A 57,671-nucleotide genomic window follows, 5' to 3' on the forward strand; every position below is an offset into this window, starting at 1 on the left:
GAAAATTGTTGGATGATACTATGGCACAGAAGTCTTGAACCTTGCGTCAGCATCTGGTATTCGCTCTTGGTTTGCTGAAGATGGTTATAGTATATGTTAAATTAAAATGGTTTAAAGACCAATCTCAAACACGACCCCGTAGACAACAGCCATGGAGGCTATTGTCAGGGCAAAACCTTTAGAGGCCATCTCGCCTGGCCTCCCCATCAAAGCTCAAGGCCAGTTGCACACCCGAGGAACGGAGCAGAGAAACCAACCAAGCCGACGACGGCGACTTCCTTTAGCATGGTTCTCATTGCGTGCGGATGAAGTTCGGCTCCGGCCGGAAAGGTGAGCAGAGCTACACCCGTGGAAGCAAAAAACGGAGCCTTTAGCAGGTTAAAGTCAAAGGAGTGTCAGCTTTCTGATCCAGACCGCCATAACGGTGACTCCATCGCTGCGGCACGCCCGATATAGGCAGGAACCATCGGCTATTTCAAGCGGTTTACGGGAACCCCATCTCCGATGCATCGCGCAAATATATGTTCACAGCGTCCTGTCAATATTGGCAGACCTCTTTAGAAAAGCGCGGCTGTTCCGGTGAAATGGGCCTGGGGTCAGCCCTTCTTCTCCTTGATCAACCTGGCTACTTCTCCTTCGTGGGGAAACCGTTGTCCTTCAGTATCCTTCTTAGAGAAGATCAACTTATCATCGCATGTTATATCGAAAATACCTGCTTTCCCCTCCTTGAGCTCAATCTTCGAATCGGGGTAGTTCGCTTTCAACTCCGCCTCCACCCTGGAAGCGAAAGGGAGAAAGTTTCAGGCACCGCAGTATTCAATGAATATTTTCATTACGCCTCCTTATAAGCAATAACTGGTTATACTTTCCTTGTCAATCCGTTCCTTGGTTCATTTTATAACAAAACCGCGCCGGTTTCAACTCATTGAAAGCCCTATCCACGATAAGGTGAAGAAATTAACCTACATACCTACTTTTTATACGTATGGATATTACTTCAGTCAGTAGACCGGGAAAACCATGCCTCTTGGCATAAATTCCTTTACATGTGCATTCGTGGACATCTACAAAGTAAGCCTATTATGGCATCTTTTTTGCTCTATTTTTTTATAGATAAAGAATTTATTACCCCAAGGGCGGATATTTTTGTGTAAAATTATCCATGCAGTCGGGCTTTGCGGTCTTATCTCTTCATGGCTTTACTTTAAGGTTAAAGGTGTCCGACGCCGATACTTTGATAAGTGGCTGCGGAACGGTTAAGACGTTAGGGGCCTAGGATACATAATAAACTTGTTCTATCAGACTTAACTGACATGGATCGGAACAAGGTGTTGTTTATGCGTGCGTATTTTCTATGTCCCAGATCATAAAGTGAGGAGGAGTACATGAACCATCATACACTGCGAAGGACACGTAAAGTTTTTTTTCGGTCCCTTATTGCTGCAGCATGGTGTTTTTTCTTTGCGGCATCAGTGTTCTTCTATGGAAGCGCTAACGCCGCCCAAGTCAACTTGGCATGGGATGGTTCGAGCGGCGCTGCTGGATATAACATTTACTACGGAACGGAGGCGACCAATACTTATAGCACAATTAAGGATGTGGGGAATGTAACAACTTGTTCTCTGTCCCTTGAAGACAGAAAAACATACTACATAGCTGCTACAGCATACGACTCCGCCGGAAAAGAAAGTAATCTTTCAAACGAGGTAATCTACCCGCCCCCGATCTGCACATCCACGCTTTCCCCGACAAGCGCATCTGTGGCCGCCTCGGGACCATCGGGAGGCAGTGTGTCAGTGATGACCCAGAGCGACTGCTCATGGTCGGTCTCCTCGACGGGAGCCAACTGGATAACTATCACGTCAGGAGCCAACGGAGGAATGGGCAATGGAACGGTGGAATATAATGTGGCTGCAAATACTGGGGGGGAGAGAACGGCGTCATTGACGATTGCGGGCAAAACCTTCACTATCTCCCAGAGTGCCCAGAACGGCTCTTACACCATCACCGCATCTGCAGGAATAGGAGGTTCAATCTCTCCGTCTGGCAGCGTAAGCGTCTCAAGCGGAGGCAGCCAAACCTTCACGTTTACCCCGAACAGCGGTTTCAGAGTAAGCAACGTGACCGTTGACGACACATCAGTAGGTGCGGTGAACTCCTATACATTTAACAACGTTACTGCCGCCGGCCATACCATTGCGGCGTCATTTGCTGTCATTCCGCCGACTTCCTATTCTTCCATCTGGCCCAGCCCTGTATCTCCACAGACAGTCAACCCCTGGCCTAGCCCTGTGGAACTTGGCGTAAAATTCCGCTCTGACATAGCGGGATATATTCACGGAATCAGGTTCCACAAGGCGAGAACAAATACAGGAACCCATGTGGGTCATCTTTGGACAAGCAACGGAACGCGCCTTGCAACAGCCACTTTTACAAACGAGACCGCCTCAGGGTGGCAGCAGGTGAATTTTTCTACCCCTGTAGCGATCTCCGCAAATACGATCTATGTCGCTTCCTATCATACGACAAAAGGCAACTATAGTTATGACATGAATTATTTCGCGAACAAAGGTGCAGACAACGCACCTTTACATGCTCTTCGGAACGGTGTGTTGGGAGCTAACGGAGTATATACCTACGGCCCTGCAGGCAGTTTCCCCACGTACACGTGGAACAGTACCAACTACTGGGTCGATGTGGTCTTCACTGCGAACTGAGAATCATCCATACAAATAAATCATGGTACCCGGCCGGATTCAAGAGGCGTCTCCGGCCGGGTACCATGATTAACAAAATTTAGATTGTGTCGCCAATAGTTAAGCTAGGCCCCATTAACATAAAGCAAGGCATCAACGGTCAATGCCAGTAAAACAAATGCAGCAAACATAACATCTAACTTATCATACCGTGTGAACACTCGCCGGAAGCGTTTAATTCTACGGAATAGACGCTCCTACCTGATTGTGCTTCTTGTAGAGTTCTTCATTGTACTTATTCGGTTTCTCTTTGGCGGAACAACGGGCAGGTAACCCAAGGATTTAGCCGGATACCGTTTCATATGCACGATCCATCAAAAGAAAAGTTTCTTCTGAAACTGCACCAAGAGCGGTGCATCTCCTGAAAGTGAAAATGCTACGGCGTTCCTATCAGATGCGGCAACCATATGAATTTTTGTGTTCCAGCCGCCACGTGTTTTTCCAATAGGCTGGGGTCCAGTTTTTTTAAAGCACCCATTCCATCTGGATGTACTTTGGAATCAAGAGACACAATAGATACGTTAATCTCAATAATCCCTAGTTCCTGAAGCAATCGAAAAGCCTTCTGCAGAATATTGTTCTTTGCCCATCAAGCAAGCCGAGTATAGATTGTATGCTTCCGTATTCTTTTGGCAGTCCACTCCATTTACACCCATTACTCAAAGGACTAAACACCTATAGACCTAATAATAGAGGCTCCTTCGAGCCGATATCAGATGTGAAGATTATGGCCGCGGGAGCCGAACATTCTCTTGCACTGACAAGCGATGGCAAAGGGTGGGCCTGGGGATTTAATGATTGCGGTCAACTTGGCGGGAACCGCACCGGCGTCGGGGACTGTATGTAAGATGACCATAATGGGACCACAATAGTTCTACCCTCGTGCAGGTGTTGGACAGAGAGAGGATGGGGGCTATGTGTTGTAGCGAAAGGTGATGTTGCTATGGCGAATATTACGGAAAATAAGGATACAAATAGACATACCCAAAGAAAATGGCGGTGTTGCAATTAACAAAAGAGGTCTTGATAAAGCATATTTTATTATTAGGTAAAGTAACCATTGCTGATAGTAAAATAGCGATATTTATTCTGTCATACGTCTAATAAAGCGCAACTTCCCTCAGGACTGGAATTCCAGCTCTGAGGGAAGTTGCGTATGATAGTAAGTAAAGCATAGCCGTCTTTGCCGTTCTTGACTGATACCGGGATTGTGCCGACTTCCGTGAAAGTGATGAGGATTTTGTCTTTTCCCTTCCCCTGTGGAATGATCATACTGACTGATCCTGAGCCCACCAGTTTATGTCAATGAACCTCCCGTCGCAAGCGGCGTGGTATCCCGGGGTTTACGACTGACTATTAGGAAGCGCCCCAAGGGGAGGGGAATTGGACCGTAGATTAAAAAGTATAGTTCTCTTTGCCTGGAGGAGCGGATTGAACCGTATGGGGCATCCTTTTTTCATCGCTTAAACGCACCGCTATTGGCGTCAAAGATGGCTTTGTAATATGTGAGAATTGTCCCCCCGATCCGCTAGTGCAAGGCGATAGATACAGTCGCGCTCGTCATCGCTGTAAAACTGGCGCTCTTGATTGATGAAGGTATTCGGCACGCTCATCATATAAATCACTTCATTATTGTCGTATCCAAACCCCTGAGTTCGCTCACCGCCCGCCTGACTCGCTCCGCCATAGCCGTCTCAGCGAGGGTCATATAAACGCGGGGGTCATAAACTTTCTTGTCGCCCACTTCGCCGTCCACCTTGAGGACACCGCAGTAGTTCTTGAACAAATGATCTGTAACGGCGCGGGTAAAGGCATACTGGGTGTCCGTGTCGATATTCATCTTTACCACGCCGTAATCAATGGCATCCCCAATGTCCTGCGCCGATGATCCGGAACCGCCGTGAAACACGAGAAAGAATCGGGACTGCTCGCCGTACTGTTTTATCACCGCCTCTTGGCATTCTTTCAGGATGGAAGGCCTCAGATGAACATGTCCCGGTGCGTAGACTCCGTGAACATTACCGAAAGTGGCGGCCAGCAGGTATGGCGCCCCTATCGGATTAAGCCGCCGCGCCACCTCTAGGGTATCCTCGGGCGTCGTATAGAGCTTGGCGGCAGCGCTCGCCTTTACCCCATCTTCTTCGCCGCCTACCACTCCCGCCTCGATCTCGAGAATCAGATCGCTCTTCGCAAACCGATGAAGGAGCTTCACTGCAATATCGAGATTTTCGTGAAGAGGGAGGTTGCTCCCGTCGAACATGTGGCTGTTGAAGAGGTTCCGTTTACCTTGGGCGCGCCGTTTCTCGGTCTCTTCCACCAGAGGAATCACGAATTTGTCCAGTTTGTCCGCCGTGCAGTGGTCCGTGTGGAGCGCGACATAGACCGGGTACCGGTCCGCAACGCGGTGGATGTGTTCGGCAATTGAGATGGCGCCTAGGACCATATCCTTGACGGAAGAACCCGAGGCAAAGGAGCCGCCCCCTGTGGAAATCTGGATAATCCCGTCGCTCCTGCTATCCGCGAGACCTTTTAAGACCGCATTGGCCGTGGCAAGGGACGTCACGTTGATAGCGGGATAGGCGAAACGGTTCTTCTTTGCCCTGTCAATCATCTCGCAATAAATCTTATAGTCGGCTACCGGCATCTTATCCTCCTTTCAGTAAAAAATCAGTGTAATGCCTATCGGCCAAGTGCAGGGTCAGAGGCACGATCAAAAAGAAACAGACGCACTGCCTTACACTGCCTCAAAAAAGAGACTGAAATTTACCCCTTACAGACCGCGCCAAGGAGAGGGAGGCTTACGTGCCTGCGCCGTTACCCAAAGTGAGGTCTCATCCTTGCGGGCCATTGTCACCACGAGGGTCCTTCTGCTGTGCGGACAGTCTACCGGGATGGTATGCTCTTTGAGCGAGATAGCGGCGGATCAAGGCGTTTGTGGAACTGTCATGGGTAAGCGCAGGCTCCACCTCACCCTCAAGCTCCGGGATAATACACTGGGCAAGGGCTTTCCCCAACTCCACTCCCCATTGGTCGAAGGAATTGATGCGCCATATGGAGCCCTGCACAAAGACGGCGTGTTCGTACAAGGCGACAAGTTTCCCAAGTGTCCCGGGCGTGAGCTGCTCCGCGAGGATCGTGTTGGAGGGACGGTTTCCTTCAAAAACCCGTTGCGACACAAGCCATTCCGGCGTACCCTCGGCCCTCACCTGGTCAGTAGTCTTACCGAAAGCCAGTGCCTCGCTCTGGGCAAAGAAATTGGCAAGAAGCATGTCGTGATGTCTGCCAAGGGGATTGAGAGACCGGCTGAAGGCGATAAAGTCACAGGGGATAAGTCTGGTTCCCTGGTGGATCAGTTGATAAAAAGAGTGTTGACCGTTGGTCCCCGGCTCGCCCCAGTAAATCGGGCCTGTCTGGTAAGCGATTTTCTTTCCGTCAAAGGTGACATGTTTGCCGTTACTTTCCATGGTTAACTGTTGCAGGTAGGCCGGGAATCGTTTCAAATACTGATCGTAGGGCAAGACCGCCACGGTTTCTGCACCAAAAAAATTGTTGTACCAAACGCCCAGCAGGCCCATGAGCACGGGCAGATTGCGCTCAAACGGGCATGTCCTGAAATGCTCATCCATCTCGTGGAAGCCATCAAGCATGGCCCGGAAGTTGCCTGGACCGACGGCAAGCATCGTGGACAGGCCGATGGCGGAGGTTATGGAGTAACGTCCCCCGACCCAGTCCCAGAAACCAAACATGTTGGCCGTATCAATGCCGAAGTCCGCTACTGCCTGTACATTAGTCGACACCGCCACAAAATGCCTGGCTACCGACTTTTCGTCATTGCCTAAGGCAGCCACCAACCATTTCCGTGCTGTTCGCGCATTGGTCATGGTTTCCAGCGTCGTGAAAGTCTTTGAGGAGATGATAAAGAGGGTCTCCGCCGGATCAAGATTGTGGATTGCCTCCGCGAAGTCAGTGTCGTCGATGTTGGAAACAAACCTGAACGTCATTATGCGGTCGCTATAATGTTTAAGCGCCTCGTAGGCCATGACAGGTCCGAGATCAGACCCTCCGATGCCGATGTTGATGACGTTACGGATCGGCTTTCCAGTATGGCCTTTCCACAACCCCCTTCTCACCCTGAGAGAGAAATCGGCCATCTTGTCGAGTATTTCGTGTACCTCAGGCACCACGTTCCTGCCGTCTAAGAGGATCGACGCATCCTTGGGAGCACGGAGCGCCACATGGAGCACGGCCCGCTGCTCGGAAGCGTTGATCCTCTCCCCGTTAAACATTGCTTCAATACGCGCACGGAGCCTCGATTCCTCTGCAAGTTGAAAGAGAAGCCTCAAAGTCTCGTCGGTAATGCGGTTCTTGGAGTAATCAAGATAGATCCCCACCGCCTCCGCCGTCATCCTGCCTCCCCGCTCCGGATCGTCAGCGAAAAGATCGCGAAGATGCGTCTTCTCTATCTCCTTGTAATGCTTTTCGAGGGCTTTCCATGCCGACCCATGATCTGCGGGCATGTTCCGATTCTCTGCCCTTCCATCGTCCACAAAGCTATTGCTCATATATTACCATAATATCCGAAATACGCCCTGTCAACCCAAACTTACATATTTTATATTGACAGGACAGATAATTTTGCTTACCCTTCTCAACACGAGATTCAAAAAAACGGAGGAAAGGGATGGAAGAAAAGGAGATGCAGCAGGAGACATCGCTTGGGATGGATCAAAGTTTTGAGGCGCTTCTTTCCTATAGTTTCGGCTGGGCGACAGGTATCATCTTTCTTGTCATGGAGAAAAACAACGAATTCGTCCGGTTTCACGCCATGCAGTCGGTCTTTGCATTTGTGGGATTGACCGTCATGATGATTGTCCTGTTTCTGATCCCCCACCATGTGGGACTTCTCATCGCAGCATGTCTGTGGTTCGTGGGAGTTGCACTCTGGGCTGTTCTCATGTGGAAGGCTTACAAAGGAGAATGGTTCGGGTTGCCTCTGATCGGTAACTTCGCGCGTAATTTCTCGAAGAAGAGTTCAGTGGTATTGAAGTAGACGGAGTTACATCACGTGTTCGTGTTAGGTGATAAAACACTCATATGCCTGTGGACTTTGTCGGGCTTGATTGCCTTCACCCTCATTGCGTATATGATCATCACCATAGCCAGAGTCATCAAAAATATGAGAAAACCGCACGATATCGCCGAAGTTTTATATCCCGGAAATCAGGCCCGTCAGTCCAATTTCAGAGACAAGGTCGCCTCCGATCTTCTTCGCCGTAATGCAGATCTCAAATGGGAGTCCCGCGAATTCAAGGTCCTTTATCAGCAGGAAATGGACAGGCTTTTCAAGGAATATCGGGAGTAAGCCTTCCTCCTGCCCTCCAAGCTAACACCGTGTTGTCTCCCGCCCATGTCACTTTCAGGTACTCGTCAAAGATGGTCAAGAGAAAACCGCAAGTACACACAGGACGGCTCTTTCGTTTACTCCATTCCAACCAGACCTCCAGCTCGGCCAAGTGAGAAAAATTAGATGTAGCCTTAATCAGCCGACATATATTTCGCTACCCCTGAAGACACCTTCATCATCCTCGGCAGCAAGGTTACCCCATCCGTGACTGTATACGGCACAATTGCAGCTCTCAATATCATGAAATGGGCTTCATCAAACATGTATAAATCAAAGCGTAACCGCCTCTCACATGGCAAGAACGCACCCATGGTTTAACCAGACAGCGTCCTTGGGGAAGATTTCATTATGAGCCAACAGGCTTCTCCAGACCTTTGCCCGTCAGTATTTCCAGTATCTCCGTGTATCTCTTTCTGGTTTTTTCAGTTACGTCCGCAGGTAGTTCCGGGCCCGGATACTGTTTATTCCAGTCCAGAGTATTCAGGTAGTCACGAACGATCTGCTTATCATAGCTGTCCTGCTCCTGGCCTGGCTTGTAGCTTCTTGCCGACCAGAACCTTGATGAGTCAGGCGTCAGCGCCTCGTCTATCAGTATAATTTCTCCGTCAAGCAGACCGAACTCAAACTTCGTGTCGGCGACGATGATTCCCCTTGTCTCAGCGACAGCGGATGCTCTTTCGTATATCCCGATACTTATGTCCCTCAACTTGACAGCAAGGTCCCCTCCTACCATGACGGCCATCTCCTCAAATGAGATATTCATGTCATGGCCTTGTTCAGCCTTCGTAGTAGGCGTAAAAATGGGCTTTTCAAGTTTTGATGATTCAAGGAGGCCTGCCGGCAGCGTTATGCCGCACACTTTGCCGGACTCCTGATAGTCCTTCCATCCGGAGCCTGCGAGATAACCCCTCACTACGCACTCAACAGGAAAAGGCTTCGCCTTCCTGACAATCATGCTCCTGCCGCCCAAGATATTGCTGTATTTTCTCAGTTTATCGGGAAAACGCTCCGCAACGACTTCAATCAGATGGTTTTTTATCATACCCTCCATCTCGCGAAACCAGAAGACGGAAAGCTGTGTCAGTACTTTGCCTTTATCATCAATTCCTGTAGGAAGGACCACGTCAAAGGCCGACAGTCTATCGGTGGCTACGATGAGGAGAGAGTCTTCGAGATCGTAGATGTCTCTCACCTTGCCTCTTTTCGGAGTACCTATATCCACTAAATCAGTCTGTAACAACGCTTTTCCCATGATATTCCCTCTCGTTATATTTTTTCGAATTCCGATTTCGGGACGCCGCATATAGGACCAACCCAAGTATCGGAAACCTTGCCGAAGAGTGTGTCTGACGCGATACCGTTGGCAGAGGATTCGTCTGCAGCAGGGTCACACACATAACCCTCTCCTTCAGACTCAAATCTGACATTCATCCTCTTTTTTATTGTACGTATGGGGGGAATGTCAGATAAGGTTTGGGTTTAAGACGCTAACCACTATATATTGAGGTACGATGGGACTTTCATCGCTTCATTCATAATTTATTTTTCCCTCCATCCGTTTCTTTTGATTCTTCCGGGGCCAAGTATGTGGGGGCGGTCTTCGGTGATTTCCCTCCCTTGACCGCACGATAATAGGCATAAGTCATGGGCTCGGATCCATTCAGCATCTCACAATCCACCACCTTCCCGATGAAAATGGTGTGCGTCCCCACATCGGTTTCGCTTATTACCTCACACTCCATATAACTCACTGAATTTTCTATAATCACCGGGACCCCGGTGGAGCCCGTTTTAAAACCCGTCTCCTTGAACTTGTCCACATCTCTTCCCGACCTGAAACCAAAAAGGCCTATGAAAATCATGGGCGCTTCTTTCGAAACAACCGATATGCTGAACATCTTGCTCTCTCGGATGAATTCGTGGGTCAAATTTTGCTTATTTATACTAACCGCCACGGTTGGCGGCTCCGACGTAATCTGAAACACGGTATTTGCAATCTGACCGTTTAATTTGTCGCCCTTTTTAGAACTTATTATATATACACCATAGCTTATCTGCTGAATCGCCCTAGTATCCATTCTGCCACGCCTCCTCCTTAAGGATTTTCCGCCTGCCAGTGTATCCGTTGCAGATGCAGAAGTTTATTATTTTAACTTTTTATCGGGTCTTTTTCCATGGAAATCGGCAAGACATGCAAGCATAATTTCTCAATAATTTTGCTCTCTATCTTAAGTTTTCCCCGTCCTTCTCCCAGTCTCAATTTTGGAGTTTCTGCCTATAAAATCGAATGATGAGGTGAAATGATTGATAACCCGGTACTAGCGTCCCTCGTCTATAGCGCTATGGAACAAAAATTGGCAGCCTTTGCCATGCCATTGAGCCTCGCAGGCAACGAAATACCGGTATCTTTTTGTGGTATCCTTTGTTGAACCGGCAGCGAACACGTTCGTATTGGTAAAGCTGTACCACCGGTAAAGCAACAACCCATTGATATTCTCGTCACAGCGACAACCGATCCAATGTCACCGGCCAAGGAGTCTCCCGGTTTTCAAATCACCTGCATGGCGTACTCTGGTATATTGGGGCACGCATTGAAAAAGGCGGCCTAACATACGAGTCATAATAGTGGAGATACCGGTATGTCCCTCCACCCCAAAACAATCAATTTCCTTTTGCCACTCGCAGATATGTATAACAGAACTCTGTTATTAGCGCCAGATTCCATCATAGGGATGGTAAGTCAATTATACCCCAGGCGTAAGGCGCATGACATGCCGTAATAGACCCAGCCCTTCTGTGCGATAGACGAAACGAGAGAGAGTTCATAGTTAAATCAATGTAAAAGGGATACCGGGATAGATGCCAGGAATAAAGAAGAGAAAAGGAGGTGGAGGGGGGCGAGCGGAGCGAATATATTTGAATCTTGGAAGGCAAAACTGCTATAATACTGCAAAATGCGTATCTTATGTCTTGATGTGGGCGACAGGAGGATAGGAGTTGCTTTGTCGGATCCCACGCACACTCTGGCACAGACGCTAAAGGTGTACACTAAGGTCAATTTACGCGAAGACCTTGAGGTTTTCAAAAAGATTGTGGCCGAACATGAAGTCGGAAAGATCGTCGTGGGTTTGCCCAAGGATCTGAGCGGAGCGATAGGCAAGAGAGCTCAATCGGTAACGCAGTTTGCCAAGGAACTGGAACGACATACCGGAACCCCAGTAGCGCTGTGGGATGAAAGGTTCAGCACGAACGAAGCGGGCAGGATCTTCGAAATGGCCGAGGTAAGCCACAAAAAAAGGAAGCCTTTTATCGATATGATGGCAGCCCAGATTATATTACAGGGATATCTTGATGCTCAAAAGACAGGGTAAATACATAATCGCCGCTACGTTGCTCGTTTTGATTTTTACCCAGTCGGCGATCCATGCCAGTATTCCAAAAATCTCCGGGCCTGAGCGGGTCGAGTTTGTCGTGAAACAAGGAACGAGTCTTACCGGCATCGCCCATCAACTTGCCGGAGAGGGCATAATACGCCTTCCCTATCTGTTTGTCGGCTTATCCCTGTTCTATAAAGGAAAGCTGATCGCTGGCGAATATGATCTCACGCGGGACATGGGTATGCTTGAAATCCTGAAAAAGATGGCTCATGGCGAGAGGAATATATATACCCTGAAAATAGTGGAAGGAAATAATGTTTACAATCTGGCGGGGTCTATTGAGAAATCGCGCATCATGAAGGGGGAAGATTTCCTGAAACTCACGAAAGACGGGGCTTTTCTTAAAGGGCTAGGGATTGAGGCCGACTCCCTGGAAGGGTACCTTGCCCCCGATACCTATTACTACAGCAAAGAGATTGATGTTGATAAGCTCCTCGAGAAAATAGCGCAGAGAACACTCAGTTTTTTTGCACGAAAAGACATAAGAAAAAGAATGGAGGAAATGCGCCTGACCGTCCACGAAACACTTATCCTGGCGTCAATGATCGAGAGAGAAGCCAAACAGAGAGACGAGAAATTCCTCATCTCGGCCGTCTTTCATAACAGGCTGAAAAAAGGTATGTCTCTTGATTGTGATCCCACGGTCCTCTATGGCGGAGCATATGACGGTCCCATAAGAAAGTCCGACCTTTTGACTTACACGCCATACAATACCTATGCATTCAAGGGCCTGCCCAAGGGACCCATATGCAACTCTGATCGAAGCTCAATCACGGCAGCCCTTTATCCGGCAGCCGTCGACTATCTTTATTTTGTATCAAAAAATGATGGAACTCACGCCTTTTCGAGAGATATGAAAGACCACAATCGTTTCGTAGCAATGTATCAACGGAATAAGCATACAAAAAAATGAATTAAGGAGGAGTTATGGCAAAAGATGTTGCGGTTATCGGCGTAGGCCAAAGTAGCTTCGTCAGGGGCTATCCGGGTTCAATCAGGGAACTCGCCTTTGAAGCCTTCAAGGAAGCAGCCCTCGACGCTGGCATCACCCAGAAAGATATCGGGGCTTCCGTATTCTGTTCAGCCCCTGAGTATGACAAGCAGAGATCACCTGCTGGTGTTCTTGCCGAGTACTTAGGACTTATTCCCCAGCCGACATTCTATGTAGAAACCGTCTGCTCATCAAGCAGCACCGGTGTAAAAGTAGCATACAGCATGATCAAGGCCGGCCTCCATGACATGGTCGCGGTGGTTGGGTTCCAGAAGATGTCGGAGATTACCTCCGCAGAGTCACAGGAACGAATGGGAAGAGGCGCCGACATCCAGTGGGAAGCCCCGTTCGGCACCATGATGCCCGCTTACTACGCTCTTTATGCCAGGGCATATATGGCGAAGAACGGCCTCACACATGAAGATCTTATGGGCGTTAGATTGAAATCCGCATCATACGGCACAGTCAACGAAAGAGCAGTATATCGCAAAGGCGTGAAGGCAGAGGATTTTGATGCCACCAACCCAGATGCGAAGATGGCGGGTCCCGTGGCATGGCCCCTGAGGGTCGGCGATGCGTGTGCAAACGCTGACGGCAGTTCCTGCATCATTCTCGCAAATGCTGAAAAAGCCAAAGCGTTCACCAAGAAACCTGTCTGGATCATGGGTATCGGCGCGGCCTCCGAGGCTGTCAACATGGCGGCAAGGCCCGATTTCTCGAAAGGTCTGAGCGTTGGTTACGCTGCTGCCGCAGAGGCTTACAAGATGGCCGGCATCACCTCAAAAGACATCAAGGTAGCAGAAGTTCACGACTGCTTCACCATCGCGGAAATTATGGCGTATGAAGGCTTGGGATTTGCCAAGATGGGCGAAGGAAAAGAACTTATCAGGGCCAAAGAGACCTATAAAGAAGGCAAAATACCGGTCAACGTCGATGGCGGGCTTCTCTCAAAGGGCCATCCCATCGGAGCAACCGGCGGTTCGCAGATGCGTACCATCGTGCTCCAGCTCAGAGACGAGGCAGGCCCGATGCAGGTCCCCAATAACCCTGACATCGGTCTCGTACACAACGTCGGCGGCGTAGGCCTCTACGGCAGCGTCACAATATTCGGGAGGTGATTCCATGGGATTCGAAAAATTCGGAAGAAGAAGCTTCACAGCAATGACGAAAACGGCAAAATTTGTTGATCTCCTCGCTGAGGGAAAAATCAACGGCACAGTATGTAAAAAGTGTGGTGCGAAGTTCTTCCCGCCCAGGGCCGATTGTTCCTCATGCTTTTCCGCTGAAATGGACTGGTTTGAGATGCCCACGAAAGGTAAACTCGAGACTTTTACGACTGCGTACTATGCACCCTTCGGTTTCGAAGCAGATCCTCCCTATACCATGGGAGTAGTAAACTTCGGTGACATAAAACTTTTTGCAAGGCTTGCCAAGGATATTCCCATTGATGATATCGTGGCCGGCATGGACGTAAGTATCCGTACCTTGACATATGACGACGGGCAACTGTCTTTCGAAATCATAAAGGCATAACCCGTGCCCAGTTGATGGAAAAAGGCGGGGGGCATATGCCCCCCGCCTTTTGTTTTTCGCCGTAAGCCGACGACTACCAACATTTTACTGATGGTCGGCCCATTTACCGTACTTCTCTCTGAGCATCCTGTGGAGTATCTTGCCGGCGCCACTTCTTGGCATCTCTTCGTCCTTGATGAAAAAGATGTTCTTAGGTACCTTGAAGCCAGCGATCTTGCCTTTGCAGTAACTACTGATTTCCTCGGCTGTAGATGTCTGCCCTTCATGGAGGACAACTACCGCAGTCACCTGCTCGCCCCATTTTTCATGAGGAACGCCGATTACGGCTACGTCCTTCACTTTGTCATGACCGCCCACGCAGTTCTCAACTTCTGACGGGAAGATGTTCTCGCCGCCGGAGATGATCATGTTCGCTTTTCTGTCGACGAGGATGATGTAGCCGTCGTCATCTCTGTATGCCATATCGCCGGCGCTGAAATATTCTCCCTTCATGGCTGCTTTCGTCTTTTCCGGGTCTTTCCAGTATTCCTCAAAGACCATCGGGCTTCTGGAATAGAGCTCGCCCACTTCGTTCGGCTTGGTGACAAGCTTTCCATCTTCGTCGTAGAGCTCTATAAGGTCGGTACCGATAACCTCGCGTCCGCAGGACCCGAGCTTCGTGAGCTGCTCGCTCGGCTTCAACACGGTGACGATTCCTGCCTCGGTCGAGCCGTAGGCCTCGTTAAGCTCAGAGTTCGGGAACATCTTAAGAACGCCCATCTTCGTGTCTCTTCTGGCGGGGGCCGAGGAGATAAGGAGCTTCTTCACGGAGCTGAGATCGTATTTCTTTTTCACCTCATCGGGCAGGGTCAACATCATGATGTAGTGAGTCGGGACAAGGGAGGTAAATGTAACTTTGTGGTCCGAAAAGGTCTTAAGCAGATCTTCAGGGTTAAAGCTGACCATATTATAGCACATGACCGCTCCGCCAACCCAAGTGGCCACGAAGGAATAGAAGAGTGAGTTCACGTGGCAGCATGGCATGACGAGAAGGTTCACATCGTCAAAATTAAACTGATGGTCATAAATCATGATGAAATACTGGGAGAAGAGATTGAGGTGGCTTTTTACCACACCTTTCGGCTTCCCTGTCGTTCCGCCGGTGTACATGATCACCCACGGGTCGTCCGCATCGACCACTGTGGCCGGTTCCATAGGACTCGCCTTGGCAAGCGCCGCTTCGTAAGAGGTAAAACCGTCGTAGGTCTCTTTGCCGTTTGCGAAGGAGATATAGCCCGTCACTGTAGGCAGATTCTTTTTCATCTCAGCGACCTGTTTTATCCACGGGAATTCCTTTCCATCCGAGCCGTCCACGCCTCCCTGGACGATAAAGACTTTACATTCGCTATGGTTGATGTTGTATTCCATTTCCACCGGTGCGAGCCGGAACATGAGCGGCACGCAGACAAACCCGCCTTTTGCGGCAGCACCATAGATTTCCATCCACTCCACGCAGTTGTAGGCAAGCACCGCAAACCGGTCGCCCTTCTTCATACCCATATCGGCAAGGGCGTTCGCAAGCCTGTTCGCTCTCTCGTTCCACTGTTTGAATGTATAACTCTTATAGAGATCCTTGATTCCGATCTTGTCCGGCCACTTGAAAGCGTTTACCTTCAATACCTCTTTTGCCGTCATCCAATGCCCGTTTTTCATAAAACCCTCCTTGTTTATGTTGATGAAATCAGTCTACCGCCCTCCGGCGGTGTATTGCCTTCAAGAAAAGTGTACACCTCCCGGTGTGTTTACCACAGCAACTTTCAGTTTTTTCCGGAAGTACTTCTCCGTCCATAATATACCAATCCCCATCGCAGCGCAACATACAATTTGAAAAAATATCCCCATGTTTTTTGATTCTAAGCCTCATGGTCAATCGCTAATCGCTGAACACCACCTCATCGTGAGACGATATACGCCAAAAAAACAAAAGAAATGCCACAGCCCTTGCTTCTGTGCTGTTTTAACGCAACAATTGACACTGGTGTCGCCACTTCTTCATGCGGCCAAACCTTAAGCGCAGACTCTATGTTGAATCCTCTCCCTCTCAGCTTCTCCCCTGCTTAGTGCACCTGCCTTTGCCTCCCTCAAGGAACAAAGAAAACAGGTTGTCCAACAGCCGGCCGCGGGGGTTCGACAAATCCAACCTCTCTTATATATCCCTTTCGGACATAAGGATATACAAGAGTATATTTTCCGAACCTGATCCCTCTATTCCACTAACTCCAAGAAGTGATGCACCTTCTGAGGCATCTTGTTCTGGAGGACATTGTCGATCAGATTAATCATACAGCCGGGACAGGCCGTGACGACTATGTCCGCCCCAGTGGCTTTGATGCCATCCATCTTCTTGGCCGCGATCTTCTTCGTCAGATCATAGTGATAGACACTGAAAGAGCCTCCCATGCCGCAGCACAGGTCGGCATTTGGCATCTCCACGTACTTAAGTCCTTTAAGGGCTTTTAAGATCGCCCTCGGCTGCTCCTTTATGTTCTGATACCGTATCAGGTGGCACGGGTCGTGCCATGTTGCCGTCTTTCCCTCAAATTCCTTCTTGAGTTTGAAGTCGGAGGGATTGATCTTAAGGATATCAATCAGGAACTCGGTAGAGTCTTTAATCTTCTTCTCGAATGCCTCGTATCTTTTCTGCTGGTCCTCGGTATCAGTAAGGTATTTCTGATAATCCTTCAGGGTAGAACTGCACGTGCCGCAGCCGGTCACGATATAGTCCACATCCTTAAAAGCCTTTATGTTCTCCTCGGCAAGCATTCTGCCCGTCTCAAAGTCGCCTGAGAAGTAGATGGCAGCGCCGCAACAGCTCTGCTCTTCGGGGACTATCACTTCACAGCCGTGTTTGGTGAGAACGTCGATGATCTTGAGTCCTAACTCGGGGTACACAAAATCCATGGCGCATCCCGAAAAGAAACCGACTTTCATCTTAGCCGGCCCACTCTGAGGCTTATTTACTCTTTTGACTCGATCCCTAAGGAATTTGTCGGCAATTTCCGGGATATTCCTCCCTTGGCCTAACCCTTTTAGAAAATCGGGGAGATGACGTATCTTGCCTTCGGTCTTCGGCATCATGAACTGGAACGTCTTGGCCAACTTCACGTACCTACCGAAGGCTTTCCTGTTGGCCATGACCTTCCGGAAAGCAAAGTTCTTGACAAAACCCAGTCCCTTCTCCTTGACGAGCTGGGCTCTCGCTCCTACAACCACCCTGTCAATCTGTGTCTTCGCGGGACAGTTGGCAGCGCACCGCTTACAGAGCAGGCACTTGCCTATAATATCGGCCATCTCCGGGGTGAACTTCTGATCTCCTTGGATCATCTGCCTTACAAGATAGTTCTTTCCTCTCGCGACGGCGGTCTCCACCTTCTCTTCTTGGTAGACAGGGCAGAAAAAGCTACAAAAGCCGCATTTCATGCACTGGTCGGCAAATTTCTCTATTTTCTTCAGCTCTTTTAGATCTTCCAAGCGTGACCCCCTTTCGTTTAGTCCCAAATCTTGCCCGGGTTCATTATGTTGTTGGGATCAAAGAGCGCCTTGATTCCCTTCATCAGATCTACAACCGCTGGGTTCGTCACTTTATTGAAGAACTTTTGTTTCTCAAGGCCAATCCCGTGTTCACCAGAGAGGACTCCGCCAAGCTCTACCGCGCTCTCTATGATCTCATCTATGGCTTTGATTGCCCTACTATAAAGCTCTTCGTTCTTCTTATCGGTCAGTACAGACGGGTGAAGGTTCCCGTCACCCGCGTGACCCAGGCAGCATGACTCGACATTATGCTTCTTCGCGATCTCTTTGACTTTCTTTATAAGGGCCGGGATGTTACCTCTTGGGACCGTGACGTCTTCGGAAAGTACCGTGGGCGCTTTCCCAAAGACAGCCGCAAAGCCGGCTTTTCTCGCCATCCAGTACTTATCCGCTTCTGCCTGGTCTTTGGCAATTCTCACATCGGTAGCGCCATATTTCTTTGCGATCTCAGCGATCTTCTCCACTTCTTTATCGACTGTTTCAAGAATGCCGTCACACTCGAAAAGGAGCACAGCGTCCGCGTCCTTGGGGAGTCCCATAGGCATCATCTCTTCAATCCTGTTGATAACCCAGTTGTCGAGAAGCTCAATCTTATTCGGTATCACACCATTTTCCAATACCCTGTAGACATTCTCGCCGGCCACGGCTATATCGGCGTAAACGGCCATGATCGTCTTCCTCGCAGGAGGCATGGGCCTAAGTTTCAACTCTGCCTTGGTTATTACACCGAGGGTGCCTTCGGAGCTGATGAGGATGTGGAGAAGGTCATACCCCACCACATTCTTTAATGTTCTGCCTCCGAGATTAATAATGTCGCCGGAGGGAAGTACGGCCTCAATTCCCAAGATATATTGCTTCGTCACCCCGTACTTCACGCATGCCGGTCCGCCTGCATTCTCCGCGATGATGCCACCCATGGTCGCGCCCAAGAAACTCTGCGGATCGGGTGGAAAGAAAAGACCATCTTTCGCCAGCTTCATTGTAAGATCCTGGAGGACCACTCCCGCTTCGACCGTAGCCGAAAGGTTCTCCTTGTCGATCTTCACAATCTGGTTCATCTTGGTGGTAACAAGAACAATTCCACCAAGCCACGGGACAGAACCACCGGATACGTTGGTGCCGCCGCCCCTCGGGGTAACCGGTATCTTCTCCGCATTGGCAAGTTTTAATATGTCAGAAACCTGCTCTGTGGTGGTAGGAAAAACGACCACTTCCGGCTCATGCTGCCAGCTCGTCGTGCCGTCATAAGAATAGGCCTTCAATACCTCAGGAGTTGTAAGGACATTCTCATTGCCGACAATCTTCTTTAATTTGTCTAATACCGCTTCTTTCATCATCCGACCCCCTATTTCAGAAAAGTTGTTATGATACAATGTACTTAATATCCTTTTCTCAGTAAGTTTGTCAAGGGAATACGACAAGCCTGCCAAATGAAGTTCAGTAGGCAAAACAATATCTTTGAACCTCTGTAGCCCTTTGGGGGCATTGTGTTTTTGTATACAACTTTTTTCGAAACACAACGCTCCATATTTGTTAAAATGCGCATAAGAAGACAAGAATTTAGATTATACCACGAAGTTAATAAACAACCCTTAGCTCACGCTTAAGGGTATTCCAGAGCTAAAGCCTCTCTTGCCCCTGATCTTTCCGCCCATTGACGCTCAATATGGTTATGTATTATTTCTTCGTTTATTCCATATGGTGGAAAAACAAAGTAACCTTCCTGCCAAATATACCGTCTGTTCTCCAGTATGCTTTTTTTGAGAAAATGGAATTTTTCTTTAAGTTTTGTACTGATGTTTCATTTTATTATGAGTACCGCTTTGGTGGGATTTGCATGAGAAGGTGGATGTGGATATAGTTTACTTCAATTATTTTGAAGTACAGGCAATGTTCTTCTATAATTCTTTTCAATTGAAAAATTTCTTCGTTAAAAATTTTTCGATAGTATTTGGTCTGAAATACCAAGTGATATTCATATAAGTATACACGGTTACCTTGTTTCCTGTATTTTATTTAAGGTATTGTACTACGTACCACACCACGCACCACGAGACAGAAGGCTTAAGGGGCACTATATCTGCACGCTTACGCACGTAGTATTAGGATCTGCTACGCCGGTCTTTGCCGGAGGTGGAGGGGCTATATCTGCGCACTTACGCACGTAGTATTACTGTATTAATGGGGGGGGGTAAAAAGCCGGTGCGGGCGCTTCGCTGATTTAAGATGTTCAAGGTGTAGGATTTTCCGGCGCCGCCTCAAACTCTTTGAGTTTCTTGATCACTGCATCCATTCCGAATTGCTCCATATCGTAACTTTCCACGATAACCTTCTCCCTGTAGCCCAGTCTCTCAAGACCGTTCACAATCCTTTTCAGGTCGATACGGCCCCGGAGAAATGAGTGGTCGTCTTTCAACCCGGTGTTGTTATGGAGATGGACGTGAAAGAGGTTTTCAATACCGATACGCTCAAGATCCGACAGTATCGCGCTCTCGGGGTCGTCCGTACCTTTGGCATAATGGCCTGCATACGCGTGTCCCACATCCAGCGTAATTCCCACATCAGAGATACGTTCGCGAATTTTTTCAAATTCAGGAAGATCACAAAAGAAGAAATAGGGCATGTGGACGTTTTCGAGACCTATCTTCACTCCATACTTCCGGGCCAAAAGGGACACCTCCCCTAAATCATCGATAAAACTTTCCCTGACCCTCTCCTCTATCTCCTTCACTTTATGTGCAAGGAACGTGTACCCAGGATGTATCACCACCGGTCCTGCACCGATCCTGCCCGCCCGTTCGACGGCGCTCATTATCTTACGTTTCGAAATGGACCGTATATCGTCGAAGAAACTGCCCAGGTTAATCTCGAAAAAAGGGGCGTGAATGGAAAACTCCGCTCCCTGATCCTTCAGGATTTTAATCTCCCGGAAGAATCCGTCGTCCATCGCAAGGATTTGTGGAATCTCCTGAGACAACTCAAAGACGTTGATACCCAGCGATAATGCCTCTTCCATCATCTGCAGCGGCGGTGTTTTTGTAAAGAAATAGGTAGAAAATCCGAATTTCATTTGGATGGCCCTTCTATTCGGCTGAGAAAAACATACCCAGCATCCGTGTATTTATCTCCGTACTGGCCGACAGCGGTCGCCGGGAAGTATATGTGTGGGGCAGGTTCCGGGATTCGGATCTTCCGTCTCCCGGAACTGGATATTCACACAGTGCGTATTAGCGGGTTACTTCACTGCGGCTTTTACTTGGTTCACAATCTCTTCACTGCTAAGGGAGGCGATAGTCTTCAGCAGGCCTTCCTTCTTGTAGAAGTCAATAAGGGGGGCAGTCTTCTCGTTATATGTCTCAAGGCGCTTCGTAATCGCTTCAACCGTTTCGTCCGCGCGCTGCACTGCAGGGGAACCGCACTTCAAGCACTTGCCATCCGGTGTGGGCGGCTTGCTCTTTATGTTATAGATTTCCTGGCAGTCCGGATTGGAGCAGGTTCTTCTCGTGGTAAGTCTGTCAAGAATGACATCTTTCGGCACTTCAAGATTGATGACGGCGTTCATCTTGATGTTAAGTTTTTCCAAGAGCTTCTTCAAATCTTCCGCTTGGGGTATGGTCCTTGGAAAGCCGTCAAGGAGAAAACCCTTTGTACAATCCGGTTCCTGAAGCCTCGCTTCCATGATATCCATGATTAGCTTGTCAGGAACAAGCTCTCCCCTTTCCATGTATCCCTGAGCTTCCATCCCGAGGGCTGTCTTCGCCTTCACTGCATTTCTAAGGATATCGCCTGTGGAGATCTGCACTGATCCGTCATAATCGGTCAACATCTTTGCCACCGTGCCCTTACCGGCGCCCGGCGCCCCTAATAACACTATTTTCATGGGTCACTCTCCTATTTTAATTTTGGTCAAAAGACTCCATATTATACAAATTTTTTCCCTCAATGGGAACTTATTTTGCGGATCTTTCCTACAGCCACCCATCGCTCAAGGCGCCAAGTGCACAGCGGATTGCAAAACCAGGAGGAAAAGTAAGCCATATAAAAAAATGATGTAGCCGACACATATTATGGACCTATTAAATAAACAATCGGTTGATTTCCTATTGCGTTAGGCTAAAGGTGCCTCATTCTTTGACAAAGACTGCCCGGCATTATAGAATACAGACGGAAATGAGGCGTATAACAACACAATTGACAATATGGGCGGTCTTCCTTCTCCTGACAGTCAGTCTTGCGTCGTGCGCACTTCCCGCGAAGAAGATCGCAGACGGTATCCTCATATATAACGAAGGGATCGGGAATTTTACACTGACGGCCATGGAAGACGCCGCGATGAGGAAATTGAACGACCTGAGGGAGCGTCCGGGCGAGTGGGCGGACTATCTGGCAGGACTCAAGCATGGTCCAATCATGAGCCGCTCAAATACTGAAGATACCAATGACGCCATTCTCTTTCTCAAGAAGATGAACCCGCGCCGCCCCTTTACGGTCTCAAAAGGCCTCTGTCTGGCGGCCGCAGCCCTTGTGAAAGACCATGGTCCAAAGGGGTTGAGCGGTCACAGGGGAAGCGATGGAAACAACGCGTTTTACAGGATGAACGGTTACGGACTCTGGGATGGGAAAGCAGGAGAAAACCTGTATTATGGTCACAAAGATGCCGACAGGCTTATCGTGGCGCTCCTCACAGAAGGAGGGTCGCAGGGATTGGAGCAGAGGAACAACATTTTCAGCGAAGACTTTCACTTCATCGGCATCGCCTGCGGTGCACATAAGGTCTATAACACCATGTGCGTCATCAACTTTGCCGAAAAATATACCGAAATGCCATGATTTGTACGGGGGATACAGGGGATGCGGTGGACACAACCCCTGATCCCTGACGGCTTTCAGACAGGGAATATAGTTAAGGAGGAAATTCATGAGCGACGAAGAAATCAGAAAAAAAACTCAGGAAACAGCAAAGAAACTGTTCGGCAAGGGCATAAAGATGGACCCTCCGTATATTATGTGGAAACAGTTCGACAGAGACCTTGCCAATAGCCTTTCCATGCACATCACTGGCAACCTCTATTCCAGGACCGTACTTACCCTGCCTGAGAGGCAGATGGCCGCATGCGCTATGCTTGCCGCCCTCGGAGCGGCTGATGAACTGAGACTCCACGTGAATGCCGCCCTGAATGTGGGCTGTGATCCGAAGAAGCTTGCTGAGATCTTCTTCCAACTTGCACCTTACGGTGGCATGCCCCTCGTGAACAAAGCCCTTGAAGTCTACAGGAAAGTTCTGGAAGAGCGCGGGGAATGGGAAGCCTTTACAGAAGACAAAGATTAAGCAGAGATCACAGGACAGGAGGCCGGCCGTTTAAGCGCCAGCCTCCTGTGAGGCAGAGATGGATATGCCTTATATTATCGACCGCCACCGCGCTATACGTTTAAGGAGAACCTGCAGTCTGGCTCTGAAATCCCAAAAAATCCCGAATTCATGGGCAAGGTCGTCTGTTTATATTGAAGTCATGGAGGCGACGAGGTCCGAGTCCTCCGTTTCCCTATGTCCTATACCGTCCGCCTTCGCAACTCCAGCACATTGACAGGATTTGTGTACTGTAGTATACATAGGACGGGTTATATACTCCCCGCCTTTGACTTATGGACGCTCTTAAGACTTTTATAGACTTCTTCATGCACATTGACGTGCATCTCAACGCCATCATCGCCGCCTACGGCATATGGACTTATCTCATCCTCTTCTTCGTCATCTTCTGCGAAACCGGTTTGGTCGTCACCCCCCTTCTTCCTGGCGACTCCCTTCTCTTTGCCGCCGGTTCCTTTGCTGCGAAGGGAGCTCTAGACATGGCCTGGCTTCTTATCATCCTTTCCGTTGCCGCCATTTTAGGAGATACGGTCAACTACTGGATCGGATGCATCTTGGGGCCAAAGGTATTCAGCAAGGAAAAGATCCGATTCCTTAACCGGGAGCACCTGGATCGGACGCACCAGTTCTATGAACGTTACGGCGGAAAAACCATAGTGATCGCCCGATTCGTGCCCATAATCCGCACATTCGCACCCTTTGTCGCGGGTATCGGGAGCATGACCTATATGCGCTTTATCGGTTACAACGTCTTCGGGGGTGCGCTCTGGATCGCGGTCTGCGTGTTTGCGGGCTTCTTCTTCGGGAACCTGCCCGTGGTGAAGGAAAACTTCTCTCTTGTTATCCTGGCAATAATTTTTATCTCCATCCTGCCGGGGATCATCGAGTTCGCTCGGCAAAAATTCAAATCTTCTCAGACGTAATGGCCTTTAATTCCATAAAGCATCTAAATCGCCGGCTTCTGCCACGTGTCCCGGCATTCGCCTTTATAGCCCTCACACTATTCTTTATCCTCCCCACCACCGCTCTTACCGCTGGCCCTGTGGGTAAAAAGGTTACCTTTCTTCAGAACAAAGGCAAACCAGGACCCTGTACCTTTACAGTGGAGGTGGCGACTACTCCGAAGGACCAGACTCTCGGGCTGATGTTTCGAGAGCGGTTGGATCAGGACGCAGGGATGCTCTTTGATTTCGGACGGGATGAGATGCGCTATTTCTGGATGAAGAATACCCTTATCCCTCTTGATATGATATTCATCGGGTCAGACATGAAAGTCGTGCATATTCACAGGTGGGCGCGGCCTAAGGACGAGACAAGTATAAGCTCAAAGTTTTTGACCCGCTATGTCCTTGAAGTCAATGGGGGAAAGGCAGCCTCGTGTCGCGTCAAAACAGGCGCGAAGGCCATATTCATCAACCTCTCACCGTAAAAGAGAACGGTCCTCCCTTCGTCCGCCAAGTTTTGAGCGTATGGCCCTCAAGCCTTTGGGCTTAAATCTCATAAATCGCCTTTGCGCACCTCAATAGCGCCGGTCAGGCTCTCCGAGACTTCCCGCCGCCGTCAAAGAGAATACAGGCTCCGACGTGAGGTGTAATATCGTCGCGGCAGCGCAAGAGCGGGGCGTAAGATTTGGACGGCCTATCAAAAAACCACTCGACAGTTTCAATGATTTGGTAAAGTTGCGTAAAGATTCGGTGCGTCATCAGGGGGCGGTATCATCTACCGGCTCCAAAAACGCTCAAGCCTAAAGAGTTTTTACGCTGCGGCGTTCTTGGCCCGCTTTCTTTCCAGGCCATCCAGAATAGTCTTTCTTAATCTGATGGATTCCGGAGTAATCTCCACCAGTTCGTCGTCGTTGATGTATGCTATGCACTCTTCCAGAGTCATCCTGGTATAGGGCGTCAGGATCACTGCATCGTCCGAGCCGGACGCACGCATATTCGTCAATTTCTTTCCCTTCGCCGGGTTAACGATGATGTCCGCCTCTCGCGAGTGCTCTCCGATAATCTGGCCCGTGTAGACCCTTTCTCCAGGTCCCAGGAATAACTTTCCCCTCTCCTGAAGATTGAAGAGCGCGTATGCCACCGTGGTGCATTCCTCCATGGCGATAAGAACCCCTCTGGTCCTGTTCCTGATTTCTCCCGCATACTCGTCGAACTTGAGGAACATGTAATTCATGACTCCCATGCCTCGCGTCTCGGTGAGGAATTCGGAACGAAACCCCAGAAGACCCCTGGTTGGTATCTTATATCTCAGCCTAGCCATCCCGTTTTCCTGGCGCATGTCGATAATCACGCCCTTCCTGCCCCCAAGGTTCTCAATGACCCTGCCCATGTAGTTCTCATCCACATCGATGGTAAGTTCCTCATAAGGCTCTAATCTTACGTCGTCCACTTCCTTGAATATCACCTGAGGCCTCGTCACCTGGAACTCGTACCCTTCCCTTCGCATCTTCTCGATGAGGATGGAGATATGAAGCTCGCCCCTCCCGGAAACCTTATATCCCTGGGTCTCTTTTAATTCCTCGACCACGAGCGCCACATCGGAAAGAGTCTCCCTGAAGAGCCTGTCCCTCAGGTGCCGGGATGTGACAAATCTGCCCTCTTTGCCATAGAACGGTGAGTCGTTTGGCACAAAAGTCATGGACACGGTGGGAGGATCTACTTCAATGCCCTGAAGCGGTATGGGACTCAGGGGATCGGTAAGGGTCTCGCCGATGGTAATTGATTCCATGCCGGCAACTGCCACTATCTCGCCCACACCCGCCTTTTCCGTCTCGACCTTCTCGTTCCCTTTGAAGCGGTAGATCTTGGTAACTCTTGCAGGGCGCACGGGCGTATCTCCCGGTGTGGCCACCACGACCTCTTTATCGATATGGAAGGTCCCGGAAGTGATCTTGCCAATGGCAAGCCTCCCGAGAAACGTGGAGTAGCTAAGGGAACTGACAAGCATCTGAAGGGGGGCCTCCGGATTGCCGACCGGTGCGGGAATGGCGTCGATAATCATATCGAATAGGGGCAGCATAGTCCCGCTTCTCACGGTGTAATCAAGAGTTGCGTATCCATCTTTCGCTGAGGCGTAAATGACGGGAAAGTCAAGAATATGGTTCGGCGCATCAAGTTTTACGAAAAGATCAAAAACCTCGTCTACCACCCAGGAACACCGGCCGGCCGGTTTGTCAATTTTATTGATTACCACGATTACCGGCAGATTAAGGGCAAGGGCTTTTTTGAGTACAAAATAGGTTTGCGGCATGGGCCCTTCAGCCGCGTCCACGAGAAGCAGGGCGCCATCGGCCATTTTTAGGACCCTCTCGACCTGCCCGCCGAAATCGGCATGTCCCGGGGTGTCGATAATATTGATAAGATGGTCTTTATACACAAAAGATCCATTCTTGGAAGCGATGGTAATGCCACGCTCCCTCTCAAGATCCATAGAGTCCATAAGCCGTTCCTCAACGACCTGGTTGTCGCGGAAAAGGCCGCTCTGTCTGAATAACTGATCGACGAGCGTAGTCTTACCGTGATCGACATGCGCAATGATTGCAATATTTCTTATCTTGCTCTGTTCCATACTCCCTCTTTAATGGCTGACGATACAGCGTTAGGAAAAAATTGAAATGTTCCTATATTTATACATCAAAAAGGCCTTAAAATCAATGAGGATTTTTCCTGTCCTTTGTGATAGAGCCATAGCGTACCCGCACAAGTTAACCTCGATGACAGAACGGGTCTACCCCACGATCTTAAGCCCATGACCGGGCTTAATGCCACAAGAGGATCAGGTAATGATCATCCGGTCATCCCCCCCTCTCTCCTAAGCCGCCGCCCTCCACAGAGCAGCAATGCGTAACATAAGGATAAAAGCACATATCTGTCCATAAGAGTCGATAAGGACGCTACGCCTAAAAATGGCGAGGGGGATGGAAAACTTAGAGTCCGAAGATCAGAAAAACATGGTGCTTTGGCTTCCCTGCGACTGTTAATATGTTATCAAGGCTCATCGCCACGTCTGCAAAGATTATGGTCGCCATCGCTGGGGCCGGCCTGATATGTTCCTTTCTTTAATTTCTGTTCCAAGATATTCTCGGTAAAAAACCTGACGACGATTCATACGACCAGGTAGCCGCCTATGAGCTTCACGAAACTGAAGATCAGAAGCGCAGTACCTCAATATCAATAAACGGACACGGTTGCGCGGGGCAGGAGGATAAAGTCTCGGAAGAAACAGGTCACACGTAACAGGTATTGGACACACGCTTAATCAAGATATGGAACGGCAGGAGAAAGGAGGGATAAAGAATGCCAATGTAGCCCCGGCTATGTTTGGAAAGACATCAATGGTCGGGGAGACAGGATTTGAACCTGCGACCCCAGCGTCCCGAACGCTGTGCTCCACCATGCTGAGCTACTCCCCGTAGGGATAAGAATACCAGACTTGACCGAAATATTCCATCGATTTTTTACTGCAGGACGATTCAGATTCCCATGAGCTGGACGGTCACCTGTCTGTTCCTCGGCCTGTTGTCGAATTCTGTCAGCGCTACCTGCTGCCATGTCCCTAAAAGTAGACGGCCGCCCTGAAAAGGTATGGTGAGTGAAGGTCCGGTGAACGCAGCGCGAATATGGCTAAAGCCGTTGGCGTCCCCCCACGTGTTGTCGTGGTGATAAATAGCCCCAGAAGGGGCGATCTTCTCATAGAACTCCTTGATGTCCTTTATCAGCCCTGGCTCATATTCAAGGGTGGTAATACCGGCGGTAGAGCCAGATACGAACACCGTCATGTTTCCATCCATGAGCGTCGATTTTTGAAGTAAACCCGTGAGTTCGGAAGTAATATTTATGATATCTCCGCTGCCTTTCGTATCATGGGTAATTTTCTCCGTAATTATCTTCATCCCCTGCCCCCGGTTTTCTTCATTATGATACATCCATATTATTTTATAGTATCATTCGTGCCCGGCTGCAACACCAAATCTTCCGGAGTCCCTGTTTAATTTTCGTGTGATGCGCGGAACATGTAAATTAACAGAAAACTTCTCACAATCCGAGGGACCTTTTTCAACTTTATTTGGACTGCGGTATTATTGTATAGTGTCATAATTTTTCTGACTAATCGCGAGGTGAGCAGGCTGTGCCAGGTAAAGACAGGCAATTTCGCATATATCTCAAAGGGAAGGACAGGACCGAAGATGTTCTTGACTATGAGCGCATTGACGACAAATATAAAGTAAGATTCACCGATAATAAGACATACAAATACAACGAAAGTAATGTTCTGATAATTGAGTCTGTTCTAAATGACCCAAAATCCCGTGAATGCTTTGATTATCTGAACAGCATAGCAGATGCAAGAGGGATCAAAATCAAGGTCGATGAAGAAGAAGTTATCAATATTTTATCGCATAATTACTCAAAAATCGATTTTGTTATGCCCGATAGTATATTTGGCGCATTTCTTTGCGGAAAACTGCCGGAAACTAACCCCCACAACCCCATGGCAATAACCGATATCGTATACCCGTTTGGCTTCAATGCAAGCCAAAAAGACGCGGTTGATCGGGCTCTGGCAAACAAACTCAGCATAATCGAAGGACCGCCGGGAACGGGCAAGACACAAACCATTCTAAATATAATTGCGAACGCCGTAATGCAAGGCGAGAGCGTCGCCGTAGTTTCGAGCAACAACTCTGCGACAAAAAATATCCTTGGTAAGCTCCAAAAATATAATGTTGACTTTATTGCGGCATACTTGGGCAATAAAGACAATAATAAAGAATTTCATTAACTCACAGAAACCGTTGCCTGATATGACGGGCTGGAAGCTTACTCCGGAGGCGACTGCTGAACTACAGCAATCACTAAGGCTGCGTTATGGAAATTTACAGGAGAAACTCGCTCAACAGAACGAATTGTCCGCCTTGAAACAAGAATTATCAGCTATCGAAACTGAAGAAAAATATTTTTTGCAATACTTTGATAGTTTTGATGCTCATACAGAACCGCAAGCTGTGCAAAAATCGGATACATCTCAAGAAGCGCTGGAAATGTGGTTATTATGCGAATATGAAAAAGCGCCACACAATAAAGGATTGATTACATTTATTAAACGCATTTTGGGGTATTTAACAATTTGGAATAGGCGCAAGTTGTTAGTCCGCAAATTACTTAAGCAATATTCGCGTGATTATCTTGCAGCGGTGTTTCAGCGACGGTTTTACGATCTCAGAAAATCCGAGCTTAATAAAAGCATCTCAAGGCTGGCGAATGAACTTAACTCGTTCAACTTTAGTGCAAAAATGAGTGAATACTCAGAGATTTCTGCACAGCTTTTCCACGCAAAACTCGCTGGTCAGTATGCTACGAGAAAACGTGAGGCTTATGAGCTTGACGACCTATGGAAAAACCCTCAAGCCTTTATTAAAGATTACCCTGTGATTTTAAGTACGACATACTCGCTGCGCAGCAGTCTGTCGAGTCGCATGATGTACGATTACGTGATTATCGACGAATCTTCTCAAGTTGATTTGTGTACTGGAGCGCTTGCTTTGTCGTGTGCGTGGAAAGCAGTCGTTGTTGGAGATTCAAAACAGCTTCCAAATGTAGTGGATTCAGAAGCAGCAGACACCACAGATGCTATTTTTGAAAAATATGATTTACCGGAGATATACCGTTACAAGAACCACAGTCTGCTGTCTGCGATAACTGCAATGTTTTCCAAGGCTCCAAGTACGCTTCTGCGCAAACATTATCGCTGCCACCCAAAGATTATCGACTTCTGCAACAAAAAGTTCTACAGTAACCAGCTTGTTATCTTGACTGAGCCCAAGACAGATTGCGAACCATTGATTTTGTACAAAACTGTTGAAGGTAATCACGCACGAAATCGAGTTAATCAACGACAGATTGATGTTATCAGGGATGAGATTATTCCTCAACAGAAACTAAATACGACAGATGGTTCGCTTGGTATAGTTACTCCGTACCGCAAACAAACAAATGCTCTTCAAAAAGCGTTTGCCGGAATGAATGTCAAGGCGGATACAGTAGATAAATTTCAAGGACAAGAGAATGAGGTCATCATCCTATCAACAGTTGATAACAAGATTTCGGAATTCGCCGATAATGCGAATAGATTAAACGTTGCGATATCGCGAGCGATTGAGCAATTAATTGTTATTGTAAATGATGGCGATACTTTTCAAGACACGAATATGGGCGACCTTGTTCGATATATCGAATATAATAATTTTACAGTCATTAACAGTAAGATTTACTCAGTCTTCGACTATCTTTATAGGAGCTACGCGGAGCGCAGACGAAAGTTTCTCGCAAAGCACAAACGCATATCAAATCATGACAGCGAAAATCTGATGTACGCACTTATTATGGATGTGTTGAATGACAATGGACCCGACAATTTTGAAGTCGCGGTTCATGTTCCGCTGAAAATGATAATCCGCGATACAAGCCTGATGACTCCACTTGAAAATCAATATGCGATGAACATTTTGGCACATGTAGATTTTCTTATTTTTGACGCAATAGATAAATCACCACGGCTTGCAGTCGAGGTAGATGGCACAGCATTTCACGCAGAGGGGTCAAAACAGTCGGAGCTTGATGCAATGAAGAATGAAATTTTCAATAAATATGGCCTGCCGCTATTACGTTTTAGAACTGACGGAAGCGGTGAGCGCAAACGATTGATTGAAGCGCTTGATGTTATTTTAGGTAATGAGCAGCAGAAGAAGGTGTGAAAATTGTCCATAATCAGTATCTCTGACAGATGTTAATTGCAGGGGTTTATGATTGTGGCGAGGAAAGCAATGTCATTCAGGCGCTCCAAAAAACTCTTTGCGAAGCGAGCCGGAACGAGTGAGGGCAGCCCACTTCTTTTTACAGGACTTTAAGGAAGCCATGCGCCAATAAAGAGATATAATTTGAGAAGCCGACAGCAAACGGTTTTTGCAGCGCGCCACAGCTATGCGGCAGTATACAGCCAAATACCTATGGTGCATCTAAACAATTCTGATGGAACACTTGAAACGAGATGCCTCTTGATTATAAAATAAATCCTCTTTGAATTCTGCAAAAGTACGGGTGATGACAATGGATGACTTCCAATGGCTGCACTTTTCGGATTTACATTTCAGTCCTAATGATGGTTTTGACACTTTGCTGGCAAGAAGGCAATTAATCAGCTTCCTTCGCGAGGAAAAGTTACCCTGCAAATATATGTTCATTACAGGGGATATTGCAAATAAAACTTCCTATAAAGGCGCAAAAGAAGCGGTAAAGGAACTGATCAGTGCTTCGGGGGTTCCCGCAGATAACGTATTCTGGGCTGCAGGTAATCATGACATTCACCGCTCGCTTTTGCGAAAGACCATTATACGCGGATTCCGCGATTTGGAAAATGCATCCGATAAGTTTGAAAAATTCATGAAGGATAAGGAATGCAAAAAAGCACTCACAAATATTGGCATGCAAAAATATCATACCCAACATAAGAAGATTCTAGGTCGGGCGCTAACGACGGATCAGATTGCAGATGTTCATGTATTGCACGATCTGCCGGACTTGAATTTGATCGTTTTAAATACATGTCTTGCTTCCTGCGACGATCAAGATGAAGGCCGATTGCTAATCGCGGAACCGGGTTTATTGAAAGTATTTGAGGATATTGACACGCACAAACCTACCATTGTCATCGGGCACCATGGGCTGAAGTTTTTCAGGCAGGAACAGCAGGAAAAGCTCGGTCAACTGTTCGATAACAATGGTGTAGGCTGTTATCTGTGCGGTCATGCGCACGAACTGGGTTGGGATGGTATCAAATACTCCGGACGTGATATTTTCCAGTTTACCGCCGGTATCGGCGCGGTAAACAAGAGCGAATCCAAATCGGTTTTCCTGTGCGGCTCCTATAGTTGTACCGACGGGAAGGTACATATCACGCCTTACAGTTATCACGAAAATGGAAATTGGGCTGAAGATTACGAGATACTTAGAAGATTGGATGAAAACAATAAGTTCGATATCTTTGTGCCTGACAAGGGGTCAGAGCATTCCGGCGCACCTGAACAGAATAACATTAATAGCCCGGAGAGTTATGTCAGTTCGAAAGCCCATTATGAGAAACTACTCAAGGGCCGGTTTTCCGATACCGAGTTTGACGAAAAGCTGTCCGCCGGCACTCTTCCCATAATGCTGGAAGCCACCGGCGGGGAACCGGAAACCCTGTACGATACCCTTAAGAACCATGGCGGAAACTTTATCTTCATCGGTGAGGGCGGCACAGGCAAGACAACTTCCCTGTTAAAGATCTGGGAGGGTTGGCTTAATGCAAAATCCGAACTGCCTCTTTACGTCCCGCTTAACGATTACAACATCAAAGCACAGGAAAACTTCATTTCGGATTACATTAAGCAGAATTATATCATCGACCTGGATAAAACATCCGGGCCAGTAATTCTTCTGCTGGATGGCTTTAATGAGATTTCCGGCGATCCGTATCCTGTGATCCGGGAGATCAAAGAGCTGACCGTCCCTGCCCGGAAGGGCATACGCGTAGTGCTCGCCTCCCGAAACAACTTTATCATGGCGTACGGGTTAAAAGAGAAAGGCTTTGCGGGTTATGACATAAAGCCGCTAACCCCCGAGAATATACAAGAGTTTTGGGGGAAAGCGCAAAAAAACAACCCCGACCTGCGGGACATTGATCTGCCAAAGGAATGGGAGGCGCGTTTATCCACTCCTATGATGCTGACGCTGTTTGCCAACACCTGCGCCGTGCGTACACGTGTGGAAGGACATGGCTTCCCCTTTGTGCCGCCAAATACCGCCGGAGAGCCGCCCAAACCGCCCAAGACCGCTGGAGAACTGATTTACAATTATCTTCTTTGCCAATTGGCTAAGCTGGTGACGAACAATCAGCGAGAAGATTTATATGCCGCCTATGTAGCGCTGTTCCAGGTTGCGCCTTATGTGGCCTGGAAAATGGAGACCGCCGGGCTGTTTTCAATGGATATTGACAAGTGTGAGGATCTTATAGCGGAGTTCCTTGATAAAACCAAATCTTCCATACGGACATCGGCTGATCGTTTTTTGAGGAAGATTGCCCGACATTATCAATTTAAACTTAAATGGGAAGATGAGGATACCACCGTTGATCAATTGTTGAATGTGTTAACCCATCAGTTTTATTTACTGACAGAGGATACTGGACGTTATACTTTCCGGCACCAGCACTTCCGCGATTTCCTGTCTGCGCTGCACATTGACAATGCGTTGGCCGGAGTACTGGACAAACCAAGCGATTTCGTCATCCCGGAAGAAATTAGGGAACGTGTACTTCCGCCATACGTCGCCGAGATGCTGGGCGGATATTATGGCGACTACATGAACTGCGAGGGATTTGAAGTTGGAACACATTTACATGATTTACTTGATCGTCTTCGCGGACTTGATTATACCCAGACAGGCTATGCAGTAAACAATGTGGTCGGCATCTGGAGGCAGTCCCGGGGCGGCCATATTATAGGCGAGGATTTGTCGCGGTTGGACCTGACTCATGTTGCAATGAACGGGGTTTATTTCTACTCAGACTCGGCTGCCACCCGTTTTGACGGAGCCCATTTGTCAAAGGCTACTTTACTGCCCCAAGGCCACTCTGGCTCAGTACATAGCGCGGTATATAGCGCAGACGGACAACGGATACTCTCCGCTTCTGATGATAAAACCATTCGGGAATGGGACAGAGAGACGGGTGAGTGTCTGCGCGTTTTCGAGAGGCACAGCGACTGGGTGAATAGCGCAGTATATAGCGCAGACGGACAACGGATACTCTCCGCTTCTCGTGACAACACCATTCGGGAATGGGACAGAGAGACGGGGGAAAGCTTATGGAGTATCCCTCATTACAATGGTGTTAACATTATTGGCTGCAGTTTCAAGGGCTGTAAATATAGCAGCAACGATTTAAAAGAGCTTGTAAAGGTTTATGGAGGAAAGGTATAGAAAACCTCACTTTTCCATACGCCTATGTCCCTGCGGGTAAATGGTCAGGGGTGATCAAGGAGTATCCTGTTTTCTTTGAGGGTATTTCTATAGCCAAGATATCCCCATCCAAAAAAATGTGCGATTATGATATACATCTGGCGCTTCTTAAGACAACCTGCAAAAAAACCCGTGAAAAATCACGGGCTTTGTACTTTATAGAACCTTGTTGGATTATGTTCTGGTGGAAGCGGCGGGAATCGAACCCGCGTCCAAAGAAGAAGAATTCAAAAAGCCTACATGCGTAGTCAGCGTTTTATTCTCGGGTGGAAAAACACCCGCTGACGGGTTTTTGCCCACCCACGCCTATATGGTTTCGCCTTTCCTTATAGGTGTCTGGAAAGACTATCCTGCTTGAATGACGCCATACTCGGACTTGAAGCAGGAGGAAAGCCCGGATGACGTAGCCGCACTAGGCGGCTAATGCGTACTCGTGAGAGTCTGCAGTTGTGTTTAGTTCCGCCTTTTTTACGGGTCGGCAGAAAACCCGGCATGCCTCTTTGACGCTTACATCCCTGTCGAAACCAATCGCCCCCATTATTTTGATCTCAATTCTCTTTCAGTAACTCTTTTTTCGTCTTTACGCTTTATAGATTCCCGTTTATCGTAAAGTGTCTTGCCTTTTGCGAGGCCAAATTCCAGTTTTGCCCTATTCTTCGCATTGAAGTATATGGACAATGGCACCAGAGTGTAACCCCGCTCCCTCACCTTGCCGAAAAGCCTGTCGATTTCCCGTTTGTGCATGAGGAGCTTCCTCGTCCTCTTCGGTTCATGATTGAACATGTTGCCGCAGGAGTAAGGGCTTATGTGGGCGTTCACCAGGAAAAGCTCGCCGTTCGTGATCTTCGCATAGCTCTCTTTAAGGTTGGCACGGCCTTCCCGCAGAGACTTCACCTCCGTCCCCGTGAGTTCCATACCTGCCTCAAACTTCTCCTCAATATGGTAATCGTGAAACGCCTTTCGGTTTGTAGAGACTATTTTCATGGGTATATTATACCATATTTCAAGGAAAAGAAGAAGGCAAGTCCATGTACGACCTGCCTTGACTGCGGCGGGCGGCGGCCCAGCCCTAATGTATGATACGCTCAAAGTTTGCCCAAGTCTCCCGCACGGACCTAAATAAAAACAGTCAGTTTGACTCCAAACAGGATCAATGTTAAACTCAATTTATCCTTGGAGGATTCCATGCTAACATCGCCACGAGGCCCGGCGAATACCTCACCGTATAACCCAAGAGAATGGGAGGTGGCAACAATGTTGATCGGCATTGATGTGGGCGGCACTTACACTGACGGGGTGCTTTTCTCGGACGGGGCGGTATTGCAGAGCGTCAAACGCCCCACCAACGAAAACAATCTGACCAAAACACTCCTCGCTGTATTGGATGAGCTTCTCGTCTGCGGCAGGAAGGATCAGATTAAGAGGGTGGTGTTAGGTACAACTCTCGTGACCAACCTGTTAGCCACCGGACGAGGCGAACGCACGGCGCTCCTCCTCCTTCCCGGCAGCGGACTCCCCTATTCATCGTACCGGATCAGCCCAGACACCTTTTTCCTGAAAGGCAGCGTCGACTTCCGGGGCAGAGAGATTGAACGACCTGAAAGCAAAGAGATCGAAGCAGTCTTACATAAGATTGAGCGGGAGGGTATTGAGCGGGTGGCCGTGGCAGGGAAATTTTCCAGCCGCAATAACCGGCATGAAATGCTTATCAGGGAAATTGCTCTCACCCGCTATCCCCATATGGATGTGTGCATAAGCAGTGAGATCACAGGACGCCTAAACTTTCCGCGGCGCGCGGTGACCACGTATTATACCGCTATGACCATAAGGGAGTGGGGCCGCTTTGCCGATGAGATTGAGACGGCCATAAGCGCCCGTATTCCTAACTCCGAGCTTCATATACTGAAAGCGGACGGGGGCACCACGACCCTGGAGGCCAGCCGGAAAAGGCCCTGTGAAACTGTCTTCTCAGGTCCCGCCGCCAGCACCATGGGTACCGTGGCCCTGACCGGAGACTCTTTGAATTCCGTCATGGTGGATATCGGAGGGACCACGTCTGACATCTGCCTTCTTATTGAGGGGCAGCCCCTCTACGCATCAAGGGGGGCCGTGATCAAAGGGCGCCTGACTCACATCAATTCTTTTGCCGTCAATTCCATCGCCTTGGGCGGGGACAGCGTCATATATGACGAGTCGGGGAATTTGAGGGTGGGACCCATGCGCTTAGGGCCTGCGGCCTGTCTTGGAGGAGACGCCCCCACTGTGACTGACGCCTTCAACATCCTTAAAGGACTCAATATTGGAGATATGGAGGCGTCGAAAAGAAAACTCAAAACCGTGGCCCGCCCCCGTGGTGAATCCCCGGAAGAGCTTGGAGCGAAAGTGGCAGACCATGTGGTAAAAATGTTAAAAGACAGCATTCAATATATGTTCGGTCTCTGGGAAGATGAACCTGCCTACAAGGTTTGGGAAGTGGTGAATCGGAAAAAATTCGTGCCCCAGCGTATTATCGGTATCGGGGCGGCGGCTCAGGCCATTGTACCAATGCTGGCAGAGGAGCTTAAGGTCTCATATTTTCTTCACCGTTATTCGCCGGTGGCCAATGCGTTGGGCGCTGCCGTGGCCCGGCCCACCCTTTCGGTGCAAGTCCATGTGGATACCCAGAACAAAACGTACTCCGTGTCGCCGGGAGGGTTTTGCGGCGCTATCGACGGACGGAATTACCAGATGGGCGACGCCATTGACCTGGCACGGAAGCATTTGAAGGAGATCAGCCAAGAGAGGGGCCTTTCCGATTATGCCGACGAAGGCCGCGTCTACCTTGAAGAGCAATTCAACATTATCAGGGGCATGGGGCTGGCGGGCAAACTCTTTGACGTGGGAATTCAGATTGCGCCGGGATTTATTCGTGAATACAATGGGGTGGCGGAATGAAACCGACAGGAGTTCTTTTCTTTCCTGCCTTCGACTGGGCTATCTCTCCCACCCATCCGGAACGGGAGGAGAGACTGCTCTATACCCGTGACCAGTTGTTTGAAGAAGGCATCATGGACATGCCCGAGATCAGGGAGTACCATCCCCGACTTGTCACTGCCAAAGAAATATCAAGGATCCACTTCTGTGTCCCGGACGTGGCAAGCCGGGTAACACAAGCCCACCTCGTGTCGGCAGGCTCGGCCCTGGTGATGGCGGATGCCTTCATGAAAGGGGAAGTTAAAAACGCTTTCGCCATTATACGGCCTCCAGGACATCATGCCATGACCGTATCGCACGGCAACCGGGGTTTTTGCGATATCAACAACGAAGCGATCATGGTGGAGTACCTTCGTCAAACATACGGGGTCAAGCGTCTGGCTATAGTAGACACCGATGTTCATCACGGCGATGGTACACAGGAGATTTTCTGGCACGACCCTGATACGCTCTTTATATCGTTCCACCAGGACGGGCGTACCCTTTATCCTGGTTCAGGTTTTGTCGACGAATTGGGCGGACCCCTTGCCTACGGCGCCACCATAAATATCCCCATGGCGCCACGGACGACGGACGCTGGAATCCATTATATAATGGACAACCTGGTCCTGCCGATCCTCGACGAGTTCAAACCGGAGCTGATAATCAATTCCGCCGGACAGGACAATCATTACAGCGACCCTCTCGCCAACATGAGCTTCACGGCCCAGGGTTATGCGATTCTAAACCAGAAACTCCGCCCCCACATTGCGGTTCTGGAAGGCGGATATTCAGTGGAGACTGCGCTGCCCTATATAAATATGGGTATCATTATGGCGATGGCAGGAATAGATTTCTCCAACCTCAGGGAACCGGACTACGAACCTGATAAATTTACAGAGTCGTCCAAGAACATGGGGTACATTAAATCCCTGGTTAAGACGCAACTGGCCAACTTCCGAAACAGAGAGGAGGTCATAGCACGAAACAGGAGGAGCGGCAAGGAATTTGAGTCTGTAACGAAAAGTATCTTCTACGATACTGACTATCTCCAGGAAGGTCAGCGTATTGATCTAAGATTATGCCCGGCTTGCTGTGGTTTCCGGCGCATGGAATCATCAGCCGTACAGGCTGACAGCCGCCGTTATACCGCCTTATGCGTATCACTGCCCCGTGCCTGCTGCTCAGCCTGCGCCACGCAGGCCCTAAGCATCTATGAGGATATGAAGTCCCATTCAAAGTATGATTACCTTTACCTCCAAGACCGGATAGGGGACAAATTCCGGACTTTTGACTGCAGTACAGGACAAGAAACCGTGATATAAACACCGAAAACCGCTTCTTCCTTACCAAGAGAGACTCTGGTAAAGGAACTTTCCGAACTTTCCTTTCAGAATCCCAACTCCTCCCCCACCAGCAGAACCATAAACTCGGTTCTTGCCGGTCTTTTGGCCAGAACAAGATAGGCATTGCATATCCTGTACGGTGACGCGCAATCCACGCATACGCCCGTCTCAGCACAGGGCGTCTTTAGGTCCAACCTTCTTGCATTCATCGGCGCCACCACTTCACGGACTCTTCTATGGGCTGCATCCAGATCTTTTACAATTTTGTTGACCCCCGCCACCAGGATCACTTTCTTTGGCCCGAACGTCATACCCGATGTCCTGTTGCCCATTCCGTCGACATTGAATAACTTGCCATCCTCGGTAACTGCGTTGCTGCTTGCCAGGAAGACGTCGGAGAGAAGTATCTTCCGGCGCTCGGCGACGAATTCCTCCACCGTAATGGCGGCCATGGACGGGTTCCCGAGCTTGATCCGGTGCCTCTCGGCTTCCTCAAAGAACCCTATCTGAATGAGCGTTTGCGAACCGCCCACTCCGACGGCGGCACCCACGGGAATTGCGGCAAAGATCTCTTCCAGTGCGTCCCCGACGGTAGCCGCGTAACGGGCGTCGAAGTTGTTCTTCTGTAAAGCCTTCAACGTCCTCTCAACCCTACACCCGTAGAACCAATCATGAAATTGCGTCTTCATAAAATCTCCTTAAAAGCAGTCGTTAAAACAGTAAAAAATAAAGGGTCGATAAGGGAAAAAACAAGTGATTTGTTGGTTACCGCAAAGGCTCCATGTCTTGGCTCCGCCAAACGGGCAAACTCCGATGAGTCATATCACTTTGAAACACGGAAGTCAGGACTATGACCGCACAGATGCGCGCGTATTGCTGCGGCGGGCGAGTTTGAATGGCAAATATGGAAAACCGACCCGGCATAACATAGCGCCAACGCCAACTTAGGCCATGACTAGGTTGGCGGCTTCAAGAGCCGCCGGATAGCTATCCCCGAAGCAGAGGTCATAAAGATGGAGGATCGTCCCAGGTGTTGACTTGTGATTGAGCTAAACTGGGCTATAAAAGTATCACACATCCTAAAACCAGCAACAACGAATGAACCTCCCCGCCGCAAGCGGCGGGGTATCCAGGGGTTTACGACTGACTATAAGGCAGCGCGTTCCTAAAGGGGCGGGGAATTAGACCCGTAGCGATTCAGGGCTTAAAGCTAAAGCTTCTTGAACCTTGAGTTTACCCGCAACAGGACTCTATGCACACGCCTTTAAAAAGATCCGGCGGTTTTAACAGATTCTCATTGCATTGCCGTTAGCTATATACACCTCGCAGTCGGTACGCCGGATATTCGCACCTTCGCCGCAAAGGCATGCCTTTTCACATCTGATATATAACTTATTACCACCGCATATATGCCGGCAGGATGTCCGGATCCTGATCCGTGGGGGATTTAAGTCCCAGAAACACGCGGGCTTCTTTCGCGTCCACATGAATGCTTATACCCTTCTTGAAGTCTCTTTTCGCGACAGGACTTATGATGAATTTCATTCGTGGGGATTGTTCCGACCCGGACTCAGATACCCGTGATACCCGTGCCTGGTCCTTATACTTGCCGATGTCCAGCCGGACCGTCTGTCCTATAGTGAACTTGCTTGCTACTGTATGCATATTTTCATCGAAAAGGTCTAATTTAAAATTCTCTACTTCCACCTGCATGAGCGCCCTAGTCAGACTTTCCCCCGTGTTGGCCACGACAAATACGCCCGTGGCAAGGTTTCTCAAGCTGTTCAAGGCCTGTTTGGTCTCGGTTACAACCCGTCCGTCTTTACCCAAGCCGATGCCATATGCCACGATGCTCACTGTGATCCCTTCATCCGTGGCTTTTTTTACCGCATTTTCAGGAGACACTGATCCTGGAATGTTCAAGCGGGCTTTTTCGTTGAAGCATTCTTCTGCGCCGTCAGTGATGAGGATGATGTGCTTCCTTTCTGCAGTGACACCTTTGAACATACTTGTCGCCTTCAGTATCGCTCCACCGATGGGAGTGTCCCCTCTGTAGCTTTTGCTTTGGCTAAGCCTATCCAACTCCGAACTGAAGGCTCCCTTGCTGAATTTTCCAAACGGTATGGTAACTTCAATATCCTCGCAGGATTTTTTCGCCAGAGCATGGTTCTGTATTTTGCCGCCGAAGGCCCCCGATGGGTGCCGGCTACCGTAAACAATCAGTCCGACATTATCAGATAAGCGGATTCCTTCAAGGTATCGCGCGAGGGATTTATGGGCCTGTTTATACCTTGGCTCTCCTCCCGGGACAGTCGGCCAGCGCATGCTGCCCGAGGCATCATAAACGATAAGGATATTATCAGGACCCTTTATGTTCGAGACGAACGCATACGCCGATTCGAGGTCAGGCGCGGTCTTACCAACCCCCGTCACCCCAACAGTAAAATTCAAGTACTCAGATTTGGGTGGCAACGGTGTAGCGCACCCGTTAAGAGCCATAAATACTACAGTCACAAAAAAGCAGACAATAATCCTGTTATAGCTGCGTCTATACATAGAGTCCCTCCCGTTTCATGTTATTTTTGCATCAGCTAGAGCTACGCTAGGGTATAGTATAGCACTTTAATCTCCTTACATCATCTATATTATATTTATGAAATTACAGCAGCGTTAGTGCCTGGGGCTTGTCTTTGCCAAGGCTACTTTTTTCAGGCGCTGTCAGTCGGCAAGGTGTTGGATTCTACGAAGATCAGGAGAATCGCAACAAGTTGGGATAGTACGAATAAGGATCGCCGCCGAAAGGATGGTTGACCAAAATGCGGCGACCGCCTGATCAACAGGAACAGGGGGGTAAGCAGGAGAAAGCTGACTGTTCGGATGGTCATGTTCATGCAATTATTGCAGATTGAAGACTGTAGTGTTATAAATGAAGAGCAGGCAATGGAGGTATTCAGGAATATAACGAGAGACCACGGGGAAGGAGATATTTTTACTGCCTCCTGAATACTTGTCGGGATGAATTCGTCTTGACATGGAATGGCCGCGCGAGATAAAACTGTAATTGAAGGTCATTGAAATCAGTGAGACAGACCAATGCAAGGCATGTGAAGATGCCTGGCTGGCTTGCGTTATTCGATTTTAAGAAAATTGTCCGAAGGACTAATTGATCCTTCCCGTGGCAAGCATAGGGTATCTTGTGAGGCAAAGCCGCATAATTCTCCTTGTCCTGGCACTCACCTCTGGACATTACTTCCACCCCCTTCACACGGGACGAAATGAATGGGATTATACCGAAAAACACTGCAGGGAATCAGTCAATCCAATAGACGACAAACTACTATGGAAGGCAGGTAAAGATGAACAAGAAAAAGCGATGGCTCGGTTTGATAATGATAACATCAGTTGTGGTTTTTTTTACTTCGCTTCAATATCTGCATGCACAACCGCGCCCGGCCAGGATGGGGCCGGCTTCAGAACGTCAGTCTCAGCCTTACGTGCAGCAGGCGCCTAAGAATGTTCAGGCGGGCATTCCAGGCAAAGGAATGGAAGGAGGCGCTTCGAACGCCTTTACCCGTAGAGGAACTTCCAATGTGGGCAGGGGGGATAATGGCAATGCCGGCCGCTCTATAGGATCGGCGGGTTCGGCGGGCACACACGGTCCCTCCTATGGAGGCGGCTCAGCAGGCCAGGGCATTGCCGGTTACAAGGGATCTAATGGATCAGGATCCAGGAATGCGGAAGCGCCCGGCGGACTGGGAGGAACTTCGACGGGAGCGGCCCCTAGAGGCTTAGCGGCCCCCGGAGGCGCCGGTGGTCAGAGAGGCCTCGGGAGTCAGGTCGGAATTATGGCAGGACAGAACAGAACTGAGCCGGGAGTTATGACCGGCCAAGGTCGCATATCCAGCCGGACCGCGGGTACTTCAGCGGGACTGGGGCGTCGAAGCCCAGGAAAAGGTGCAGGCGGTTCAAGTCAAATAGGGCCTGCCGGAATGAGCGGCAACTTAGCCGCCCCAATTCCCAAGGAACCTGTAAATGTCGGTGGTCAGAACCAAAGAGGGCCCGGCGTAACAGGTGGCATAGCCGCAGGGCGAGGACATAATAGACCGGACGGTATAGCCGGAGCAAGAGGGGCAGGAGAGCTTAGAGACCTCGGCCAGGCCGGACGGAGCATAGCCTCCGGAAGACATGGCGCAGACGGCGGACCCATTGGACCTCATAGACCAAGGCAGAACGTTACCACGGAAGCTCCTCCTTCCCGTTTTAGACCTGCTGGACCAACACATGCGGGACCGGCAGCAGCAGGTACAGGAGGGGGACCAAGCCATGGCATTGCCGGGCCGCGTCATGGCATAGCATCTGTAAATCGTGCGGAATTTCGCCAGATCAACAAACACGACGCTCGCATGGCGTATACTAATTTCAGAACGGAGCGAACAAGATTCGCCTACCACGACAATCCGGTGAGATACAAGGTCAACCACTACAGGCCGATATTCAAATCGGTCCGTGCCGACTACAATACTTATCATTACCGGCGAAATGTTTTTTACACCACCTATGCGTATACTCCGCCGGTTTACGCCTATCAGAGCTATCCGCGCTTCGGCATCTGGGACGCAACGTTTTTATGGTTCATGCTGGACCATTGCAATGACCGTCAGTATGCCCTGATGTACTATAATCACCAGAACGATGAGGCTATGAGGCTGTGGCGCAGCGAAGCAGACCGCATGGCCTTGGAAAACGCAGTTCTCCGTGAGAGACTAGCCGTCCTCGACCAGCAGATGGCATACATGAACGGAACCCCTCAGGATCCGACCTATATGCCAATGGATGCACAGGACGTGGCGCTGGCGGCAGAGGCGATAGAGGAGGCCGGGGTTGGCGGAGGATGGGAGAACTGGCCGTGGCTATGGATTGCGATTTGCGGCGGAATCGTCGTGATTGCGGCGGTTATAGCATTAATACTTCTCATAAAATCAAGAAAACCGACAGTCAAGCCTGTTTGACCGGTAACGAGACAATAAAATCCCGCAGACTCCAGTCGGCGCCTGCGGGATTTTATTGTTGGCAGAACATTTTCCTGTCGTTCGTTTGAAAGTCTACTTGGAAGCCCTGCCCAAGTGGCAAACAACATAAAAATTATAGTCGCTTGCAAGGCGGTTGCTACAGCCTATATCTCTGTAGATCGGGTCAAGGAGCGCCCTTCTGTGAGTTTCCGAATGGAGCCACGCCTTAAGCACTCTATTTTCGTTTTTCTTGCCTACTTTAGCAAGCACTTCCCCTACCTTTCTATAGCGATACCGACTCTCCCAAATGCTTAAGGTAAACGGACCCCCTTCGGGACTCAGGTGACTAAAGTAACGTCTTTCCACCATGTCGTCCACCTTCATCTGACTGCTCTCCTTGAGCTTAAGGGCATCCAAGAGCGGCAGGAGCCCGTTTTCATGCCTGACTCTGTTGATCAACTCTATAATATACCTGTTGTCGAGAGGCTGGTCCGCATGAAGAACGCCCGCTGGAAAAAACAGCATGATTATCACTGTGCCTGCCGCAAGAAAGATTGTCACGCCTTTATTTTTTAACTCTTTCATATAACAGCCTGATCTAAAAATAATGTTGCCGGCAGGAGAGTCCGGTGATAGCGTTGGCGTCTCATAAGGCGTCCTCCGTGATGTGATCAATTATGCAGAGCGCAACCGTAATATTGTCCAAGCCGCCTGCGGCATTTGCTGATTCAACGAGCCATTCTGCCTTCTCGCCGAGGCCGAGAGGGAGGGAAAGGATTTCGACCATTTTTTCCTCGGTGATCATATCAGAAAGACCATCCGAGCAAAGGAGGAAAAGATCGCCAGGTATCCCTTTCCCCCGTATAAGGTCAACCGCGAGCGTCTCATTCACCCCCCCCACAGTCCTCGTGATTACATTTCGGAGCGCATAAGTCCTCGCCTCCTCGGGAGTGATAAACCCTTTGTCCAACTGATCCTGGATGATTGAGTGGTCCCTCGTCATCCGTCTCAATTTTCCGTTCCTGAAAAGATAGGTGCGGCTGTCACCCACGTGACCCAAGGGGTAGCACTGGTCCTCAAAAGTCAGAAGCTCCGCCGTGCATCCCATGTCTTTGAGATCCTGGTTATCCAAAGCCTCCTTCCATATCGTTTCATTGGCGAGAAGAAAGGCCCGCTGCACAAGTTCGGCTGCGCCTTCTTCTCCCTGCCTGCCGTCTTTTTCAAATATCTGAAAAGCAGACCTCACAAATATGGCACTGGCCACCTCTCCGGACGCAGCCCCACCCATACCGTCGGCAATGGAAGCAAAACTAAAGTCCGGCCTTATCATAAGGGCATCTTCATTGTTGTGACGTTTGCGACCAATATCCGATTTACCGGCGCACGTTATTCTTACCATTCTTGGCTCCTAATCAATTTTAAGCTAAAATTCTCCTTGACTAAAGGAAAAATTATAAGGCAGTAAGAACAAGAATGATGACAATCGCGATGGCTTCCCTAGAAAAACTCGTTTTTTCAGACATAATACCTCCTGAAGTTTATAGAAATCAGGAGACATATCGTTAGCCAATCATGGTTAACGCATACTTATAGCAGTTTATCACTCTTTTGTAGATTTTAATCTTATTCTTTTTCGTTGTCAAGCATTATATTCACCCCACTTAAAAACAGTCTGCAAGAACATCGTCAAATGAATCGAATAGACGCAAGATTACTGCGCAGCCGAGATTTGAGCCAGCCCCGGAAACGTTCAATCAAGTTTAGTTCCGGCGAATAAGACGACAGGAAGAGAATTGTATGACCTTGCTTTCGGCGAAAAGGAACCAGCTTACTTTTTCTATGAAATATCCATAACAATCGTAGTATTTAGGGGAAGGGCAGGCGGTACTTCAATGTCCATTGCGCCGTCATACTGCAAAATGATTTCTCATGACAACTCCCGTACTTCTTACCGCTGATTTGGGCATATATTTCGCCCATCCATATTCGCGGTTGTCTAATCAGGCTGGACAGCACCCTGGTCATATGAATAAGTTCAACGAGTTCTTTTCGTTCTTCCTTTGAAAAGATAGAGGGTCGACGACCTCGAGCACGTGCCTCAAGTCGTTTTTATCTTTCAAACTCACGAATCCACCGGCTTACACTGTTTAGATGATAACCTGCAATATCGGAAACTGCTGCCTTGAAATGCCAGAACTATAGGCTCTGATGGCAATAGAACGTGCTTCAGGGCTTGCTGTTTTCATATCAGACGTTTATTTGAAAGTTGAAGTGCTCTAAGCAAACCAGATGCCTCAGACGCCACATTCAGTGAGCGCTTTTGGAAGAAACGTTCTCTGACGGGTTAAGGAAGAATATCGTGTGTCTGGTCACGGCTTAGGCGGAATAACCTCGCCTCTTGGCCCCCGTGTAAAAGGTTGGCCTGGCGGCGCGTGTTGTATATTACCGGGGCCTGCTGCAGCCGCCGTCGGGGTAGTTATTGCGGAAGCTGGCGTCCGGGAAGGAACCGCCGCTCCCGCCGGAGGTCTGGGCGCACCTTTCCCCACATCGCCGCTTCTCCGCTTGGTCTCGTCGGAGAGGTGCACGACCATTGTCTCCTCGCCCCGCGCGAGGACTATCCTGTCTGTCTCTATACCCTTCAGGATAAACCCGTTGAACACATCTCCTTTTTTTGCCACTTGCTGTCTTTCGCCCCTGCCTGGGGTAGTCCTGGGAGATTTCTTATCCTCAATGTAGGCCACGCTTGCATCGCCATGGATTATGGTCCCGTAGAGCACGAGCTCTGGTTTCGGAAGTTGTTTTTCATCTTTTTTATCCACCGGGATACGCCTTTCGGGGTGGAAAAGATTGTTTTCACCGATCACCATGTAGTCGAGAGGCGAAGGTTCCTCCTCTTCCTGAGCGGCATGAGGTTCTTCCACAGCTTTGGGTTTCACGACCGGGAGGGTAAACTTCATCTGCATACGAAAGAGAGGCATTATAGCAAACAGGAGGATGGCCGCAATGGCGACAAGAATCATTATGTTCAGAAGGTTGACGTTTCTGTAAAAATACCTTAACGTACGTATCATCCTATCTCCTGTCTGTGAGTGCGGCAATCCTGAATTTTACCATAAGCTCCCTGGGTTCTTTGAAGTTCCTGACCCTTGTGTCTAGCTCCCTTATCACCATATAGGGCGTACTGGTCTCGATATTGTAGATAACGTCGCCTAATGCCCTGGTGTCTGGCAGGGTGACATCCATGGTAACATTCACGACCTTGAATTTTTCGAGGTCTTCGGGCTTTTCCACCCGTGCACTTGAGATTGAGCCTCCTTTGCCCGTAATCATACTCTTCACCGAGTTTTCGAGGGTATTGGCGGCAAGAGAGAGCGTCTGTGCGTCGATGATTTTCGACTCATCCGCCTTTCTCTTCTCCTTCAAGGCGGCAAGTCTGCTTTCGAGCGCCGGTTTCTCCGCTATTATCGATATATACTTCTGAAGCGTTCTTGTCTTTGCGATCTGGGCTTCCTTGATCGTATCCCTTTCCGTTCTGACCTTCTCATATCCGTAATTGTAGACCGTAATCACGGCCAATATTGCAATTACGGGCAACGCAAACCTGAGGATATTACTCTGTTTCTCCATCTTTAACCTTATCCGCCCCCTCCTTGGCAAAACCTTCTAACTCCATCTTGATCACAAATCTGTCGGCGTTCGCTCTGGCATCCCTGATAGTAGGAGATGCGAATTCCACTTTCTTTAGGCGCTTCGACTGTTCCAGTTTAGGGAGAACCTCCGAAGCGGAGTTCGCATACCCTTCAAGCTCCATCGTCGTCTCGGTAATCCTGGACCTGGTGAGCCAGACGCTCTTAGGAAGGCTCGTGGTCAGTTCTTTAAGGAGAACTAGCGACATGGGATTGTTCGCCTTGAAATTGTCTATGGCAGCCAACTCGGCGGCAACCGCATCCACCTCTTTTTTCAAGGCCTCAACCTTTTTTACCTCTTCCTTTCTGATTGAGATCTGACGGTTGATTTCCTGAAGCCTTTTCTGTTCCCTCTGCAAAGGAAGGATCACATAAGGGATCCAAGACGCAAGGAGAAGTATAATAAGGACAAGCGTTGCCGCCTTGGGAACCGTGATTTTGGCTTCAAGCCCCTTTCCCAGAATATTGAACCCTTTCGCTTCAGGCCAGAGGGATTCAAGAGCAGCCCCAACGGCATTATAGGAAAAATCATCCAGACTCGCGGACAGCTTGAGTCTGACGTCGTCTCCGCTCAGCGCTTTTACAGGCATGCCAAGGGACAGGCTCAAGGGCATGTCGTCTTTGCCTTTCGTGTATGCCAGAGCTGTTGGGGTAATCTTCAGACTCCGCGCCAGGCTGACAGCAGGCCCAACCCCGCCCGCAATCAAGCCCGCCTTTTCCGCCGGGCTGCTTTCTGGAAAAATTCCTCCAAAGGCCATCACGACACGACCGCTACGAACAAATCCTCCTTCATACCCGTGAGGATCCACATCGAGACATATGAAATCCGAAGCGAAGTCCATGTAGGAACAAAGCGTACCGAGTCCCGAGAGATTGACGGTCACCCTCTCGACAAATATGTTTTCAGCCAAAAGCGCGTTCAGATATTGATTTATCAGGTCAGCTCTCGCAGCGACTATAATAATGGTCAGCTTATCTTCCGTTTCGGAGAGAATCTTAAAGTCGTAATAGGCACTCTCCGAGCTAAACGGGGTAAGTCTGTCCAGCTCGTACGCCACCACATCGCCGATATTGGACTTCACAGCAGATGGAAGGTCCGCAGTCCTGATAATAATCCACTCCTTGGGAATACTCAACGTGACATACCTTTTCAGCACTTTAAGTTCCCTAAAACCGACAACCAGGGTAGAAACCATGTTCGCCGGACTCGGATATCTGCCTTCCTCAAAAAGATACTTCCTGCACCAGTTGATCTTGATTTTCGAGAAAAATTTCGATCCCAGCGCCACCCACAGGGAACCACGCTCAATTGATACTGCGAGCGATTTCTTTGGCACCAAGATACCTTCCATGAGGCTGAAGGTAAGCAAGTTGAAGAAGGGTTTCCACCATAGCTGAACCTTTGCCGCAAAGTCTGGCCAGAACGAGGTCAATCCGGACAGCCTTTTCATTACTTCTGTCCGCGTCATTCGATTATCTCCATCTGTTTTTCATTACTATCCACGGCGTGTCTTAGACCTCCGTCCATACGCTTCGCTCATAGTTTCTGCTCCCGCCACGGTTTAGTCCCTGCCGGAGCCTTATAATATATATACCGGCACCTGTCTCCCTGTATATCCACAATACCCTTCACTGTGAGGCCCTGACCCTTCTTATATCCGGTCGATTCGATCGTGTAAAGGCTCGATCCGGTATAGCCGACATACGGTAATATTGTCGTGAAGGCGTCTCCCATGACTTGGTTTACCTGCTCAAGGTCAGTTATATCTACCAAGCTTCTCATGCCGACGACCTGGTCCGCCATCTCGGGCGTCATTCCGGGCAAGGCAGCCAAGACCTCCTTTGGAGCAGTGTTGATGTTAATTTTCCCCGCAGTGGAATAGACGGTGACGAAATTGAAAATGCCCGGCGTCTTGGCATTTCCGTAAAGGATTTCAGGCGTCATTCCTTTTACGAGCAGAAGTTCCTCCACTGCCTCAAATTTACCGTTCCTTGCCGCATAGGGGACAGGCAAAGACATGTAATAGTCGCTTTCAGCGCCGTTTAGCCTGTGGGTATCGTCACTGTCGGTCCAGTCCCGGACAGAGTCCACTATTGTATCCGCCAGTTCTTTGGGTACACCCCTGTTTACAAGCAAATTACCCAATATTATATCAGAATTGTCTGTTAAAAGGTTTATATTAATCTTCCCCGATTCATCGAGGATTCCATATACATAATAATCTGCTCCCAGCTGGCCCGTATACTCCCTTCCATCCACTCTTACAACCTCGCTCTCCATTGGCGCTGTCGGCAGGTTTTTGATGTGGTCCCTGTAGAGCATCTCCATGATTGCCCTTTCCATCCCCGCCTCCGCCAGGAACTGCTTCTCCATGCCTTCCTTGAAGAAGAGCGTCGCATGGGTATCGGTTCTTGTCATGAAAGAAAAAGAAAGGGCAATGACAGTAAGGATGATCACAATCCAGAGCACCATAAGAAGCGCGATCCCCCGGTCCGAGGCCATAATTTTTGGCATTGAGGCGCGAAAGCCAGCATTGACCAGCATAATCAGACTGTCTCCTGATTTTTCATTTCCATTATCGTATCACCCTATCATCCAGAAGATCATCTGGATTATCATCTGAACTATCATCTGAACTATCATCTGAACTATCGCCAATGCCATCTATTTCCGTTCCTTCAGCCCTCATGGGTATAACCAGCATAATCTGACGTCTTCCGCTTACAAGCCAGATCCTCACTTTCTCCGGGGTTTTCAAGTCGTCGGTCCACTGATTCAGCCATTCGCCCGCTTCGTCGGTGGAGTCTCTGGAGAAGTACTCGAAAAATATCTGATCAAGGTTCCTGAGAAGCCTTGTCTGCCTTATGCCCGTGGTACCGATCGTACTTTCGGTTGCATACATGGTCACCGTTCCGTTCTCCTCAAACTGGACCTTGTATGTTACCAGCACATATCCCCTTCTGCCTGTCCAGATGGAATAGTTGGTCGCCACCCTCATGTAGTCCCTGCTCCCTTCAAAGTAGACTCGCTTCGCCCCGTCCTGTTCATAGGTGAGAGGCGCCCCGGACTGGATCTGGGCGTTTATTATCGTAAGAGAGGCTCTGAACCTCTCAAGGTTCTCTATCTTCCTTTCCCCGCTGTCCGCAGAGCGGTATCCAAGCCTGATCGCACCGGCGACTATGAGAATAATGGTCGCCACGAGGGTAATAGCTATGATCAGTTCAAGGAGTGTAAATCCTTTATCACCGTTATCACCGTCTCGTGTTCCCGCCGCCTTTCTCATGATCCCGAACCGAGGTTCCGGCTCTTTTACGTCAGCCATGCCGAGCCACACCCTAGACCTTTCTGTGAATCATTTTCATGCTTCTCACGGTCAGAGCTTTCCTCTTTGAGTCTTTAATCCAGTGCACTGTCAGCACGACCTCCAGAAGCTGGACCTGAAGCTCTTTTGTCCTTTCCTTAAACGTCTCGACCACGGCAATATCGACCGTGTAACCGTCGACGGTAGTTTCACTCCACACTTTTTCAGCCAGGTTTTCGTCCTCCAGCACTTCCCTCATCTTTGTCTGGGCACGCACCACAGCCGAGACATAATCCTCGGAACCTCTCACAGCCTTGAGGTTGGCCGAGATAAGCTGAAAAATTATGGTCACCGATATGCCCAGTATAGCGAGGGCCACAAGTACCTCAAGGAGCGTGAACCCTCCTTGTCCAAGATTGGACCAGGCTCTCGCCCGGGTCTTTACATTCCCGGGCCTCAGCAGACGTACCGCGTATCTCATCGGCGCACCTTCACGGAACCCACCACCGGGTCCATTTCGATATAGATGACCTTTTTTCTCGCAGCCAGCACAAGCATCCCGCCTTCGACTCCGCCAGTGGAACGGAATGTAATAAGGTACTTCCCGTTCCTCACCTGTCCCACTATAGGGTCTACCGCCATGATGGATACATCTGACGGTACGGTCTTCATACGCATGCCCTCAATTCCGTATCTCTTCATATCAAGGTCCACCGTGAGAATCAGGTCTTCCCCTCTGTTCTGGGCAAGGAATTTCATCTGCCTGACGGACGCCGTTAATTCGCGCCCAGTTGCGGCGAGATGGGCGCCTGGAAGGGTATTCGCAAAAAACATGGCGCCAAGACCGAGTATGAGGGCGGCGATTGCCATCACAAGGATCAGCTCAAGGAGGGTAAAACCAGGGGACTGGCGGGCATTGCAACACCCCAGGCGCACCGTCGTCCAGGCAAAAGCCCCAACCGAAGGTCTTAAGCGGCATAAGTGGTCTTTCACGCTTAACCTCAGAACGGCATATCCGTGATGCTGAAAATTGCCATGAGCATGGAGATTACGATAAACCCGATGACAAGACCCATTATGAGAATCATGGCCGGTTCTATGAAACCCACGAATCTCTTAACCGTATCCCTCAGGCTCTTCTCGTATGCAGTGGCTACTTTAAGGAGCATCGCATCAAGCTGTCCAGTTTCCTCACCGACCTTTATCATGGAAAGGGCAAGGGGGGGAAGTACTTTCGCCGCGGCCAGCGGGACGGCGATACCTTTGCCTTCCTTGGTTTCTTTGGCGACCGTGTCCAGACCGGAAGCGATCACCTGGTTGTTGATGACATCTTTGGAATTATTTAGGGCCTGAAGGAAGGATACCCCGCTCCGGAGCAAGGTCCCTAAGGTGCGGCAGAACCGAGCGGTCTCGAGTTTCCCCACCACATCCCCAAGAAGGCGGAGTTTCATTGCGTCCCATTGATACTTTCCCGACGCCGTTTTCACATACATCTTGGCCGCTATCCACGCACCTGCGATTAATGCCATCCCAAGCCACCAGTAGGTCCTCATACCTACGCTCACCGCAAGGAGAACTTTGGTAGGCAACGGAAGGTTGCCTCCAAGTTCCGTAAATATGACGGAAAATTTAGGGAGCACGAAGGTGAGCAGTATAATGATCGAAATGCCGCCGGTGAGGCTCAGGATCGTTGGATAGATCATGGCCGAGAATATCTGGTCCTTCAATTCCTTCGTCGATTCGAGGAACTCGTTCAGTTTGTCAAGCACCACTTCGAGCACACCGCCGGCCTCGCCCGCCCTTATCATGTTTATGTAAAGCCGGGGAAACGTCTTCGGATGTTTCTGGAGGGCGTCGGAAAACGAACTTCCCTCCCGTATGGATTTGAGGATGGACTGTACTATCTCCTTCATATCCTTCCCCTCGGAAATCTCGGAAAGGATGTTGAGGCCCCTGTCCAATGGCAGTCCCGCTGAAAGAAGAACCGACAATTCAGCGGTGAAGGTAAGGAGGTCCCCCTTGGACCGCTTGAAGCTGATCTTCGCCTTGAGGCCTTTCTGTTTGGGCGCCACCACCTTGAGGGGGATCATGCCCGTGCTCTTCAGCTTCTCTATGGCGGCTTTTTCGTCGGCCGCCTCAACAATACCCTCAAGTGGCTCACCGGCCATGGTGGTGGCCCGGTAAGAAAAAACTGCCATTACACCTCCTGAGTGACCCGCAAAACCTCTCTCAAGGTCGTTGTCCCTCTCTTTATTTTTTCGACGCCGTCCTCAAGGAGGGTTTTCATGCCCTGCGCCCTTGCCACATCTCGGGTCTGTATGGAATCGGCGTTCTTGAGGATCATCTTTCTGACTTCCTCGTTGACCACAAGGAGCTCAAATATACCTTGCCTGCCGTAATAGCCGGTGTTAGCACACGCTTCGCACCCTCTTCCCTTGAAAAGGGGCGTATCTTTACTCAGACCCAGCATGTCAAGTTCATTCTGGTCGGCACCTGACGTGTCGAGTTCCTTGCATTTGGGACAGATGACTCTCACAAGCCGCTGGGCAAGAATCCCCCGCACTGTGGACGAAAGGAGGAAGCTCTCGACCCCCATGTCTAAGAGCCTCGTGATGGCGCTCGGTGCGTCGTTCGTATGGAGAGTGGAAAAGACTAAGTGGCCCGTGAGGGCCGACTGAATGGCGATTTCGGCAGTTGCTAAGTCCCTGATCTCGCCGATCATGATGATATCAGGATCCTGCCGCACGATATGCCTCAAAGTGTTCGAAAAATCAAGGCCTATCTGGGTCTTTACCTGTATTTGGTTTATACCTTTGAGCTGATATTCCACAGGATCTTCGACGGTAATAATCTTTTTGTCAGGGGAATTAACCTTGTCCAAGGCCCCGTAAAGGGTTGTGGTTTTTCCGCTTCCCGTGGGACCAGTGACCAGCACAATGCCGTTAGGCTTGTTGATAAGTCCGTTGAAGGTGGAAAGGATCTCGGGTAAAAACCCCAGCAGATCAAGGTCTACGACCACGCTCTCTTTGTCTAAGATCCTCATGACCACACCCTCTCCGTGTACTATGGGGATGGTCGAAACCCTGAGGTCGATCTCTCTTTCACCCACCCGGAGTCTGATGCGTCCATCCTGGGGGAGCCTCCGCTCTGCGATATTCATCTTCGACATAATCTTTATCCTCGAGACGATTGCTGCCTGCAGCCGCTTAGGCGCAGTCTCCGCATCATGGAGCACCCCGTCTATGCGGTATCTTACCTTCAGCTCATCTTCAAAGGGTTCTATATGAATATCGCTTGCTCTGCTCTCCACCGCCCTAGAAATAAAGAGGTTACAGAGCTTAATAATGGGAGCCTCCGAAGCAAGGTCTTTAAGGTGGCCTACATCCTCTTCCTCATCGCGGATGAATTCCAGGGTTTCCCCGTCGTCCATGTCTTCGATGATGCCCTTGATGTTCTGCGATTCCTGACTGTAGAATCTTGATATATACTCGTCGATGAGCGTCACGTCACTCGTATAGACGACAACATCACTACCGACTGCCACCTTCAGGGAATCAATAATCTCCCTGTCCGAGGGGTCGGCCATAACTACCTTAAGCGTGTTGTTCTTGAAGTCGAGGGGGATTACTTTGTTTTCCCTGATGAACCGATATGAGACTCCATCAAGAACGAATGGTACCGTGGGAAACTGGTCAGAGCCGAGAAACAGCGCATCGTCTGTCGTCATATATAACCCCCCGATATTCCAGATATCATTCCTGACAGTATAACATAGTTGGAACCATGGGGCAAATAAGCCGGCTACAACCAGATTAATAACGAAAAACTAAGGAGGTGGGTCTTTAATCTTACGGGTCTAATTCTCCGCACCTTGAGGCATGCGTTGCCTGATAGTCAGTCGTAAACCCCGAACCCCTGTCGCTTGCCGACGGGGAGGTTCATCCTGCGCCGTCTCCCGCCGTTTAAGTCATATCTTTTATGGCAAGGCAATCGTAGATTATGCGATCCGCCTGGTAGACCATCTCCCCTCGCTTCACCACGCGCCATCCCCCGTTCTGGTAAATGCCGTTGTTGGCGATCCCTTCAATCAGGCCTTGCGCGTTATCCAGGGATACAGTGAGCTCATGATTCTGGGTGAGGACCACGGACTTTGATCCTGGACTTGCAACAAGCGTCACCGGCTCAATGACAAACCTTGAAAGGTCTCTGACAGGCGCCGTCTCCACAGTCGCCTTGGTCTGGAGCTGGATCATACGCGCACGGGTATCAGGACCGGCAGCCTCGCTTGTCGCACTGATAAGGTCAAGGAGAATATCCCTCACGTCGTTCAACTCGGCGGCGGCACAGAGTTTATCCATCTCAGCATATGTCGTAAGAGCTCTCGCGAGGGTTGAGACCTCTCTCAGGTAGTGGTTCCGCTGGTCGTCGGGCACAAGGAACATGGCGATGATTGAGACGGGAGTTCCGCCGGGGGCGCCGTAGTCGATCCCTACGGGACTCCATCCTATGACGCAGATCAGGTCCCCTTCACCTGAGATTCTGGCGTGGGGCACTGCCCATCCCTTGCTTAAGGCCGTATTCACCGTAGCTTCCCTTGCCGTTACGAGACCAACGACATCGGTGCCGGAACGGACCGATGGTATGGCCTCGATAATGTGGGCAAGAAACTGTAAGGCGTCATCCTTATTATTGTCGGGCAACTCAATGAGCCTTCCTTCCTGTAATGCATCCAAAAGGGTATTCATGGTCAATCACCTCCATAACGTTTGAAGAACCAGTTCTTCACGCCGTGTGTCAATACAGCGTACATGATAAGAAAAACGGTGATCCAGAGCCAGTAGGAGAGAGGGAGTGGCGCCATGCCCAGGGTCGATGCGAATGGCGAGTATGGCAGCCAGACACCGATAGCCATAATGGCGAGCGTTGTGAGGGTAAGATGGACCGAGGCGCGGCTCCCGATAAAGGGGATCTTCCTGGTCCTGATGATATGGACAATGAGGGTCTGGGTAAGGAGGGATTCCACGAACCATCCCGTCTGAAAGAGCCTCTCCAGCATTTCCTTGTTCTGAGGAGTCGTGGCCGTATTGACGAAAGCGTTGCAGTGAAAAAAGAACCACATAAGCGCGAAGGTGGCATAGTCGAAGATGGAGCTTACGGGTCCGATGAAAGCCATGAAACGCTTGACATTGCCGATGTTCCATTTTAGGGGTTTGGCTATGAGTTCGTCATCGACCTTGTCCATGGGAATACCGGTTTGCGAAAAATCATAGAGCAGGTTGTTCGTCAGGACCTGTATGGGCTGCATCGGCAGAAACGGCAGCAAATAGCTCGCGCCTAAGACGCTGAACATGTTTCCGAAGTTAGAACTCGCACCCATCCTGATATATTTGACGATATTCGCAAAGACCTTCCGTCCCTCAATAATACCTTCTTCGAGAATGAGGAGGTTCTTTTCGAGAAGCACGATATCCGCCGCCTCTTTTGCTACGTCGACCGCTGAATCGACCGATATGCCGACATCGGCCGCCTTGAGGGCGGGGGCGTCGTTTATGCCGTCACCCATGAACCCGACGACATGACCTTTTTGCCGCAGCGTCCTGACAATTTCTTCTTTCTGCGCCGGCGTGAGCTTGACAAACACATCCTCTTCCATTACCGCCCGGGAAAACTCCTCGGCGGAAAAACGGGAAAGGTCTCCGCCCGTGACGATCCGATCGGTGGTAAGACCTACATCCCGACAGATCTTTCTCGTGACCAGGCCGTTGTCACCGGTCAGCACCTTGACTTTCACCCCTGCTCCCTTCAGCAGCTTCAGGGCCTCAGTGGCGGAATCCTTGGGAGGGTCGAGGAAGGCGATATACCCCAAGAGAACAAGATCCGTTTCATCAGCCACCGTAAATGAGGTCTTATCCCTTGAGAATTCCCGGTAGCCGATGGCGAGGACACGATAACCATCTTCGTTGAAATCCTCTACCGCCTCAAAAAGGTCTTCCCGGATTACCCCGATGAGCGGATAGATCTCCTCGCCGATCTGGTAATGGCTGGAACAGGCGTATATCTCCTCAACCGCGCCTTTGCATATGAGGACATGGCTTCCTTCATAGTCGACCACCACCGACATACGGCGGCGCTGAAAATCGAAGGGAAGCTCATCGACGAGACGGTTCTGATCCACGTAAAGGTCTGCTGAATCAAGGACAGCGCGGTCAATGAGACTCTGGAGGCCTGTCTGAAAATAACTGTTCAGATAGGCGTAGTTCAGGACATCCTCGCTTGAGTGGCCGGTGATGTCCACATGCTGCTCAAGAATAACCCTATCCTGGGTGAGAGTCCCCGTCTTGTCCGTACAGAGAATATCGATGGCCCCGAAGTTTTGGATGGAAGGGAGGTGTTTCACTATGACCTTCTTCTTCGACATGGTGAGCGCACCTTTGGCGAGGTTCACGGTGACAATCATGGGCAACATTTCTGGCGTAAGTCCCACCGCTACGGAAAGGCCGAAGAGCAGCGCCTCCATCCAGTTGCCTTTTGTCAGGCCTACGATAAAGAAGACGGCGCTGACCATGACGATCATGAATCGGATCATGAGCCATGTGAAGGACTTGACGCCAATATCAAAGCTCGTCTGTTCGGGCCGAATGGCGAGGCGGGCCGAGATGGAGCCAAAGACCGTCTGCATGCCAGTATTTATGACCACCCCGCGCCCTGTGCCGCTTGTGACGTTACTTCCCCTGAAACATGCATTGGGCAGTTCCCACGGAATACGGCCTGCCGATACCGGACCTGGATCGGAGGTCTTCTCCACCGCCATTGATTCTCCGGAAAGGGAAGATTGGTTGACAAAAAAATCTTTCGCCGTAATGAGGCGAAGGTCTGCCGGGACTATCGACCCCGCATGAAGGAAGACGATATCTCCGGGGACGATCTCCGAGACCCTGATCTCGATCTCTTTGCCGTCCCTTAGAAGAAGAGTCCGGGGCTGGACCCTTTTGCCGAGAGCTTCCACCGCAAGGTTTGAGCGCCTGTCGATAACGTAGGCAAGCCCTATGCTAAGCACGACCATGGCGCTTACAATCGCCGTCGACTTAATCTCTCCGATCAGGGCTGATACAACCGCAATAACCAGAAGCTGAATCACAAGCGGACTCTTGCATCGTTCCAGAATATCACTCCAGAAGCCTCTCCGCCTGATATGAGCCATTTCGTTGGGACCGTATTCATCAAGGCGTTCTTCGGCCTCTTCAGCGGCAAGGCCTT

49 protein-coding genes, 1 tRNA gene, 1 other RNA gene and 1 pseudogene (1 of these 52 running past the window's edge) are annotated in these 57,671 nt (G+C 49.6%); 18 read left to right on the plus strand and 34 right to left on the minus strand.

Going from position 1 to position 57,671, the window contains the following annotated elements:
* Positions 1–596 precede the first annotated feature (596 nt).
* Positions 597–776, minus strand: a complete 180-nt coding sequence (locus tag LBQ00_08530; GenBank protein MDR2018891.1) for an Rdx family protein — start codon at positions 774–776, stop codon at positions 597–599.
* 609 nt (positions 777–1,385) lie between these two features.
* On the opposite strand from LBQ00_08530, the gene LBQ00_08535 reads away from it, so the two are divergent.
* A complete protein-coding gene (locus LBQ00_08535; GenBank protein MDR2018892.1) occupies positions 1,386–2,717 on the plus strand; it encodes a DUF4082 domain-containing protein in 1,332 nt (443 codons plus the stop codon).
* A 104-nt stretch (positions 2,718–2,821) separates the two neighbouring features.
* Here LBQ00_08535 and LBQ00_08540 read toward each other — a convergent pair.
* Positions 2,822–3,410 (minus strand): annotated as a pseudogene (locus tag LBQ00_08540) (IS5 family transposase).
* 73 nt (positions 3,411–3,483) lie between these two features.
* Between LBQ00_08540 and LBQ00_08545 the strand changes: the two are divergent.
* Positions 3,484–3,603 carry a hypothetical protein gene (locus LBQ00_08545; GenBank protein MDR2018893.1) on the plus strand — a complete coding sequence of 40 codons (120 nt, stop codon included), beginning with the start codon at positions 3,484–3,486 and terminating at the stop codon, positions 3,601–3,603.
* Between the two features lie 774 nt (positions 3,604–4,377).
* Here LBQ00_08545 and fbaA read toward each other — a convergent pair.
* Entirely contained in the window at positions 4,378–5,400 is a 1,023-nt protein-coding gene (gene fbaA, locus LBQ00_08550; protein MDR2018894.1) for a class II fructose-bisphosphate aldolase, read from the minus strand.
* A gap of 187 nt (positions 5,401–5,587) precedes the next feature.
* Entirely contained in the window at positions 5,588–7,318 is a 1,731-nt protein-coding gene (gene pgi / locus LBQ00_08555; protein MDR2018895.1) for a glucose-6-phosphate isomerase, read from the minus strand.
* A 119-nt stretch (positions 7,319–7,437) separates the two neighbouring features.
* Between pgi and LBQ00_08560 the strand changes: the two genes are divergently transcribed.
* Positions 7,438–7,806, plus strand: a complete 369-nt coding sequence (locus LBQ00_08560) for a DUF4870 domain-containing protein (GenBank protein MDR2018896.1) — start codon at positions 7,438–7,440, stop codon at positions 7,804–7,806.
* 15 nt (positions 7,807–7,821) lie between these two features.
* Positions 7,822–8,118, plus strand: a complete 297-nt coding sequence (locus LBQ00_08565; GenBank protein MDR2018897.1) for a hypothetical protein — start codon at positions 7,822–7,824, stop codon at positions 8,116–8,118.
* 388 nt (positions 8,119–8,506) lie between these two features.
* On the opposite strand, the gene LBQ00_08570 is transcribed toward LBQ00_08565, so the two are convergent.
* From LBQ00_08570 to LBQ00_08580, 3 genes are all read right to left on the minus strand, one after another.
* Complete coding sequence (locus LBQ00_08570; GenBank protein MDR2018898.1) at positions 8,507–9,412, minus strand: phosphoribosylaminoimidazolesuccinocarboxamide synthase; 906 nt, start codon at positions 9,410–9,412, stop codon at positions 8,507–8,509.
* Positions 9,413–9,426: 14 nt separating this feature from the next.
* Entirely contained in the window at positions 9,427–9,591 is a 165-nt protein-coding gene (locus tag LBQ00_08575) for a rubredoxin (GenBank protein MDR2018899.1), read from the minus strand.
* 101 nt (positions 9,592–9,692) lie between these two features.
* Positions 9,693–10,238 carry a flavin reductase family protein gene (locus LBQ00_08580; protein ID MDR2018900.1) on the minus strand — a complete coding sequence of 182 codons (546 nt, stop codon included), beginning with the start codon at positions 10,236–10,238 and terminating at the stop codon, positions 9,693–9,695.
* A gap of 876 nt (positions 10,239–11,114) precedes the next feature.
* On the opposite strand from LBQ00_08580, the gene ruvX reads away from it, so the two are divergent.
* The 4 genes from ruvX to LBQ00_08600 are packed head-to-tail and all read left to right on the plus strand — an operon-like array spanning position 11,115 to position 14,121.
* Positions 11,115–11,531 carry a Holliday junction resolvase RuvX gene (ruvX, locus tag LBQ00_08585; protein MDR2018901.1) on the plus strand — a complete coding sequence of 139 codons (417 nt, stop codon included), beginning with the start codon at positions 11,115–11,117 and terminating at the stop codon, positions 11,529–11,531.
* A complete protein-coding gene (gene mltG, locus LBQ00_08590) occupies positions 11,512–12,510 on the plus strand; it encodes an endolytic transglycosylase MltG (GenBank protein ID MDR2018902.1) in 999 nt (332 codons plus the stop codon). Before ruvX ends, mltG begins: the two co-directional genes overlap by 20 nt.
* 14 nt (positions 12,511–12,524) lie before the next feature.
* Positions 12,525–13,706, plus strand: a complete 1,182-nt coding sequence (locus LBQ00_08595) for an acetyl-CoA acetyltransferase (protein MDR2018903.1) — start codon at positions 12,525–12,527, stop codon at positions 13,704–13,706.
* A gap of 4 nt (positions 13,707–13,710) precedes the next feature.
* The gene (locus LBQ00_08600; protein ID MDR2018904.1) at positions 13,711–14,121 is read left to right on the plus strand and encodes a Zn-ribbon domain-containing OB-fold protein; all 411 of its coding nucleotides are present in this window, start codon (positions 13,711–13,713) and stop codon (positions 14,119–14,121) included.
* 84 nt (positions 14,122–14,205) lie between these two features.
* On the opposite strand, the gene LBQ00_08605 is transcribed toward LBQ00_08600, so the two are convergent.
* The 6 genes from LBQ00_08605 to LBQ00_08630 all read right to left on the minus strand — a co-directional run bounded on the left by LBQ00_08605 (position 14,206) and on the right by LBQ00_08630 (position 21,571).
* Complete coding sequence (locus LBQ00_08605; GenBank protein MDR2018905.1) at positions 14,206–15,813, minus strand: AMP-binding protein; 1,608 nt, start codon at positions 15,811–15,813, stop codon at positions 14,206–14,208.
* Between the two features lie 552 nt (positions 15,814–16,365).
* Positions 16,366–17,631: a (Fe-S)-binding protein gene (locus LBQ00_08610; protein ID MDR2018906.1), complete on the minus strand. Its 1,266-nt coding sequence runs from the start codon at positions 17,629–17,631 to the stop codon at positions 16,366–16,368.
* 17 nt (positions 17,632–17,648) lie between these two features.
* Positions 17,649–19,028 (minus strand): FAD-binding protein, encoded by a 1,380-nt coding sequence (locus tag LBQ00_08615; protein ID MDR2018907.1) that lies wholly within the window; start codon positions 19,026–19,028, stop codon positions 17,649–17,651.
* A 472-nt stretch (positions 19,029–19,500) separates the two neighbouring features.
* On the minus strand, positions 19,501–19,707 hold the full coding sequence (locus LBQ00_08620; GenBank protein ID MDR2018908.1) for a transposase: 207 nt from the start codon (positions 19,705–19,707) through the stop codon (positions 19,501–19,503).
* Between the two features lie 214 nt (positions 19,708–19,921).
* Positions 19,922–20,761 (minus strand): sugar phosphate isomerase/epimerase, encoded by an 840-nt coding sequence (locus LBQ00_08625; protein MDR2018909.1) that lies wholly within the window; start codon positions 20,759–20,761, stop codon positions 19,922–19,924.
* A gap of 165 nt (positions 20,762–20,926) precedes the next feature.
* A complete protein-coding gene (locus LBQ00_08630; GenBank protein MDR2018910.1) occupies positions 20,927–21,571 on the minus strand; it encodes an adenylate kinase in 645 nt (214 codons plus the stop codon).
* Positions 21,572–21,861: 290 nt separating this feature from the next.
* On the opposite strand from LBQ00_08630, the gene LBQ00_08635 reads away from it, so the two are divergent.
* From LBQ00_08635 to LBQ00_08650, 4 genes are all read left to right on the plus strand, one after another.
* Positions 21,862–22,521 (plus strand): CAP domain-containing protein, encoded by a 660-nt coding sequence (locus LBQ00_08635; GenBank protein ID MDR2018911.1) that lies wholly within the window; start codon positions 21,862–21,864, stop codon positions 22,519–22,521.
* A gap of 88 nt (positions 22,522–22,609) precedes the next feature.
* Positions 22,610–23,020, plus strand: a complete 411-nt coding sequence (locus LBQ00_08640; GenBank protein ID MDR2018912.1) for a carboxymuconolactone decarboxylase family protein — start codon at positions 22,610–22,612, stop codon at positions 23,018–23,020.
* A 314-nt stretch (positions 23,021–23,334) separates the two neighbouring features.
* Positions 23,335–23,982 (plus strand): DedA family protein, encoded by a 648-nt coding sequence (locus tag LBQ00_08645; GenBank protein MDR2018913.1) that lies wholly within the window; start codon positions 23,335–23,337, stop codon positions 23,980–23,982.
* 119 nt (positions 23,983–24,101) lie between these two features.
* Positions 24,102–24,488 (plus strand): DUF192 domain-containing protein, encoded by a 387-nt coding sequence (locus tag LBQ00_08650; GenBank protein ID MDR2018914.1) that lies wholly within the window; start codon positions 24,102–24,104, stop codon positions 24,486–24,488.
* Positions 24,489–24,814: 326 nt separating this feature from the next.
* Here the strand turns inward: LBQ00_08650 and typA are convergent, their stop codons facing one another.
* From typA to LBQ00_08665, 3 genes are all read right to left on the minus strand, one after another.
* The gene (gene typA, locus LBQ00_08655; protein ID MDR2018915.1) at positions 24,815–26,632 is read right to left on the minus strand and encodes a translational GTPase TypA; all 1,818 of its coding nucleotides are present in this window, start codon (positions 26,630–26,632) and stop codon (positions 24,815–24,817) included.
* A gap of 767 nt (positions 26,633–27,399) precedes the next feature.
* Positions 27,400–27,476, minus strand: a tRNA-Pro gene (locus LBQ00_08660).
* A gap of 60 nt (positions 27,477–27,536) precedes the next feature.
* Positions 27,537–27,956, minus strand: coding sequence for a secondary thiamine-phosphate synthase enzyme YjbQ (locus LBQ00_08665; protein MDR2018916.1), 420 nt, complete (start codon positions 27,954–27,956; stop codon positions 27,537–27,539).
* Between the two features lie 236 nt (positions 27,957–28,192).
* Between LBQ00_08665 and LBQ00_08670 the strand changes: the two genes are divergently transcribed.
* The 3 genes from LBQ00_08670 (at position 28,193) to LBQ00_08680 (ending at position 34,080) form a co-directional block, all read left to right on the plus strand.
* Positions 28,193–28,846, plus strand: a complete 654-nt coding sequence (locus tag LBQ00_08670) for an AAA family ATPase (protein MDR2018917.1) — start codon at positions 28,193–28,195, stop codon at positions 28,844–28,846.
* A gap of 22 nt (positions 28,847–28,868) precedes the next feature.
* On the plus strand, positions 28,869–30,818 hold the full coding sequence (locus tag LBQ00_08675; protein MDR2018918.1) for a DUF2726 domain-containing protein: 1,950 nt from the start codon (positions 28,869–28,871) through the stop codon (positions 30,816–30,818).
* 352 nt (positions 30,819–31,170) lie between these two features.
* Positions 31,171–34,080 (plus strand): metallophosphoesterase, encoded by a 2,910-nt coding sequence (locus LBQ00_08680; GenBank protein ID MDR2018919.1) that lies wholly within the window; start codon positions 31,171–31,173, stop codon positions 34,078–34,080.
* 221 nt (positions 34,081–34,301) lie between these two features.
* On the opposite strand, the gene ssrA is transcribed toward LBQ00_08680, so the two are convergent.
* Positions 34,302–34,655: a transfer-messenger RNA gene (gene ssrA / locus LBQ00_08685) on the minus strand.
* A 1-nt stretch (position 34,656) separates the two neighbouring features.
* Positions 34,657–35,103 (minus strand): SsrA-binding protein SmpB, encoded by a 447-nt coding sequence (smpB, locus tag LBQ00_08690; GenBank protein MDR2018920.1) that lies wholly within the window; start codon positions 35,101–35,103, stop codon positions 34,657–34,659.
* A gap of 270 nt (positions 35,104–35,373) precedes the next feature.
* Between smpB and LBQ00_08695 the strand changes: the two genes are divergently transcribed.
* On the plus strand, positions 35,374–37,053 hold the full coding sequence (locus tag LBQ00_08695) for a hydantoinase/oxoprolinase family protein (protein MDR2018921.1): 1,680 nt from the start codon (positions 35,374–35,376) through the stop codon (positions 37,051–37,053).
* Positions 37,050–38,396: a histone deacetylase gene (locus LBQ00_08700; protein MDR2018922.1), complete on the plus strand. Its 1,347-nt coding sequence runs from the start codon at positions 37,050–37,052 to the stop codon at positions 38,394–38,396. The genes LBQ00_08695 and LBQ00_08700 overlap by 4 nt, the downstream gene beginning before the upstream one ends.
* Positions 38,397–38,461: 65 nt before the next feature.
* Here LBQ00_08700 and LBQ00_08705 read toward each other — a convergent pair whose 3' ends face one another.
* Together LBQ00_08705 and LBQ00_08710 are read right to left on the minus strand one after the other, a co-directional pair.
* Complete coding sequence (locus tag LBQ00_08705; GenBank protein MDR2018923.1) at positions 38,462–39,106, minus strand: lactate utilization protein; 645 nt, start codon at positions 39,104–39,106, stop codon at positions 38,462–38,464.
* 706 nt (positions 39,107–39,812) lie between these two features.
* On the minus strand, positions 39,813–40,973 hold the full coding sequence (locus tag LBQ00_08710) for a VWA domain-containing protein (protein MDR2018924.1): 1,161 nt from the start codon (positions 40,971–40,973) through the stop codon (positions 39,813–39,815).
* An 800-nt stretch (positions 40,974–41,773) separates the two neighbouring features.
* Here LBQ00_08710 and LBQ00_08715 point away from each other — a divergent pair.
* The gene (locus LBQ00_08715) at positions 41,774–43,426 is read left to right on the plus strand and encodes a hypothetical protein (GenBank protein MDR2018925.1); all 1,653 of its coding nucleotides are present in this window, start codon (positions 41,774–41,776) and stop codon (positions 43,424–43,426) included.
* Positions 43,427–43,519: 93 nt separating this feature from the next.
* Here LBQ00_08715 and LBQ00_08720 read toward each other — a convergent pair whose 3' ends face one another.
* The 14 genes from LBQ00_08720 to mgtA all read right to left on the minus strand — a co-directional run.
* Positions 43,520–44,011: a CAP domain-containing protein gene (locus LBQ00_08720; GenBank protein ID MDR2018926.1), complete on the minus strand. Its 492-nt coding sequence runs from the start codon at positions 44,009–44,011 to the stop codon at positions 43,520–43,522.
* Between the two features lie 61 nt (positions 44,012–44,072).
* Complete coding sequence (locus LBQ00_08725) at positions 44,073–44,825, minus strand: protein phosphatase 2C domain-containing protein (protein MDR2018927.1); 753 nt, start codon at positions 44,823–44,825, stop codon at positions 44,073–44,075.
* A gap of 287 nt (positions 44,826–45,112) precedes the next feature.
* On the minus strand, positions 45,113–45,283 hold the full coding sequence (locus LBQ00_08730) for a transposase (GenBank protein MDR2018928.1): 171 nt from the start codon (positions 45,281–45,283) through the stop codon (positions 45,113–45,115).
* A gap of 512 nt (positions 45,284–45,795) precedes the next feature.
* Positions 45,796–46,497, minus strand: coding sequence for a hypothetical protein (locus LBQ00_08735; protein MDR2018929.1), 702 nt, complete (start codon positions 46,495–46,497; stop codon positions 45,796–45,798).
* Position 46,498: 1 nt separating this feature from the next.
* On the minus strand, positions 46,499–47,053 hold the full coding sequence (locus LBQ00_08740; GenBank protein ID MDR2018930.1) for a type II secretion system protein M: 555 nt from the start codon (positions 47,051–47,053) through the stop codon (positions 46,499–46,501).
* Positions 47,037–48,581 (minus strand): PilN domain-containing protein, encoded by a 1,545-nt coding sequence (locus LBQ00_08745; protein MDR2018931.1) that lies wholly within the window; start codon positions 48,579–48,581, stop codon positions 47,037–47,039. Before LBQ00_08745 ends, LBQ00_08740 begins: the two co-directional genes overlap by 17 nt.
* A 68-nt stretch (positions 48,582–48,649) precedes the next feature.
* The gene (locus tag LBQ00_08750) at positions 48,650–49,657 is read right to left on the minus strand and encodes a general secretion pathway protein GspK (GenBank protein MDR2018932.1); all 1,008 of its coding nucleotides are present in this window, start codon (positions 49,655–49,657) and stop codon (positions 48,650–48,652) included.
* Positions 49,658–49,688: 31 nt separating this feature from the next.
* Positions 49,689–50,435 (minus strand): prepilin-type N-terminal cleavage/methylation domain-containing protein, encoded by a 747-nt coding sequence (locus tag LBQ00_08755; protein ID MDR2018933.1) that lies wholly within the window; start codon positions 50,433–50,435, stop codon positions 49,689–49,691.
* 13 nt (positions 50,436–50,448) lie between these two features.
* Positions 50,449–50,895, minus strand: a complete 447-nt coding sequence (locus LBQ00_08760) for a prepilin-type N-terminal cleavage/methylation domain-containing protein (protein MDR2018934.1) — start codon at positions 50,893–50,895, stop codon at positions 50,449–50,451.
* Complete coding sequence (locus tag LBQ00_08765) at positions 50,892–51,407, minus strand: prepilin-type N-terminal cleavage/methylation domain-containing protein (protein MDR2018935.1); 516 nt, start codon at positions 51,405–51,407, stop codon at positions 50,892–50,894. The genes LBQ00_08760 and LBQ00_08765 overlap by 4 nt, the downstream gene beginning before the upstream one ends.
* An 8-nt stretch (positions 51,408–51,415) precedes the next feature.
* Positions 51,416–52,612 carry a type II secretion system F family protein gene (locus LBQ00_08770; GenBank protein ID MDR2018936.1) on the minus strand — a complete coding sequence of 399 codons (1,197 nt, stop codon included), beginning with the start codon at positions 52,610–52,612 and terminating at the stop codon, positions 51,416–51,418.
* The gene (gspE, locus tag LBQ00_08775; protein ID MDR2018937.1) at positions 52,612–54,141 is read right to left on the minus strand and encodes a type II secretion system ATPase GspE; all 1,530 of its coding nucleotides are present in this window, start codon (positions 54,139–54,141) and stop codon (positions 52,612–52,614) included. The genes LBQ00_08770 and gspE overlap by 1 nt, the downstream gene beginning before the upstream one ends.
* A gap of 235 nt (positions 54,142–54,376) precedes the next feature.
* Positions 54,377–55,159: a PTS sugar transporter subunit IIA gene (locus tag LBQ00_08780; GenBank protein MDR2018938.1), complete on the minus strand. Its 783-nt coding sequence runs from the start codon at positions 55,157–55,159 to the stop codon at positions 54,377–54,379.
* 2 nt (positions 55,160–55,161) lie between these two features.
* Positions 55,162–57,671, minus strand: the 3' portion of a protein-coding gene (mgtA, locus tag LBQ00_08785) for a magnesium-translocating P-type ATPase (GenBank protein ID MDR2018939.1). It continues 160 nt past the right edge of the window; the window shows 2,510 of its 2,670 coding nt (coding positions 161–2,670); the start codon falls outside the window, past its right edge; it ends in the stop codon at positions 55,162–55,164.

Source organism: Syntrophobacterales bacterium (assembly GCA_031274925.1).
Lineage (GTDB): Bacteria > Desulfobacterota > Syntrophorhabdia > Syntrophorhabdales > Syntrophorhabdaceae > PNOM01.

Bases quoted from the DNA above. Each gene is read 5' to 3' on its own strand.
- LBQ00_08710 (MDR2018924.1), bottom strand. From the start codon at position 40,973: ATGTATAGACGCAGCTATAACAGGATTATTGTCTGCTTTTTTGTGACT.
- LBQ00_08545 (MDR2018893.1), top strand. From the start codon at position 3,484: ATGGCCGCGGGAGCCGAACATTCTCTTGCACTGACAAGCGATGGCAAA.
- LBQ00_08615 (MDR2018907.1), bottom strand. From the start codon at position 19,028: ATGATGAAAGAAGCGGTATTAGACAAATTAAAGAAGATTGTCGGCAAT.
- fbaA (MDR2018894.1), bottom strand. From the start codon at position 5,400: ATGCCGGTAGCCGACTATAAGATTTATTGCGAGATGATTGACAGGGCA.
- LBQ00_08725 (MDR2018927.1), bottom strand. From the start codon at position 44,825: ATGGTAAGAATAACGTGCGCCGGTAAATCGGATATTGGTCGCAAACGT.
- typA (MDR2018915.1), bottom strand. From the start codon at position 26,632: ATGGAACAGAGCAAGATAAGAAATATTGCAATCATTGCGCATGTCGAT.
- gspE (MDR2018937.1), bottom strand. From the start codon at position 54,141: ATGACGACAGACGATGCGCTGTTTCTCGGCTCTGACCAGTTTCCCACG.
- mltG (MDR2018902.1), top strand. From the start codon at position 11,512: ATGCTCAAAAGACAGGGTAAATACATAATCGCCGCTACGTTGCTCGTT.
- LBQ00_08780 (MDR2018938.1), bottom strand. From the start codon at position 55,159: ATGAATACCCTTTTGGATGCATTACAGGAAGGAAGGCTCATTGAGTTG.
- LBQ00_08575 (MDR2018899.1), bottom strand. From the start codon at position 9,591: ATGAATGTCAGATTTGAGTCTGAAGGAGAGGGTTATGTGTGTGACCCT.
- LBQ00_08680 (MDR2018919.1), top strand. From the start codon at position 31,171: ATGGATGACTTCCAATGGCTGCACTTTTCGGATTTACATTTCAGTCCT.
- LBQ00_08580 (MDR2018900.1), bottom strand. From the start codon at position 10,238: ATGGATACTAGGGCGATTCAGCAGATAAGCTATGGTGTATATATAATA.
- LBQ00_08715 (MDR2018925.1), top strand. From the start codon at position 41,774: ATGAACAAGAAAAAGCGATGGCTCGGTTTGATAATGATAACATCAGTT.
- LBQ00_08595 (MDR2018903.1), top strand. From the start codon at position 12,525: ATGGCAAAAGATGTTGCGGTTATCGGCGTAGGCCAAAGTAGCTTCGTC.
- LBQ00_08750 (MDR2018932.1), bottom strand. From the start codon at position 49,657: ATGCTGGTCAATGCTGGCTTTCGCGCCTCAATGCCAAAAATTATGGCC.
- LBQ00_08600 (MDR2018904.1), top strand. From the start codon at position 13,711: ATGGGATTCGAAAAATTCGGAAGAAGAAGCTTCACAGCAATGACGAAA.
- LBQ00_08720 (MDR2018926.1), bottom strand. From the start codon at position 44,011: ATGAAAGAGTTAAAAAATAAAGGCGTGACAATCTTTCTTGCGGCAGGC.
- LBQ00_08640 (MDR2018912.1), top strand. From the start codon at position 22,610: ATGAGCGACGAAGAAATCAGAAAAAAAACTCAGGAAACAGCAAAGAAA.
- LBQ00_08535 (MDR2018892.1), top strand. From the start codon at position 1,386: ATGAACCATCATACACTGCGAAGGACACGTAAAGTTTTTTTTCGGTCC.
- ruvX (MDR2018901.1), top strand. From the start codon at position 11,115: ATGCGTATCTTATGTCTTGATGTGGGCGACAGGAGGATAGGAGTTGCT.
- LBQ00_08635 (MDR2018911.1), top strand. From the start codon at position 21,862: ATGAGGCGTATAACAACACAATTGACAATATGGGCGGTCTTCCTTCTC.
- LBQ00_08705 (MDR2018923.1), bottom strand. From the start codon at position 39,106: ATGAAGACGCAATTTCATGATTGGTTCTACGGGTGTAGGGTTGAGAGG.
- LBQ00_08700 (MDR2018922.1), top strand. From the start codon at position 37,050: ATGAAACCGACAGGAGTTCTTTTCTTTCCTGCCTTCGACTGGGCTATC.
- LBQ00_08625 (MDR2018909.1), bottom strand. From the start codon at position 20,761: ATGAAATTCGGATTTTCTACCTATTTCTTTACAAAAACACCGCCGCTG.
- smpB (MDR2018920.1), bottom strand. From the start codon at position 35,103: ATGAAAATAGTCTCTACAAACCGAAAGGCGTTTCACGATTACCATATT.
- LBQ00_08645 (MDR2018913.1), top strand. From the start codon at position 23,335: ATGGACGCTCTTAAGACTTTTATAGACTTCTTCATGCACATTGACGTG.
- LBQ00_08760 (MDR2018934.1), bottom strand. From the start codon at position 50,895: ATGAGATACGCGGTACGTCTGCTGAGGCCCGGGAATGTAAAGACCCGG.
- LBQ00_08605 (MDR2018905.1), bottom strand. From the start codon at position 15,813: ATGAAAAACGGGCATTGGATGACGGCAAAAGAGGTATTGAAGGTAAAC.
- LBQ00_08675 (MDR2018918.1), top strand. From the start codon at position 28,869: ATGACGGGCTGGAAGCTTACTCCGGAGGCGACTGCTGAACTACAGCAA.
- LBQ00_08745 (MDR2018931.1), bottom strand. From the start codon at position 48,581: ATGACGCGGACAGAAGTAATGAAAAGGCTGTCCGGATTGACCTCGTTC.
- LBQ00_08560 (MDR2018896.1), top strand. From the start codon at position 7,438: ATGGAAGAAAAGGAGATGCAGCAGGAGACATCGCTTGGGATGGATCAA.
- pgi (MDR2018895.1), bottom strand. From the start codon at position 7,318: ATGAGCAATAGCTTTGTGGACGATGGAAGGGCAGAGAATCGGAACATG.
- LBQ00_08630 (MDR2018910.1), bottom strand. From the start codon at position 21,571: ATGAAAATAGTGTTATTAGGGGCGCCGGGCGCCGGTAAGGGCACGGTG.
- LBQ00_08735 (MDR2018929.1), bottom strand. From the start codon at position 46,497: ATGATACGTACGTTAAGGTATTTTTACAGAAACGTCAACCTTCTGAAC.
- LBQ00_08770 (MDR2018936.1), bottom strand. From the start codon at position 52,612: ATGGCAGTTTTTTCTTACCGGGCCACCACCATGGCCGGTGAGCCACTT.
- LBQ00_08695 (MDR2018921.1), top strand. From the start codon at position 35,374: ATGTTGATCGGCATTGATGTGGGCGGCACTTACACTGACGGGGTGCTT.
- LBQ00_08570 (MDR2018898.1), bottom strand. From the start codon at position 9,412: ATGGGAAAAGCGTTGTTACAGACTGATTTAGTGGATATAGGTACTCCG.
- LBQ00_08665 (MDR2018916.1), bottom strand. From the start codon at position 27,956: ATGAAGATAATTACGGAGAAAATTACCCATGATACGAAAGGCAGCGGA.
- LBQ00_08740 (MDR2018930.1), bottom strand. From the start codon at position 47,053: ATGGAGAAACAGAGTAATATCCTCAGGTTTGCGTTGCCCGTAATTGCA.
- LBQ00_08755 (MDR2018933.1), bottom strand. From the start codon at position 50,435: ATGGCTGACGTAAAAGAGCCGGAACCTCGGTTCGGGATCATGAGAAAG.